42 protein-coding genes (2 of these 42 cut by a window edge) are annotated in these 57,671 nt (G+C 48.9%); 21 read left to right on the top strand and 21 right to left on the bottom strand.

Annotated features, from left to right (window positions below):
• A protein-coding gene (locus ACJJIQ_RS00770) for a 1-acyl-sn-glycerol-3-phosphate acyltransferase (protein ID WP_445363395.1) crosses the window boundary here: on the bottom strand, positions 1–1,131 show its 5' portion. The gene continues 39 nt to the left of window position 1, outside the view; the window shows 1,131 of its 1,170 coding nt (coding positions 1–1,131); its start codon is at positions 1,129–1,131; its stop codon lies beyond the left edge, outside the window.
• 313 nt (positions 1,132–1,444) lie between these two features.
• Here ACJJIQ_RS00770 and nhaC point away from each other — a divergent pair, with 313 nt between their 5' ends.
• The 4 genes from nhaC to pgi all read left to right on the top strand — a co-directional run bounded on the left by nhaC (position 1,445) and on the right by pgi (position 6,582).
• Positions 1,445–2,911, top strand: a complete 1,467-nt coding sequence (gene nhaC / locus ACJJIQ_RS00765) for a Na+/H+ antiporter NhaC (protein WP_444928210.1) — start codon at positions 1,445–1,447, stop codon at positions 2,909–2,911.
• A gap of 19 nt (positions 2,912–2,930) precedes the next feature.
• Entirely contained in the window at positions 2,931–3,977 is a 1,047-nt protein-coding gene (locus ACJJIQ_RS00760) for a DUF3549 family protein (protein WP_445363394.1), read from the top strand.
• 464 nt (positions 3,978–4,441) lie between these two features.
• On the top strand, positions 4,442–4,636 hold the full coding sequence (locus ACJJIQ_RS00755; RefSeq protein WP_157533369.1) for a hypothetical protein: 195 nt from the start codon (positions 4,442–4,444) through the stop codon (positions 4,634–4,636).
• 320 nt (positions 4,637–4,956) lie between these two features.
• Entirely contained in the window at positions 4,957–6,582 is a 1,626-nt protein-coding gene (gene pgi, locus ACJJIQ_RS00750; protein WP_445363393.1) for a glucose-6-phosphate isomerase, read from the top strand.
• 61 nt (positions 6,583–6,643) lie between these two features.
• On the opposite strand, the gene ACJJIQ_RS00745 is transcribed toward pgi, so the two are convergent.
• The 4 genes from ACJJIQ_RS00745 to sbcB form a co-directional block, all read right to left on the bottom strand.
• Positions 6,644–7,408, bottom strand: a complete 765-nt coding sequence (locus ACJJIQ_RS00745; protein WP_413664548.1) for a slipin family protein — start codon at positions 7,406–7,408, stop codon at positions 6,644–6,646.
• A gap of 63 nt (positions 7,409–7,471) precedes the next feature.
• Complete coding sequence (locus ACJJIQ_RS00740; RefSeq protein WP_445363392.1) at positions 7,472–8,878, bottom strand: NfeD family protein; 1,407 nt, start codon at positions 8,876–8,878, stop codon at positions 7,472–7,474.
• A 195-nt stretch (positions 8,879–9,073) separates the two neighbouring features.
• Entirely contained in the window at positions 9,074–10,090 is a 1,017-nt protein-coding gene (locus tag ACJJIQ_RS00735) for an aspartate carbamoyltransferase (protein ID WP_413664546.1), read from the bottom strand.
• A 111-nt stretch (positions 10,091–10,201) separates the two neighbouring features.
• Complete coding sequence (gene sbcB / locus ACJJIQ_RS00730; RefSeq protein ID WP_445364854.1) at positions 10,202–11,653, bottom strand: exodeoxyribonuclease I; 1,452 nt, start codon at positions 11,651–11,653, stop codon at positions 10,202–10,204.
• A 145-nt stretch (positions 11,654–11,798) separates the two neighbouring features.
• Between sbcB and argS the strand changes: the two genes are divergently transcribed.
• From argS to ACJJIQ_RS00670, 12 genes are all read left to right on the top strand, one after another.
• Entirely contained in the window at positions 11,799–13,535 is a 1,737-nt protein-coding gene (argS, locus tag ACJJIQ_RS00725; protein ID WP_445363391.1) for an arginine--tRNA ligase, read from the top strand.
• 546 nt (positions 13,536–14,081) lie between these two features.
• The gene (locus ACJJIQ_RS00720; RefSeq protein ID WP_445363390.1) at positions 14,082–14,264 is read left to right on the top strand and encodes a hypothetical protein; all 183 of its coding nucleotides are present in this window, start codon (positions 14,082–14,084) and stop codon (positions 14,262–14,264) included.
• A gap of 53 nt (positions 14,265–14,317) precedes the next feature.
• The gene (locus ACJJIQ_RS00715) at positions 14,318–14,509 is read left to right on the top strand and encodes a hypothetical protein (RefSeq protein WP_445363389.1); all 192 of its coding nucleotides are present in this window, start codon (positions 14,318–14,320) and stop codon (positions 14,507–14,509) included.
• Positions 14,510–14,995: 486 nt separating this feature from the next.
• Entirely contained in the window at positions 14,996–16,957 is a 1,962-nt protein-coding gene (locus ACJJIQ_RS00710; RefSeq protein ID WP_445363388.1) for a hypothetical protein, read from the top strand.
• Positions 16,929–17,633, top strand: a complete 705-nt coding sequence (locus ACJJIQ_RS00705; RefSeq protein ID WP_445363387.1) for a DUF1266 domain-containing protein — start codon at positions 16,929–16,931, stop codon at positions 17,631–17,633. The genes ACJJIQ_RS00710 and ACJJIQ_RS00705 overlap by 29 nt, the downstream gene beginning before the upstream one ends.
• Positions 17,634–17,797: 164 nt before the next feature.
• A complete protein-coding gene (locus ACJJIQ_RS00700) occupies positions 17,798–18,685 on the top strand; it encodes a dTDP-4-dehydrorhamnose reductase family protein (protein ID WP_445363386.1) in 888 nt (295 codons plus the stop codon).
• Positions 18,686–18,866: 181 nt separating this feature from the next.
• A complete protein-coding gene (locus ACJJIQ_RS00695) occupies positions 18,867–20,345 on the top strand; it encodes a nucleoside hydrolase (protein ID WP_445363385.1) in 1,479 nt (492 codons plus the stop codon).
• A gap of 196 nt (positions 20,346–20,541) precedes the next feature.
• Entirely contained in the window at positions 20,542–21,210 is a 669-nt protein-coding gene (locus tag ACJJIQ_RS00690; RefSeq protein WP_445363384.1) for a sulfotransferase family 2 domain-containing protein, read from the top strand.
• Positions 21,211–22,214: 1,004 nt separating this feature from the next.
• The gene (locus ACJJIQ_RS00685; RefSeq protein ID WP_445363383.1) at positions 22,215–22,358 is read left to right on the top strand and encodes a DUF5713 family protein; all 144 of its coding nucleotides are present in this window, start codon (positions 22,215–22,217) and stop codon (positions 22,356–22,358) included.
• A 651-nt stretch (positions 22,359–23,009) separates the two neighbouring features.
• Entirely contained in the window at positions 23,010–25,901 is a 2,892-nt protein-coding gene (gene gcvP, locus ACJJIQ_RS00680; protein ID WP_445363382.1) for an aminomethyl-transferring glycine dehydrogenase, read from the top strand.
• Between the two features lie 273 nt (positions 25,902–26,174).
• On the top strand, positions 26,175–26,639 hold the full coding sequence (locus tag ACJJIQ_RS00675; protein WP_445363381.1) for a Tse2 family ADP-ribosyltransferase toxin: 465 nt from the start codon (positions 26,175–26,177) through the stop codon (positions 26,637–26,639).
• Positions 26,639–26,851, top strand: a complete 213-nt coding sequence (locus ACJJIQ_RS00670; RefSeq protein WP_282934107.1) for a hypothetical protein — start codon at positions 26,639–26,641, stop codon at positions 26,849–26,851. Before ACJJIQ_RS00675 ends, ACJJIQ_RS00670 begins: the two co-directional genes overlap by 1 nt.
• Positions 26,852–27,050: 199 nt before the next feature.
• Here the strand turns inward: ACJJIQ_RS00670 and ACJJIQ_RS00665 are convergent, their stop codons facing one another.
• From ACJJIQ_RS00665 to purU, 5 genes are all read right to left on the bottom strand, one after another.
• Entirely contained in the window at positions 27,051–28,370 is a 1,320-nt protein-coding gene (locus ACJJIQ_RS00665; RefSeq protein WP_445363380.1) for a glycosyl hydrolase family 18 protein, read from the bottom strand.
• 114 nt (positions 28,371–28,484) lie between these two features.
• Positions 28,485–31,292 carry a TonB-dependent receptor gene (locus ACJJIQ_RS00660; RefSeq protein WP_445363379.1) on the bottom strand — a complete coding sequence of 936 codons (2,808 nt, stop codon included), beginning with the start codon at positions 31,290–31,292 and terminating at the stop codon, positions 28,485–28,487.
• A gap of 380 nt (positions 31,293–31,672) precedes the next feature.
• Positions 31,673–32,404 (bottom strand): helix-turn-helix domain-containing protein, encoded by a 732-nt coding sequence (locus ACJJIQ_RS00655; RefSeq protein ID WP_445363378.1) that lies wholly within the window; start codon positions 32,402–32,404, stop codon positions 31,673–31,675.
• 75 nt (positions 32,405–32,479) lie between these two features.
• Positions 32,480–32,896: a hypothetical protein gene (locus tag ACJJIQ_RS00650; protein ID WP_444914595.1), complete on the bottom strand. Its 417-nt coding sequence runs from the start codon at positions 32,894–32,896 to the stop codon at positions 32,480–32,482.
• 70 nt (positions 32,897–32,966) lie between these two features.
• Positions 32,967–33,806 carry a formyltetrahydrofolate deformylase gene (gene purU / locus ACJJIQ_RS00645; RefSeq protein ID WP_282934112.1) on the bottom strand — a complete coding sequence of 280 codons (840 nt, stop codon included), beginning with the start codon at positions 33,804–33,806 and terminating at the stop codon, positions 32,967–32,969.
• Between the two features lie 83 nt (positions 33,807–33,889).
• On the opposite strand from purU, the gene pepQ reads away from it, so the two are divergent.
• Both pepQ and ACJJIQ_RS00635 read left to right on the top strand, forming a co-directional pair.
• Positions 33,890–35,191, top strand: coding sequence for a Xaa-Pro dipeptidase (gene pepQ, locus ACJJIQ_RS00640; protein ID WP_445363377.1), 1,302 nt, complete (start codon positions 33,890–33,892; stop codon positions 35,189–35,191).
• Between the two features lie 205 nt (positions 35,192–35,396).
• Positions 35,397–37,448: an amidohydrolase family protein gene (locus tag ACJJIQ_RS00635; RefSeq protein WP_445363376.1), complete on the top strand. Its 2,052-nt coding sequence runs from the start codon at positions 35,397–35,399 to the stop codon at positions 37,446–37,448.
• 94 nt (positions 37,449–37,542) lie between these two features.
• On the opposite strand, the gene metE is transcribed toward ACJJIQ_RS00635, so the two are convergent.
• Entirely contained in the window at positions 37,543–39,777 is a 2,235-nt protein-coding gene (gene metE, locus ACJJIQ_RS00630) for a 5-methyltetrahydropteroyltriglutamate--homocysteine S-methyltransferase (RefSeq protein WP_445364853.1), read from the bottom strand.
• 172 nt (positions 39,778–39,949) lie between these two features.
• Here metE and ACJJIQ_RS00625 point away from each other — a divergent pair, with 172 nt between their 5' ends.
• The 3 genes from ACJJIQ_RS00625 to ACJJIQ_RS00615 all read left to right on the top strand — a co-directional run bounded on the left by ACJJIQ_RS00625 (position 39,950) and on the right by ACJJIQ_RS00615 (position 41,926).
• A complete protein-coding gene (locus ACJJIQ_RS00625) occupies positions 39,950–40,909 on the top strand; it encodes a LysR family transcriptional regulator (RefSeq protein ID WP_445363375.1) in 960 nt (319 codons plus the stop codon).
• Positions 40,910–41,148: 239 nt separating this feature from the next.
• Complete coding sequence (locus tag ACJJIQ_RS00620; protein ID WP_444906306.1) at positions 41,149–41,376, top strand: hypothetical protein; 228 nt, start codon at positions 41,149–41,151, stop codon at positions 41,374–41,376.
• 10 nt (positions 41,377–41,386) lie between these two features.
• Positions 41,387–41,926, top strand: a complete 540-nt coding sequence (locus ACJJIQ_RS00615) for a cytochrome b (RefSeq protein WP_413664530.1) — start codon at positions 41,387–41,389, stop codon at positions 41,924–41,926.
• Positions 41,927–42,017: 91 nt separating this feature from the next.
• Here the strand turns inward: ACJJIQ_RS00615 and ACJJIQ_RS00610 are convergent, their stop codons facing one another.
• The 10 genes from ACJJIQ_RS00610 to ACJJIQ_RS00565 form a co-directional block, all read right to left on the bottom strand.
• Positions 42,018–43,784, bottom strand: a complete 1,767-nt coding sequence (locus tag ACJJIQ_RS00610) for a DEAD/DEAH box helicase (RefSeq protein ID WP_445363374.1) — start codon at positions 43,782–43,784, stop codon at positions 42,018–42,020.
• 204 nt (positions 43,785–43,988) lie between these two features.
• Entirely contained in the window at positions 43,989–45,233 is a 1,245-nt protein-coding gene (locus ACJJIQ_RS00605) for a capsule polysaccharide biogenesis protein (protein WP_445363373.1), read from the bottom strand.
• 668 nt (positions 45,234–45,901) lie between these two features.
• A complete protein-coding gene (locus ACJJIQ_RS00600) occupies positions 45,902–46,957 on the bottom strand; it encodes a phytanoyl-CoA dioxygenase family protein (protein WP_445363372.1) in 1,056 nt (351 codons plus the stop codon).
• 98 nt (positions 46,958–47,055) lie between these two features.
• A complete protein-coding gene (locus ACJJIQ_RS00595; protein ID WP_445363371.1) occupies positions 47,056–49,068 on the bottom strand; it encodes a capsule polysaccharide biogenesis protein in 2,013 nt (670 codons plus the stop codon).
• Between the two features lie 20 nt (positions 49,069–49,088).
• The gene (locus tag ACJJIQ_RS00590; protein ID WP_445363370.1) at positions 49,089–50,021 is read right to left on the bottom strand and encodes a glycosyltransferase family protein; all 933 of its coding nucleotides are present in this window, start codon (positions 50,019–50,021) and stop codon (positions 49,089–49,091) included.
• 5 nt (positions 50,022–50,026) lie between these two features.
• The gene (locus ACJJIQ_RS00585; protein ID WP_445363369.1) at positions 50,027–51,760 is read right to left on the bottom strand and encodes an SLC13 family permease; all 1,734 of its coding nucleotides are present in this window, start codon (positions 51,758–51,760) and stop codon (positions 50,027–50,029) included.
• Between the two features lie 310 nt (positions 51,761–52,070).
• Positions 52,071–54,341, bottom strand: coding sequence for a glycosyltransferase family 2 protein (locus tag ACJJIQ_RS00580; protein WP_445363368.1), 2,271 nt, complete (start codon positions 54,339–54,341; stop codon positions 52,071–52,073).
• A 35-nt stretch (positions 54,342–54,376) separates the two neighbouring features.
• Positions 54,377–55,336, bottom strand: coding sequence for a sulfotransferase family 2 domain-containing protein (locus ACJJIQ_RS00575; RefSeq protein ID WP_445363367.1), 960 nt, complete (start codon positions 55,334–55,336; stop codon positions 54,377–54,379).
• 167 nt (positions 55,337–55,503) lie between these two features.
• Positions 55,504–56,844 carry a UDP-glucose dehydrogenase family protein gene (locus ACJJIQ_RS00570; RefSeq protein WP_445363366.1) on the bottom strand — a complete coding sequence of 447 codons (1,341 nt, stop codon included), beginning with the start codon at positions 56,842–56,844 and terminating at the stop codon, positions 55,504–55,506.
• A protein-coding gene (locus ACJJIQ_RS00565; RefSeq protein WP_445363365.1) for a glycosyltransferase family 2 protein crosses the window boundary here: on the bottom strand, positions 56,841–57,671 show its 3' portion. Its footprint extends 243 nt past the window's final position; only the last 831 of its 1,074 coding nucleotides appear in the window; the start codon falls outside the window, past its right edge — the gene reads right to left on this strand; the stop codon is at positions 56,841–56,843. The genes ACJJIQ_RS00570 and ACJJIQ_RS00565 overlap by 4 nt, the downstream gene beginning before the upstream one ends.

The raw sequence follows: 57,671 nt of genomic DNA, 5'->3' as shown, positions 1-57,671 counted from the left end.
GGCCTGAATAGCCTTGTCGCGCCAGCGCTCATCAACCCGAGCCATGCGCGCTTCAAACTTCTCCCGCTCTTCTCTATGTGCAGCGGGGTCCCAGGCTTTAGCCGGATATCCCACCGGTAATTGCGGAACCTCACCGTAAACCATCTCGTAGGCAATCATATTGGATGGATGCAATGTGTAGTTGCCGATAACTTGGCGATCTATTTCTTCAGCCAGACTGTTTACATCGTTAAAATCACCTTCAATCGGCGTGCCGAAGGCGGCATGTACACGGCCTTTGTGACCGACAATGCCCTTACCAATCGAGGCCAAGTCCTCGTTTTTACCCTTCTTGTACTCGTCCTTGTGCTCGGTAACGTAAATTTCCTTGGCCTTCTGTGCATCACAGGGGTCCCATTCGTAGGAAATAGATACCGGAACAATATGCAACTTGCGCCAAAAATCGGCAAAGGGCGTTTCCCGGTTCTTAGTCATGGCGAACATGGCGCAGAGTGCTGGATTGGTGCGATCCAGGCCATCTTTGGCGCGCCCGGAACGCTGTGCGATCCACACATGCTCGTTATCGTTGACGATGGAGTGATAGATGTAATTGGACAACTGGGTTGCTGCCTGCAGCTTTTCCCGACGACTGCCCGAGCTGCGCACCACGGTGAAGCACTTGTTCAACTTCATCAGGTCGCTGGCAAACTGCTTGCTGAGCAGGTTGTCTCCAATCGCAATGCGGGAGGTCTCATGCCCTTCGCGGAACATCGCCTGAATCATCAGCGCCGGGTCCATAGCGATGTCGCGGTGATTGCTGACAAACAGGCAGGCGCGATCCCTGGGCAGGGTGTCCAGACCAGAAATGCTCAGGCCGGAGGTGGTGCGCTTGATCACCTTCTCCATATATTTGCCGACAATCTCTTGAAGATCCCGCACATTGCGAACATTGCGGAGTTCAAAGCGCAGAAACTGACGTACCAACCAGGCGACGGCGCCCTCCAGCTGAGCCAGTTTGGGGACAAGGAAATGCGCCGCTGCGTGGGACATTTCCGGGTCGGCAATTAGCCTTTTGATAACCTCGCGCACTTCATCATCGCGATAGGGGCGCATATCCTCGAATTGAGAGGGGTCTAACTCACTTGCTCTCATGAAATACTACCTGTCGGGCCTGCCTCAGACGGCCCGCACTTATTTATTTTGCGGCTGGATCAGCCGGGACTACTGGGCGCAGAACATACCGGAAGCGTCGACGAACTGCCAGCACTGGACCCGACCAGATAGTTGACCCCAGTGATAAATCCGGTTTCGACGACCAAGTCAACGCCAAAATACAGCGATGCTGCGATGATACAAAGTGGACTTCACCGCCCCAAGCTATGAGAATAAGGCTATTAACCGCCGCCGACGGCAAAACAACGATAACGAATACGGCGCTAGCCACGCAGTCAAGCAGGAGTTCACCTTGTCTCAATCCAACCCCAGCTCAGAGCCGCGCGCTCCCAGCTTAACGGACGCCCTGATCCCTCTCGGGATTCTCGTCGCCCTGTTGTCACTATCCGTATATTTCTACGGTGCAGACTCCTCCTACGGTCCCAATCAAATAGCGCTACTGCTCTGCGCCTGCGTTGTGGCCCTAATGGGGATGAAGAACGGACACAGCTGGAACGACATGGAAGGCGGGATGCTCCATGGCATTGGCCTGGTATTTGGCGCTATTCTGATCCTGCTGTCTGTAGGTGCACTTATCGGTAGCTGGATTCTGGCCGGCACAGTGCCTTCCATGATCTATTACGGCGTGCAGATTCTGTCGCCACAGTGGTTCTACGCCGCCAGCTGTATTATTTGTGCCGTAGTAGGACTAAGTATTGGCTCCAGCTGGACTACAGCGGGCACCTTGGGTGTGGCACTGATGGGAATCGCCGGCGCTCTGGGCCTATCCCTCGAGGTTACTGCCGGAGCCGTAATCTCTGGCGCCTACTTCGGCGATAAGATGTCTCCGCTCTCCGACACCACCAACGTGGCCGCAGCGGTAACATCCAATGATCTGTTCCAGCATATTCGCCATATGATGTCCACAGCGATCCCGGCCTTCGCGATCGCCCTGGCGGTTTTTGCTTTCCTGGGTTTTACCTCTGAAGCCAGTTCTGCCTCCGCAACTGATATCGAATCATTGCTCACCGCCCTTAGCAGTGAGTTCAAAATTTCCCTGGTTAGCCTGCTACCTTTGATCTTGTTGCTAGCAATGGCTTGGCGCAAAGTCCCCGCTTTCCCAACATTGATCATTGGCTCCCTGGTTGGCTGTGCCATCGCACTGATTTTCGAACCGGAAGCCGCCCGTCGCCTCGGTGGCGGTGAAGGTGCTTTAGCCCCCCTGAAGGGCGCCTGGTACAGCCTGTTCGACGGCTATAAGTCCACTTCCACCAACGAGAACGTAGCTGCATTGCTGTCCAAAGGCGGTATGAGCAGCATGCTCAACACCGTGTGGCTGATCACCTCCGCCATGGCCTTCGGCGGCGCTATGGAGCGGGCCGGATTCCTTCAGGTCATCGTCCAGGGAGTTTTGTCACTGGTTAAAACAGTGGGCGGCCTGGTAACTGCCACCGTATTCACCTGCTTTGGAATGAACCTGGCCGCAGGCGATCAGTACATGGCGATTATTATTCCGGGCCGTATGTTCCGCGAAGCCTTCAAGGAAAAGGGCCTACACGGGCTTAACTTGTCTCGCACCCTCGAAGATTCCGGCACCATCACCTCTGTGCTTATTCCCTGGAATACTTGTGGTGCCTTTATGGCGGCAACGCTGGGTATTGCTACCTGGGAGTATTTGCCTTTTGCCCTATTCAATATTATCTGCCCACTGCTGGCGATCGCCTATGGCTGGTTACACTTTAAGCAGAAGCCCATTTCTGTAGCGGCTGCGGCATCTTAAGGAAGAAGATAACCCCCCTATGAGTGAAAGCGGTACCCTAAGCGCCCTGATCGAGCAGGCTGACTTTAAATTGCGCTGGTTCGATCTGGGCCGGCGCTTGCAGTCGGTTTCAAAATCCACTGCGGCGGTATTCGAAGCGGGCCAGGCTCCCTGGCCACACCCCTACTTGCGCCAGGCCTGGACTGGCCTGCTACTCCAACCCAACGAGGGCGGTGAGCCCATCGTGTGGTTCCTGCGCTTCCCCCTGGACGAGCAGGGCAAACTGCAACTGCAAGCCCGCGATGGGTTGCTACACGCCCTGGCACAGGAGCTCAAGCAGGGGCCCGCTTCTGAATCTGCAGCGCAGCTGGACCAACTGCTGCAGCAAAGTGGCTTGCTGTTTACCCCGTCAACTGAGCGGCAGGCAACATTCCACTCCCAAACAGCGCTTCTGCTGGGCCTCCAGCCCAGCGAACATTACGAGTCTGTCCTGCGCTATTTTGGCGACCCGAAGAATCACCGCTGGGACAACCTTGCGCTGCAAGGGATTGCCGACTTGGCCGTGCGCTGGGAAAAAGAAAGCACTTTGCTAATGCGCCAGATTGGAAAAGTCGCGGCTCCGGTTTTTATTAACATTTGCCATTGCCTGGAAAACCAGCCGATCGACCACCGTCTTGCAGCAGCCATTATTGAGCGAGCAGAGCAAGAACTGACCGCAAACACGCCGGATATCTCGGTGGCCGCTGCTGCTATCAGGGGTATCTCTCACTCACCAGCCACAGGATTGCGACAGGCATTTATACAGTCACTTTTAGCTGAAGATGCCAGCAACCAGAATAAAGAAGTCTTGGCCGCAATAGGCAGTCGCTGCGTCCAAGATTTGGAAGAGCAGGAACTGGCTGCACAGTGGGTTGGCAAACTGGCCGATGCCGCTGACCAGCAGACTTTTAACTTGCTGCTTTCCGACTTAATGTTCATTCCGAAAGTGCGAATCGCCCTATTGAGTGCTCTCCGTGACCCGGCAAGAAAAGAAAGTCTCGCAGTAGCCTTTGGCAATTTTTTGCACGGACCCAAACCGACACACTGAAGGCCTAAAGATAACGCCTCAGCTGGTGCTCCCTCACCCATTAAAGCTACTTTCACGAGTGAGAATTTTTAACAGAAAAAACTCTTACTCGTGAAACCATTTTCTTTGCATCGCAAAAAAACTCCCCAATCCATCAAGCGGCATTGTCAGCCACAATAATAATTCTTAGAGTCTGCCTCAAAACTGGCGCGATCAGTTTCAGCGCGTAGATTAAACAACCGAAATTCACCATAAAAAACGGTCAGCACAAATCACATTTTTTAAAAAACCCCTTATTTAAGTAGTTTTTTAAAATAAATTGGCGCACCTCTTTTCATAACTTGATCATTGACAGACATTTAAACCCAACGCCTATTACACTCAAATAGGCGGTACCTTTGTAGAACAGATTTTACAAAGCTGACCAACAGGTGACGTTTTATTGGCTATGCTAATGGCTAACATCAACGGAAAGGAGTTAGGGGATGAATTTCACTCCAGCCAAGTACTTAATTGGAATTATCAGTGCACTGGTTCTTGCAGGTTGCTGTAGCCCTCCGGCACCTCCAGCTTACTGCCCACCCGGCGCTGAACAAATTCCTCTATCCATGGCTTGTCCTGCAGATGCCGACTGCTGGATGGCTTCCGACAGAGTGCGCTGCATGAAGGTGGTCAAGTAAAATCTTTTTCTTGCCCGACAGCGTGGTGATTCATACTAAATGAAGTTTTGACCAAATCACCGCTGACAGACACCCGATTTACAAAGCCTTATTTAGTATGGATCACCACAAAATGCCGCTCTAACGAGCGGCATTTGTCTTTCCCCACACAGTTCCTTATCTCGAAACATTCCCTGTAATAGACTGTGATGCCCGCGGCGCTGGCCCGGCAAAGAAAATGCCGTTAGCATTGCCGCCCAGAAATAATAAATAAAATTTGATTTGTGTACGTTTTAGCCAAGTGGCAATAAAAAGGCTCAGAAGAGAACAAACCGAATACCATGACTAGTGAAACCCTGGCTTTAAGCCGTGTAGCGGCAATCTCACGGTTGAAGTCCCATTTTGACCAACATAAGTGGTCCTTGAGAGAGCTGTTTGCAACGGATCCCCAAAGGACAGATAAGTTCAGCTCAGACGCAGCCGGAATCTATCTGGATTACAGTAAGAACCACTTGCGTGAAGACACCCTTAAGTTGCTGTTGGAATATGCAGAAGAGCAAGGTCTGAACAACCAAATTACTGCGCTAGTGAACGGGGCCATTGTCAACAATACCGAACACCGCCCTGCCCTGCACACCGCACTGCGATTTCAGGGGCAACCGAAAACTGAACAAGAGCGGGCGGTAAAAGATTGCCGCGAGCAAATGAAACAGTTTGCCGAATCGGTGCACAACCATAGCTGGCGCAGCTTCTCAGATAAACCGATCCGCCATATCGTGAATATCGGTATCGGCGGTTCCGACCTGGGTCCGCGCATGGCGGTAGAGGCCCTCAGCCCTTGGCACAAGGGCTCTATCGATGTGCACTTTGTTGCAAATATCGATGGCGCAGACCTTAGCGACACCCTGGCTGGTATTGATGCGGAAGAAACCCTTTTTGTGATTGCTTCCAAGTCCTTTTCCACCTTGGAAACCCGTGAAAATGCGCTGTCCGCACGCCGTTGGATGTTATCTGCCGGTTGCGACGAGTCGCAGTTGGCCAAACACTTTGTTGCGGTGAGCAGTAATATTACTGCTGCTCAGGATTTCGGAATTGCTCCTGAGAATATTTTCCCAATGTGGGATTGGGTGGGTGGTCGCTACTCACTCTGGTCTGCTATCGGCCTGCCCATTGTTCTTGCTTGCGGCTATGAAGTTTTTGAACAGCTTCTGCAAGGCGCCAATGCAATGGACCAGCACTTCGCCACTACTCCACTGGAGTCCAATCTACCCGTACTGATGGCGTTGACCCAGTTCTGGTATCGCCAGTGCTGGCATACGACCAGCCATGTCGTGCTGCCCTACGCGCAGCGCCTGGCCCGATTCCCCGCCTGGTTACAGCAGCTGGATATGGAGAGCCTGGGTAAAAGTGTCGACAAGGACGGGCAGGCGCTGGGCTACCCCAGTGGCAGCGTTATCTGGGGCAGTGAGGGTACGAATGGCCAACACTCTTTCCACCAATTATTGCACCAGGGAACCGACCTTATTCCAGCAGACTTTATCGCGGTCAAGGAACCGACGTCTGAACTTCTTGAACAGCACCGCTGGCTGCAGGCCTGTTGTATCAGCCAGAGCCAGGCGCTACTGCGAGGCAAAAGCCTGCATGAGGCCCGCCAGGAGCTGGAAGAAGCTGGTCACACTCATCGTGAGGCCCACGCCCTAGCCCCACATAAAGTAATCCCTGGTAATCGCTCCAGCAACACCCTGATCCTGGAAAAGTTAGATCCTTTCCACCTGGGCTCGCTCCTGGCACTGTACGAGCACAAAGTCTACGTTGGCGGCTGCCTGCTGGGGATCAACCCCTTTGATCAGTGGGGCGTCGAACTTGGTAAGCAGTTGAGTTCAAAAATCCATAAGGCTGCCAAGGGTGAAATTCCTCAGGATGACTGGGATAGTTCAACCCGCAGCCTGATGAAAAAGCTGCTCTAAACTCTACAAAAAAGGCCGCACTAATTAGTGCGGCCTTTTTTGATCTTTGTTAAGGACATCGTTAACTGGATGCAGAGCCCCGCTTCAGCATTGGCTCAATTAGATCCAGTGGCAACGGAAATACAATTGTAGAGCTGTTATTTGCGCCGGCAATATCAATCATGGTTTGCATATAGCGCAAAGTAATCGCGTTGGCATTTTTCGATAATTGATTCGCTGCCTCAGTCAGCTTTAAAGCCGCCTGCGCCTCCCCCTCTGCGTGTATAACTTTAGCCCGCCGCGCGCGCTCCGCCTCTGCCTGCTGTGCGATAGCCCGCACCATACTTTCATCAAGATCGATATGTTTAATCTCTACATTAGTAACTTTTACACCCCAGGCATCTGTTTGCTCATCGAGTATTTTTTGGATATCTACATTTAGCTTGTCCCGCTCACATAACATCTCATCCAGCTCGTGCTTACCCAGTACCGACCGCAATGTAGTTTGCGCTAACTGGCTTACAGCCTCGTGATAAAATTCCACATTAATAATTGCAGACTGTGGATTAATCACCCGGTAATAAACCACTGCGTTGACTTTAACTGAGACATTATCCCTGCTGATAACATCCTGGGTGGGTACGTCCATAACCACAGTGCGCAGATCCACGCGCTCCATAGTTTGAACAATGGGAATGATTATAATCAGTCCTGGCCCCTTCACTGTTTGGAAACGCCCCAGGAAAAATACCACCGCGCGCTCATACTCCCGCAAAATACGAATGGCATACATCAGCAGCAATATAAGTGCGACTACCAGTATCCCAAAAAAATAACTGAGCATCATTGGACTCTCCTTATTCCCACCTTAACTGTTGAGCACTTTCATTAGCTCAACTGATTGCCCTACCTATTCCACCTCTACCCGTAAAACCATACCGTGTTGGGCCACTACTCTAACTTTCTGACCCACCTTCAGAGGCTGGTTGCAGGTCGCCTGCCAAATCTCTCCATCGAGATGCACCAAGATCTCTGCGTCTTTAACTTCGCTTACCACCGCAGAGCGTCCCACAAAAGCCTGGTCTGCCGGGACTTTCGGCTGGCGTAAACTGCGTCCAACAGCGGTTAGTAGCATCAATAAAAAGACACCACTTACACCGGCAATAGCCCCAATCAGCTGTTTGGAAACCTGCATTCCCGGCACATCACTATCAATAAGCATTACAGAGCCAATCACCAATGCAATAATTCCACCGATCCCCAGGGCGCCGAAACTCGGCATAAAAACCTCTGCCACAATCAGCAATGCGCCAACAATAATTAATGCAAGACCAGCGTAATTAATCGGTAAAACTTGCAAGGCATAAAATGCCAGTAACAGGCAGATAACACCAACAATCCCGGGAACAAAAGCACCGGGGCTATACCCCTCAAAAATAAGCCCGTAAATACCCACCAATAACAAAATATAGGCCACTTGAGGATTGGTAATCAGGGCCAGCAATTCATTGCGCCAATCCGGCTCGTAACTTTCACTTTGCAGCTCGGCAATATTTTCAGGAATCGTATAATCACCGATATCGAGTAATACTTTTCGACCAGCAACCTGGCGCAATAAATCGTCATCATTATCCGCAACAATATCGATAACATTCATTTTTAACGCTTCCGGAGCCGTCAGGGTCGCGGCCTCGCGTACAGCTTTTTCCGCCCAGTCTGCATTGCGCCCATGGCGCTGTGCCAAACCCCGGATAAACGCGACTGAGTCATTAACGACTTTGCGCTCCATGGCCGTTCCCGCAAGCGGTTTTTCTTTTTCTCCATCCTCACCGTCTTCCGCCTTTTCTTTTTTCTCCTCCTCCTGCTTTCCCCCCGGCATAGGTGTGCCCTGAGGTCCGCCAATCTGCACTGGCGTAGCCGCTCCCAAGGTGGTAGCAGGAGCCATAGCGGCGATCTGGCTGGCATAGAGAATATAAGTTCCCGCACTCGCAGCGCGCGCGCCGGAGGGGTAAACGTAGGTGGCAATAGGGATAGGAGACGCAAGGATATGCTGGATGATATCCCGCGAGGCCGCATCCAACCCCCCAGGGGTATCCAGATGCAGAATCACCAACTCTGCGCCCTGGTCCACAGCTTCCTGCGTAGCCCGCTTGAAATAATCAGTCGTCGCGGGACCTATGGCGCCATCAATTTTGAGTATGGCTACATGGGGAAAGGGCTCTTCCAGGGCGGCACTTTTGCACACAAAAAGGCTGAGCAGCAGCGCCAGGAAAACCAGGCTGCGAAAGAACAAAACGGGCGAATTCTGCTTCGACATGCATCCATCCCTGATGCGACATCTGGCTCAACGCCAATATTTGGATATTGAGTGCCACAGCGAACAAGCAAAATCACTTTAGCATTCACGACACCCTAAACCGGAAACAAAAAACCCCGGCTAATTCCATCAGATTAACAGAATTAGCTGGGGCCTTGTTTATTTCCACCGGGATTTACGCCCAGTTGAGTAGTTTTATACCCGATTGCGTCGGCTATACCAGTTCACATCGCGGGAATATTTATCTACCTGATTCTCAACACCCAGCAACATAGCAAACAGAGCCATACGCACCAGCAAGCCATTGTCGGTCTGGCGGAAAATCGCCAGGCTCGGATGTTCATTTAGGTCGGTATCCAGTTCGTTCGCCTCTGCCCGTGAATCCCGTGGCAGGGGGTGCATAATTACCGTGTTAGGCTCTGCGTGGCGGGTAAAAATAGCCTTATTCAGGCGGAAGCGCCCACGATAGCGGTTGGCCTCTTCCTGAGAGGCGAAACGCTCTTCCTGGATACGGGTGGAGTAAACAATATCCACATGGGAGATAGAGGATTCCAGTTGATCAGTAACCGTCACCTCGTGCCCGGCCCCGCGCAGCATCTCCACAATCATTTCCGGCATGGCCAGTTCCGGTGGAGAGACCAGGGTAATCTGCACCTTGCCAAACAAACACAGCAGTTTGCACAGGGAGTGCACCGTGCGGCCATGCTTGAGGTCGCCGATCATGGCGATACGAAAATCATCCAGGGTGCGACCGTGCGCAGCCAGTTCCTTGCGAATGGTGTAGAGGTCCAACAGTGCCTGGGTGGGGTGTTCATTGGCGCCGTCGCCGCCGTTGACCACCGGCACACGACTCGCTTCAGCAAACTCAGCCACCGACCCTTCTTTTGGGTGGCGCATACAAATCACGTCGCTATAGCCCGATAGCACTCGGGCGGTGTCGTAAAGGGATTCGCCCTTTGCCATAGCGCTGGCAGTAATTCCTACCGTTTCACGTACAGTACCGCCCAACAGATTAAAGGCGGCTCCAAAACTCAGGCGAGTACGGGTGCTCGGCTCCATAAACATATTGCCGAGAATCGCCCCTTCCAATACTCGCGTTACCTTTTCACGCTGTGCATAGGGGGTCATGGCGTCAGCTACATCAAATACACGCTCTATGTCGGCGCGCTCAAATTGGCTGACCGACAGAATATTGGCTCCGATAAAGTCCATGGTTACTCCAGTGGTTGCGCCTTGTGGGCGCCGGGTATTCGCGAGCGGCATTCTACTCGGGCACCAGGAAAGAGCCCAGAGGAAGAACGGCCGCTGACGTGATTCGACACATTAGGCGAGTAAGCTATCGCCCCAGTTCTCCAGCTCTGTAATCAGGGAGATGCGCTCCGGGTGCTGAACCCGCAGCTCAGACAGCTGGCGGAAGTAATCTTCCAGGGTGATTGAGGCCCCGGCAGTAGCGTCAGTTAAGCGCTGGAAACACCAGATCTGCCAGCGCTGGTGCTCTTCCTCAGACAGGGTCTCGGGGAAATTGCGCGCCCGCATACGGAATAGCAGCTCGGGTAAGCGCTTATCGGTGAAAGGCACTTCACCCGCCAAAGCTTCCGGACCTCGGGCCGCCAGTCCACGGTGCAGTTCACGGCAGATATCGCGGTCAGAGTCGCTGAGGAATCCACCGTAAAGGTCCGCTTCCACATCTCTCTCAGGGAATTCCCGATCCAGGAATACGTTGTGCAGCTTTTCTGTCAAATCGATATCTTTGAGCTTCTGCCAGTTCGCCTCACAGGTTGTGCGATCGATACCCAGCTCAGCGGCGCGCTTGTCATCCAGCATATTTGCAGGCGCCAATACCGGGCACTTGTTCAAATGCACCAGTTTCAGCCCTACCGGCAACTCGCCCTCACCCAGCTTGTCGTGAGAGGTGTACAGGCGCTCTCGCAGAGTGTCTGCATCCAGGCTGAGTAATGGCTCGGGGTCCATCGCCAGGTTGGCAACAATAACCGCATTGCGGTTAACCGGGTGACTGGCCAAGGGCATCACATAGGTCAAGTGACCATGATTAGCAGAGACCTTGCCGGAAATATGCAATAGCGGACGGCGCTCGCGCATATCGATCATCTTGGCGGCCTCCTGCTTGCGACGCAGGCGGAACACATAATCGTACAGCTTTGGTTGCTGTTTGCGGATCAGCCTCGCCATATCAATGGTGGCGTGCACATCCGACAGCGCATCGTGGGCGCCCTCGTGGGAGATCCCATTGGCAGCGGTCAATTCTTCCAGGCGGAAGGACGGCGCACCGTCCTCACGGGTGGGCCACTGGATTCCCTCTGGGCGCAGGGCGTAGGTGAGGCGCACCATGTCAATAATGTCCCAACGGCTGTTGCCGGAGCGCCATTCCCGCTCATAGGGATCGAGCAGATTACGATAAAGGGTGTAGCGAGTTACCTCGTCATCAAAACGCAAACTGTTGTAGCCCACCCCACAGGTGCCCGGCGCACCCAGTTCGACGAGGATGCGCTGGATAAACTCTATTTCCGGCACTCCATTGGCCAGGGCTTTCTGCGGGCTAATGCCAGTCACCAGGCTCGCCATCGGCTGTGGCAAGCAATCCACTGAAGGGCGACAGTAAATCATCAATGGCTCGCCGACGATATTCAGTTCTTCGTCGGTCCTGATACCGGCAAACTGCGCCGGCTTGTCGGCACCCGGGTCTGTACCCCAGGTTTCATAATCGTGCCAATAAAGTGTGGTAGAACTCACGGTACCTCCATAATTTGGCGGCATCATACCACCGAGAACCTCCTCGTCTGGACACCCAAGTCGAGATTTCGAGCACTCTGGACCAACTCCTTTGCCAACGCTGGTTGCAAAGCCGCCACCGCCCATTAAAATTCGGCGTTTCCACGAATTTAAGACAGCACTTCACTCTATGAATATTCGCCAGCTCCTCACCGACAAATTCCAGGCCGCCATGCTCGCCGCCGGTATCCCCGAAGAATGCGGCCCGATTGTGGCACCTGCGAAGAAAGCCGGATTTGGCGACTACCAGGCCAATGGCGCTATGGGCGCTGCCAAGCGTATGGGCACCAACCCGCGCGAGCTGGCTGGCAAGATCCTTGAGCAGCTGGATAAAGGCGATATGATCGAAAAAGTCGAGATCGCAGGCCCCGGTTTCTTGAATATTCACTTGAGCGAACAGTGGCTGAGCCAGCAACTATTGTCCGCCCAAGGCGACAAGCGCCTGAATATCGCCTCGGTTGAAGAGCCCAAGACCGTAGTCATCGACTATTCCCACCCCAACCTGGCCAAGGAAATGCACGTAGGCCACCTGCGCACCACCATTATCGGTGATGCCCTGGCACGTCTATTGGAGTTCCAAGGTCACAAGGTAGTTCGCCAAAATCATATGGGCGACTGGGGCACCCAGTTCGGTATGTTGCTGGCACACCTTTCCGACAAGCTGGCAGACAGTGATGCAGAAGTGGCACTGGCCGATCTGGAAGTCTTCTACCGCGAAGCCAAGGTTCGCTTTGATGATGAAGAAGGCTTTGCCGATCGCGCCCGTGAATACGTTGTAAAACTGCAAGGCGGAGATGAGCAGTGCCTGAAACTGTGGAAGCAGTTTATTGATATCTCTATCAGCCACTGTGAAGAAATCTACTCCAAGCTGAATGTCACCCTCAAGCAGGAAGACGTATACGCTGAAAGCCAGTACAACGATGATCTGCCGGTGCTGGTAAATGAGCTGCTGGATAATGGAATCGCCGTTGAAGACCAGGGCGCGATCGTTGTTTTCCTGGAAGAGATGGCCGATAAGGAAGGCAACCCCAGCCCGATGATTATCCAGAAGAAAGGCGGCGGCTACCTGTATGCCACCACCGACCTGGCCGCTATCCGCTACCGCGCCAACCAACTCAGTGCCGACCGTATCCTATATGTTGTTGATGCTCGCCAATCCCTGCACCTACAACAGGCCTTTGTCGCCTCGCGCAAAGCGAGCTTCCTGCCGGAGTCGGTTTCTCTAGAGCATTGCGCTTTTGGCACCATGATGGGCGACGATGGCAAACCATTTAAAACCCGCACCGGCGGCACCGTAAAACTGGCAGCCCTCCTGGATGAAGCAGTAGAGCGTGCAGAGAAACTGGTGGCTGAGAAAAACCCGGAGCTGGATGCAAAAACCTGTGCAGAAATCGCGCGCAAGGTGGGCATCGGCGCGGTGAAATATGCGGACCTAAGCAAAACCCGCACTAACGATTACATCTTCAGCTGGGAATCCATGCTGAGCTTTGAGGGCAATACCGCCCCCTACCTACAGTATGCTTACACCCGCGTACGCAGTATTTTCCGCAAAGCCGGTATTGAGCCGAGCGAGCTCAAGGGCGATATCCAACTGGAAAACCCACAGGAACGCGCCCTGGCAATTAAACTAAGCCAATTTGGCGAAGTACTGGACCAGGTAGCCAAAGATACCTTCCCGCATGTGCTCTGCACTTACCTGTACGAGCTGGCCAGTGCTTATATGTGTTTTTACGAAGCCTGTCCGGTGCTAAAAGAAGGCATCAGCGAAACGCAGAAACACAGCCGCCTACAGCTGTGCAACCTGGTCGCGCGCACACTAACCGCCGGCCTCGATCTGCTCGGTATTGAGGTAATGGAGCAAATGTAAGCTGCGTATGCAGAGGGCGGCCACCGCCCTCTGCCGTCTCTGCATGCCTTTTCCTGCCGCGCCCGAGCAATCCACGGTCAGGCCCTGCGAACAAAAGCGCCTATCCTTGGGGCGCCGGGCTGTGGAAAACGCTCGATACACGCTGGCAATGCCGTCTGGTAAATGTATAGATCGCCCCCGGCTTCGGCACAAACGAGCGCTCAAGTCGACGTATTTACCGCTTCATGTCGACCACTTCTCTCTGCCGATATAAATCTGCACTAAGTACTTGTCACCACTGCCCGTCCCCAATATCATGCCGCGCTTCTACGTTTGGCACCCCATAAAGATCACTCCGGTGATGTTTTGCAAATAGAGCGATACCAGTGCCGTTATCGTCATGTGTGTCGGTTATTGTGGGAATCTAGGGAGCCTCTGAATAACTCCATAATGCCTCTGCGGGCCTTGAAGGCCGCATCTGCTGCGTTGCGGCTCTTGCTTGCAACTGCCACCCCTGCCTCGCAACAGTATCAACGGAACTGACACTCAAGCAGGAAAAGATTCTATATGTTCGTACTTTTAATAGTCGTTATTATTATCGCACTCTTAACTTTTCACCTGGTCGCGCTGGTCAGAGCACTATTCGGGCTCGACAAAAAGAAGAAAAAGACCAAGAAGGAAAAGAAGAGGATCCGTATAGGCCTGAGCGACGATGAAGATGCGCTTGATTACAGCGGTGACGGTGACTAGTGCGCTCATCCTTCACCGCCCTCCGTTACCACTAGTGCCAGAGTCCTGACACAATGATTTTAGCCGCCGATGTCGACTATCGGGAAACCTCAACCAGTATAGCCGCCATCACCTTTAAGCACTGGCAAGGTCGCTGTCCATCAGCTATATACCGCTCTTATGTAACAGAAGTTGCCGCCTCCGAGCCCGACCAATTCTACAAGCGCGAACAGGCCCCAGTTTCGCCCATCACTGCCGAGCTCTGACACTTTTACCAGCGCCTGCTCCCAAGCCATTTTGCCGATATAACCGCACACCTGCAAATACGGCCAAAGGTCAGGAGTTTTTTACCGCATACAATTATCGCGAGACATTTACCACACAAAAAGATCCCAACCAGGGCGCCATGCAGGCCTTTGCGGCGGACCCACAGCAAACGCGGCCGGCAGTAATTATCGCCAAAATGACAGTCATTGCCTGCTGACAATTCAGATTTATCGCCCATAAACAAAAACAAATAGTGACATTTCACTATTACTGAATTTTGGCAATAAATACACTTCAAACACCTAGCGCGGGTGTGTATAACGCCCCGCACAAAAGCTATTTGCCAAGCCTGTCACAGCAACTGTGCACCGGCGCTGCCACCTAGAGTTAGGTTGTAAGCAGCGCAGTAAATACGCAAGCTTGAATATTTCACAGAGACAGCAAAACAATATTTGTAGAAAACCTATCCAACACGAGATAAAAGAATGACCTGCTGGGACATTATTGGCATATCCGCCACAGTGGATAAAAGGGCGATTAAGCGTGCCTACGCCTCCAAACTCAAAAAGCATCGTCCAGATGAAGACCCCGAGGGTTTCAAGCAGCTTCGCCTCGCCTATGAGGAGGCCCTGGAAGAAGCCAAATCCTATCATCCCACTCAGGAGCAAAGCGCGCCGCAGTCCAGCCCGGTGCCGGCCGCAGAAAATACCGCAGCTCAAGTCGCGCCCCATGCTCAGAGAGAAATCATCGACAGCGACCGCGACAGCTGCGAACAGGCAGTGACCAAGTTGCAACAGGCGGTCGTAGAGCTCTATGAAGACTTTAATGCGCGGATACAGCTCGGCAATTGGCAGGCCATTTTCGACCAGGCTGAAACCTGGGATATAGAAGTTCTCCAGCACGTAGCGCTGGGGCTATTGCAGTTTATTGGCCGAAACCCTTTTATCCCCAGCGAGGTTATCAGCTACCTGGAAAGCCAGTTCGCCTGGCAGGAAAACCACAGCTGGCTGCAACAGTATTTCGAAGAAGACTTTCTACGTTATGTGTTAAATCATGCTATCGTCTGTCGCTGGGGGCCATCCTACCGAGACATTCGCTTCCCAGAAAACAGCGACCTGGAAACAGTCGAGACCTATCTCCGCCAACGCAAACTGCTGACCTATCTGCTCGATGATCCAGAAGACGATGAGCGCGATGCTCTGCTGAGCGCACTGCAAGGGCATAATGTACAAGACCCCGAACTCTACCGCCTACTCTCCAGTCTGTACTTAAACGAGGGCGATCTCGCGCGCGCGTTACAATACAGCGAACAACTCAACAACACCTTTAGTGGAAATATTGATGGGCACTTGCGCAGTGCCAACTTGTACTATCGCCAAGGCTATTTCAGCGCTGCGTTCAGCGCCTACGAATCCGCCCTCGCCATTGATGAAGAGCACCCCCTCGCTCTCAAGGGACTCGCCGCCTGCTACCTGCAAAGGTGCGATCTATTCGCCAGCAAACATCTCTTTGAGCAGGCCCTGGCACAAGTGCCCTTCGATATGGAAGCACGTATTCAGCTGGTGCAAATCAACCAGAAAATTATTCAGCAGGGCCTTGAGCACCTGGAAAAACACCCAAAGGACACCCGCGAACAGCGCTATGTAGCCGAGGGATATCTGGAGATAGGTGCCTACCACGAGGCGATTCAGTTTCTTCTCCCCCTCACCAAGTCAGGATTTTTTTCCAAAGCCGACAGAGATGGCGAGTTTCACTATCTACTGGGACTTGCCTACGAAGCGATCGATCAGCTGGAGGCAGCAGAGAATACCTTCAATCGATCACTCAATCTTGCGGTAATGAGTGGCGGCAACGGTTACGAGGCCCTCGTTAAGCTCGGCGAGACGGCATACGTCAACAATAAATTTAAATGGGCGGAAAAAATGCTCCTGCAGGCCCGGCATTTCAATCCGGAATCTAGCAAGGTACTGAGGTTACTGGCCGGCTGTCAACTCGGCCAAGAAGAGCCAGAAAAACTAGATGAGGCTCTGGAAAATATTAACCACGCAATCCGCATCAACAGCGAAGAACACCACAGCTATACCCTTCGCGCCCTAATATTTAGGGCGACCGAGAACTACGCTGCGGAGGCGGCCGACTTAAAGCAGGTTTTAGAATACTGCCCCACCTGCAGCAAGCACTGGCACAAGCTGGGCCTGTGCCTCCTGAAATTGCAGCAGCTCGATGAGGCCATGACGGCATTTGAAAACGCCACCCTCTATAACACCGCCAGGCGGGATTCCGCTCTGCAGTGGATACAGATCGCCCTCGGGACCGGCAACAGAGATAGCGCCCAACTCGCACTCGAGGCCCTGGAAAGAGCCAAGGCCGACCCCGCACAAATAACGCTTTTTAAAGAAACTATTGAGAGAATGAACAGTGAAGTGGCTAACGAACCTAGCGCCTGAGCAAGAATATTTTTTGAACCCCGATGCACTGTCGCAGACCCAGCTTTGGATACTGGGCCTTATGGGGCAGCTCTGTGAAATGAACGAACTGCGCCACGATGTTTTTCACAACCTGGGCACCTCCGACCAATCCCGGCAGAATATCGCCCATATGATGAAGCGCGACTGGGGTATTGAATCCCGCGAAGACTGCCTGAGTATGCTGGAGTGGCTGCGCACAGAAGGGCATAACGCCGGGTATATGCCACAACAAAAACACTTCGAGGGATTGTCGGAAGCCGCCATCGATGCTTATATCGAAGCCCATGATCACGATACCGATGAGCAGATACGCTTAAAATTGGTAAAGGCCTACCGCCACACCTTGCAAATTGGTGGTATTGGTGCCTGGGATTATGCGCGCTTTATTAGCGTCAGCCGCTGGTGCACCTCGCTGGAGCTACTCAGTGAAGAGGAAGCCTGGGAAAAAATGCTGGATATCGCCCAGAGAGCACAGAAATCTTTCGATAGCTGGTATAGCTATGGTCTCAGCTATATTGCCGGGCGCCAGTACTGGCGCAAGACCCTCTCTGAGGATTTTGCCAAAGAGTCGACAGAGGTGATTAAGGGTCTAACCGGCAGTCCACATAGTCCATGGAACTCACTGCCATGGGACTTAAACCTGAATCCGTTTTGACCTACTTGAAGATAAGGTGATGGGGCAGATATTACCTGCCCTCATCCCGCCCTCATGATAAATATACTGGAAAACTTAACTTATCTCCGCCACGTGCCCCAGCAGCATTAAGTGCGCGAACATGGCATACTTCTGCCTTTGCCCCAATGAAAGGGGGAGTTCACATGAGGATTTTAATAACCGGCGCCTCCGGCCTATTGGGGCGCAGTGTATTTAAACAGCTTTCCAGCAATCCGGTTTTTTCTGTTACCGGTACCGCCTTTTCCCGCGCGAGAGAAAATTTAATTCGCCTGGACTTGTCCGATAGCGAAGCGGTGAAGACCTGCCTGCAACAGGTTAATCCCGATATTGTCATTCACTGCGCCGCCGAGCGCTGGCCTGATCGCTGCGCCGACAGCCCCGACACCGCCTGGCAGCTCAATGTCAGCAGCACAGAATTCCTGGCGAAATACTGTAACGAAAACGATACACAATTAGTGTATATCAGCACCGACTATGTTTTTGATGGCAGCACCCCGCCCTACAAAGCTGATGACAATCCCAACCCGGTTAACTTCTATGGCCGCAGTAAATTGGCAGGGGAAGAGGCCGTACTGAATAACGGAAACCACTGGGTATTGAGGCTGCCCTGGTTATTCGGGCCCGTTGCCTATCTGGAGGAATCCGGTATCACCGCCCTACTGGATACTTTGCGCGAGCAAAAGCCAGTCACGTTGGATCACTGGGCTATTCGTTTTCCCACCAGTGTTGAGGAAGTGGCCGAAGTATTGGAGCAATGCCTGCTAAAAATTCGTAGTGGTATGAATTTTGAAGGCATTTACCAGTGGAGTGGCGATACGGCCTGCACACGCTACGAGCTCGCACACATTATTGCCAAGGCTTGCAATCTGAATGCCGAACACCTGAGCGCTGAAAGTGAACCCAATTTTACAGTGCCACGCCCTTACAATTGCCAACTGGATAAATCAAAACTGACAGATATGGGGATTAGCAGTAGCGAACCCCTGGAGCAACAGCTGTTACGAAATTTAAAGCCATTTATTCCAGGCTGATTTAAACAGCTCTCAAACAAAGCGCTACAGGGAAGTATCGCTGCCGGCCATGTTCCGGCTCACACCTATGTAATACCGTTAACTCATACAACAAACGGTACTACAAGGTGGCAATCGAGTAGATCAGGGAGGAGCTATTGGATTGCCGAGTAAAACCACTCGAATATTTAGGGAAGGATAAATGAAATTAAAACACTGGTTCTCTGCGGGAGCTCTGGTACTGGGCAGCCTAACCACATTGGCTTCTTGCAATGCGGATAGCGGACCTCACAGCAAGAAACCACACCAGGCCATCAAGACTGAAAACGCCCAACCCATTATCTGGATTGGCGACTTCAATAACTTTGACGATGCCGTAGCACTGATGCTAATCGCCAAAGACCCACGCTATACCCTGGAGCTGGCTGTCGTTGAGGACTCTTTCAATACCGTAGCGCACGGGGCCAACACTGTTTACAACATCCTCGAATGGCTGGGAAATAACGATACTCAGGTTATTCGCGGAGCCTATTTTGCCACAGAAGAAGTCGCCTACGGCGCAAACGGCAAAGCTTCAGTATCTCCAGTAAATGACGATAAGGCCGTTCTCGGCAGAGAAGACTACCAACTACCCAACTCCTCCGATTTCTCCACCGGCACCTGGAACCTCGAGCGCCGCAACGCCATGGGTATCAATCTCTACGGCCAGTATGTACCCGGCCCCTGGCGTGACAACGGCTCCACCTTATATGGAACTGACCACCTAATCCCGCGCGCAAAACAGGAGCACTACCGTTACCAAGGTAACAATGGTGTCTCCTTCAATTTTGAGCTGGCCGAAGACATTATCCTGGAAACGATGGATAACCTGGAGCAACGCCCAGTAGTTTTCAATACCGGCAAACTCACCACCCTGGCCCGGGTACTTGGCAAAGCCAACGAAGAGCAGCTGGCTAAAATTGACCGCGTTATTATGATGGGTGGTGGCTTTGAGAATTATGAGCCGTTTACCCAGAATCACGAAGCAGCCTGCTTTGGCGATAAATCTAGAAATCTGGGCGGCAATATTTTCTCCCACCCCAGCTTTGGCTGTGACAGCGACTTCAGTACCCATCAGGAATTCAATATTCTGCTCGACCCACTGAGCGCACAATGGGCCTTCGACGCCCTGAGTAAAAATCGTATTGAAACCTATCTGGTTCCGACCAACTCAACCGATATGGCCAAAGTACAAGGCAGCACCATCGAAGCCCTCGCAGAGCGCCGCGCAACTCCGGAAGCCTGCTACACCTCCCAACTCCTCAGTTCCATTCGTGAATTTGAGGGTGGGGATTTCCAGGGTAATGGTGACTTCGCCATGGATGCCGTTATTCGCCTGTGGGATATTATTGCTGCCTTGGTACTTTTGGAGCCTGAAACTTTAGAGATGGATTTGGTACCCGGATTTATCGAAGTAGACCAGTTAAATGCCGGACTGGCTGACAGTATGACTCCTTATGATCCCATCACCTTCGACCCAACTGTAGGAAAAACCACCATTGCTGAAAATGGCGAGGGCTTGGCAGTAAATGTGGTTATGGGTATAAACCACGATGCTGCGCGCTCAGCAATGATCGAACGCTTGCGCGATCGCTTTAATGCTGCACAGAGGGGACCTAAGTGCCGCACGAGTACTCATTAATTAATAAAGCAACATTCTTGATAAGAAATACAAACTTGTAGATAATCTACTTTATATACATATCAATTAACTAGGGTAATCGACAACATTGTCCGATTACCCTTAAAGTTACCCACTAACCAGATCAATTTATTTTTGTTTACCATTCACAGAAAGCAAACAAATTAGCTTCAACTAAAACTCAAACACGGCACAAATGAACTTATACAGACTCTTCACCCCAAAAAAAACCACCATGGGCGCCTATTTTTACAATAAAACCTATAACATAGCCTATAAGAGAATACCTAAATCAGCCTGCACCACCATAGAAAAATGGCTGGCAGAACACCATAACAACCACACAAAAACTCCAGATTTAAAAATACACTCTGAGGAAGCGAATTCACTATATTTTGATAAAGTAGAGACAAATAAGTCCGCACTCCCAAACTGCTACACCTTTACTTTCGTAAGAAACCCCTATGACCGGTTTCTCTCTTTTTATAAAAACAAAATACTAACAGACAAACCAGAAAAACATATCTTCAAAAACCTAAAGGATTACGGCATCTATCCCAATATGCCCATAGAGGAGTGCGCCCTAAGATTATCCGAAGTTAAAAATATGGCCAAATTAAACCCTCACGTTATCCCACAGAGTCTATTTATTTTCTCAGGAAGAGTTTCTGAAATTGATTTTATTGGACGACTAGAAAACTTTCATTCTGATTCGCGACATCTACAACAAAAAATCAACTCGAAAATTCCATTTAGAATCTCAAACACCAGCAAAGATAACCAATTAACTCTAAGCACAAGAAGCAAGACATTAATAGCAAAAGCTTACAAGAAGGATTTCATTCTGTTAGGATATAAAATTTAAAGGCTCCTTAAGTTTGTAGCGAGAACATAATTTTCACAGACCAACTTAAAAATAGACACTTACAAGAAAGCAGATACCCTTCAGTGAGTACAAGCACTCAATCGAAAACGCACCCTACCTCTTGAACTCAACCTTCTCCCGAAAAACTAAACATTTTCTAACACCTAACATGTCACCAACAAACAATCACCAAGGAAAGTAATTCCATGGCAGCAATTAAGATTTAATCAATGACAGCTAGAGAAGCTTACAAAGATGACACATACTTATAGCCAATTGAAAATTTGCGTGACCACTCCAATACAATACATACTCAATCCAAGCTTCAAGCACAACCACATTAGCTGCAACCAGCCATCAGAGATAATTGCATATACTTCTATGAATCCAGCATTTAAGAAAGGGACTCTTCCAGCAATGAAGAATCGGCGGCATTGATGGGCACAAATAACCATACCACCTCTATTATGTGTGTGTTTTTTTTTGGGGGGGGGGGGGGGGGGGGGGGGGGCAATAATGGTAATCACCCTTCAAATGCGGCATATAAAAGTGAAGAAACAAGATAGAGTTATGATATTAAACACCATCCAATAACACTTACCAAGAAACACCCCCCTAAAAATCCATTTTTCTTGGTCACCCAAGCAAGTTTATCCAGCCACTTAATTTGGCAGAATACCCTTAAGTTAAGCGCTGAATATTTTTATTAACACTCCAGCTTACCCTAAACCATTAATTACATTATCTTTTTTGTAGAACCGCCAAATTAAACAAAAAACAAACTATTCCCACTTATCTCATAAAATAATTTCACAGCCGAAAATAAATCTTAAAATGGCAATGCAAAAGAACATGAATCCCTACCCCAGACGTACCACGATAGCTATTGCCCGCTTGAAGTCACCAATAAAGCACGCACTCTTCTTGTTCAGCTATAATAGAAATTCGAACTAAAAATATAAGTGAACCATTCGCTTTAACACATACTACGACTGATAAGTTCAATGAGTCATAAGCAGACCATAAAAAAACGTAATAGTGTAATAGAAACTGTTGCGCGAAAATGTATTGCTGGCGACTTTTATAATACTGCAAAAATATATGGCCATGCTGCTGACCGCGAAGCGTTAACTGCAACACGAGATTAACGATAGAGAATACGCGAGCGTGCAAGAGGTGTCACGGTGAGGCACCTGCTAAGAACCGATTTTTTTGCAAGCTCCCCTTGTATTTAAAAAGCCCAGAATACTCACTAGCCTGATCTTTCTCGCACTCCAGCTATTAAGCTATGAAACACTCTTTTATTTTGTCTGATCATTTAATGAGCGTAACTAGAATGAGCCTTGAGCAAGTGGCAACACTGAAATTCATACTACTTACTCAGAGAATGGAGTTATCAACCAACAACCTTAGAGAACCTATCCTCCCCCCCCTTACTCCGCCTTGACTAGCATCACTAGCCGACACGGCTTAGTACAAAATCCCCTCACCCCCCATTTCACAGGATTAAACCTACTTTTTGGCCCCAAATTTAGCAGTTTCCTCGATCAAATCCCACAGATTGCCCCTACTCTCCCCGGTTGCTAAGATGCGCGCCTGCCGCTATGGCCCGGCTTCCCCTTTAGTTCCGTATTGCGACACTGGGGCTGCCAGCAAACCGATTTTCCCAAGCGTTACCCTCGCCTATCCGCAACGCGGAGGCCCGAGGCTTTCCACAGGAAAAGCGGTACTGAGGCCAGGTGCTATTTTTAACCGCGAGCGCACTGCGACGACTCCCTGCGACTACAGGAACGAAGTTTATGACCCAACCATCGCTGCAGCAGTTGGAACAACACGACGCCTTTATCCATCGCCATATTGGCCCCGATGCCAAACAGGTAGAGGCCATGCTGGAAACCCTCGGAGTTGCCAGCCTCGAAGAGCTGATCGAGAAAACCGTGCCCGAAGCCATTCGCAAGACCGATGAGCTGGATCTGGCTGACGCGATCAATGAAGTTGAGGCCCTCGCAGAGCTGAAAGATATCGCGGCGCGCAACAAGATCTACCGCACCTTTATTGGTATGGGTTACCACGACACCATTACCCCCAATGTGATCTTGCGCAATGTGCTGGAGAATCCGGGTTGGTACACCGCCTATACCCCTTACCAACCAGAAATTGCCCAGGGTCGCCTGGAAGGCCTGCTGAACTTCCAGCAGATGATTATGGACCTCACCGGTATGGAATTGGCCAACGCCTCCATGCTGGATGAAGGTACCGCAGCAGCTGAAGCCATGGCCATGTGTAAGCGCCAGGTCAAACGCAACAAATCCAACGTCTACTTTGTAGACCAGGACTGCCATCCGCAGACCATCGCCGTCGTTAAGACCCGCGCCGAGCACTTCGGCTTCGAGGTCGTTGTCGGCGATGTGGAAAAAGATATTCCCGCCGAGCTGTTCGGTGCCCTGCTGCAATACCCCGGCAGCACCGGTCGTGTACGCGACCTGACCGACATCATCACCAAGGTGCACGAAGCCAACGCCCTGGTAACTGTGGCCGCTGATCTGATGAGCCTGGTAGCCCTGCGAGCACCGGGTGATATGGGCGCAGACGTAGTTGTTGGCTGTAACCAACGCTTCGGCATCCCCATGGGCTACGGTGGTCCCCACGCCGGTTTCTTCGCCTTCCGCGAAGCTTACAAGCGCTCCGCACCGGGTCGTATTATCGGCGTTTCCGTCGATAGCAAAGGCAAGCGTGCCCTGCGCATGGCCATGCAAACCCGCGAACAGCATATTCGCCGCGAGAAAGCCAACTCCAACATCTGTACTTCACAGGTGCTGTTGGCGGTAATGAGCGCTTTCTATGCGATTTACCACGGCCCTGAAGGCCTGAAAACCATCGCTGCCCGCATCCAGCGCCTGGCAGATATTCTCGCTTCCGCCCTGCAGCAGGAAGGCTTTAACCTGGCCCACGACAGCTGGTTCGATACCCTGAATATCACCGTTGGCGCCAAGCAGGAAGAGATTTACCAGCGCTCCCTGGCCGCTGAGATCAACCTGCGTAAAATTGGTGAAGACGCCCTGGGTGTGAGCCTGAGTGAGACCGCCACCCTGCAGGATGTGTCCGACCTGATCAATGCCTTTATCGGCACCGAACACAGCATCGATCTGCATACTCTGGACAGCGAAATTGCCAGCAAGGGCTCTCTGGGTGTACCCGCCGCCCTAGCGCGCGATACTGAATTCCTGACCCATCCAGTGTTCAACACCTACCACTCCGAGACCGAGATGCTGCGCTACCTCAAGTCTCTGGAAGCTAAGGATATCGCCCTGAATCACTCAATGATTCCCCTGGGCTCCTGCACCATGAAGCTGAACGCCACCGCCGAGATGATCCCGGTCACCTGGCCAGAGTTCGGCAAGCTGCACCCCTTCGCACCAGTAGATCAAGCAGAAGGCTACGCGGAAATGTTCCGCCAGCTACAGCAAATGCTATCAGCCTGCACCGGTTACGATGCGGTGAGCCTGCAGCCCAACGCCGGTTCCCAGGGTGAATACGCAGGCCTGGTTGCTATCAAGAAGTACTTCGAAGCGAAGGGCGAAACCCAGCGCGACATCTGCCTGATTCCCGCCTCTGCCCACGGCACCAACCCGGCATCCGCCATGATGGTGAGCATGAAAGTGGTTGTGGTTGCCTGTGATGATAAAGGCAATGTGGATATCGAAGACCTGAAAGCCAAAATCGGAGAGCACGGCGACCGCGTTGCCGCACTGATGGTCACCTACCCGTCCACCCACGGGGTGTTCGAGGAAGGTATCCGCGAAGTTTGCGACCTGGTTCACCAGGCTGGCGGCCAGGTTTATATCGACGGTGCCAACATGAACGCCTTGATCGGCGTCGCAGCTCCGGGCCAGTTCGGTGGTGACGTATCCCACCTGAACCTGCATAAAACTTTCTGTATTCCTCACGGTGGCGGCGGCCCCGGTATGGGTCCGATCGCTGTTGGCGAGCATCTGAAGCCCTACCTGGCAGCCCACCCGGTGACTGAAGTACCGGAAACCAAGCTGGATAATGGCACCATATCCGCCGCTCCTTGGGGCTCCGCCAGCATCCTGCCGATCAGCTGGATGTATATCCGTATGATGGGTAAGCAGGGCATGAAGCAGGCTACCGAAATGGCAATCCTGAACGCCAACTACGTAGCCAAGAAGCTGGGTGAGCACTACTCCCTACTCTACACCGGCACCAATGGCTTTGTTGCCCACGAGTGCCTGGTTGACCTGCGCCCACTCAAGGAAGCCAGCGGTATCACTGAAGAGGATATCGCCAAGCGTCTGATGGACTTTGGCTTCCACTCCCCCACTATGTCCTTCCCGGTAGCCGGCACCCTGATGATCGAGCCTACCGAAAGCGAATCCAAGGGTGAGCTGGATCGCTTTATCGAAGCGATGGCAACAATTCGCCAGGAAGTGGAAGACGTAACCAGCGGTAAGTACACCCCTGAAGACAACCCGCTGCACAACGCTCCCCACACCCTTGAGGACGTGATGAGCGAAGAGTGGACCCACAACTACTCCCGCGATATCGCTGCGCGCCCGGCGGCGTGGTTAAAAGAGCACAAGGTGTGGCCAGCTGCCAACCGTATCGATAACGTATACGGTGACCGCAACCTGATCTGCTCCTGCCCTCCTATTGAGAGCTACGCTGAGTAAAATCAGACACACTCACAGGAAGGATTAAAAGCGGGCTTTATGCCCGCTTTTTTATTCGACCCACAATACTTTTATCGAACTGGCACAAACTCTCACTTCCTGTATAGCTACGTATTTGCAACCATTACCTTTCAACAATATTATTCTGCGTTAACTTAGTTAAAAATCCTCACATAAGCGGCGCCTTACATAAAAGAAACGGTATTAGAAAGTTTTGGAAAAAATTTAGCCAAACTTTCTAATCGCCCCAAGCTTTCAACATCGGAGGTGAAAGTGACCATTAAAGTCTTAAAAGAAATATTAATTGCTAAGGGAAAAGCAGACTCTTACTCTGACGGTCAAACACCCATAGATCTATGGAGAGCTCTGAACAAAAAATCAGACCAAGGTGTCTTCGACTTTATAGAAAAAGGTTTCATTCTGTCTAACGGACGTCCTAGACCAGCAGATATCACCATAGAATACCGCGATGGGACAGAGTGGGTTTGCATAAAAGATCGCCCCAGGGGACTCAGCACTTTTGATAAACTAGGCTTACCAAAAGGCAAAAACTGGGAGTACTACAAAATTCCTGCAGGGACAGTTTTGCCAGAAGGAATTGCAATTGTAAAAGATGAATATAACACCAGATTTGAGGCAACACACTATACGATAGCCCCAGCCTACGACATGCCTCTGAATCAATTTAAGAATAAGTTAAAAATACTAGAGAAATCCTTAATTAAGGAAGCTATATAATGGAAGTACCTAATACCTGGGCACCACTACTAATTTCTGCTGTTAGAGATGCCGTTTTGTATCAAGAAAGCCTTTTAAGAAGTGAGACCATAGGCGATAAAACAGATTATGAGGAGCACCACTTACAGCTGACACAATTCCTAGAGTTCCTTAAAGAGGAATATAAAGTAATTGAAAAAGAAACAGGCATACCCCTAGAAAAACTATTATGAAGCTTTCCTTCAGGGTGGCGTCGAACCACCCTGAAGCATATTAAGCTGGACAAATATATTCATACCACTCCCAGCCTATAACTGTATAGGATATCCCCATACAACAGCAGTTATATAAACATTCCTGCCTGTACTGAGTAATTAGCTTTAGCACATCCCCGCTTCAGCAAGTCACACAAGATTCCACGGGGATTTTTTACTACTTAAGGCAATTCGGGACCGCTGAAGTACCTGGCCATATTGTAGAAAGGTAACTGCTAGAATCTTTAGTCACATTAAATATCATAGTGCCGCCACCAAGGTTATTATTTTCGTTACAGGAAGCCAAAGCACTTGCAGTAGATGCACCATTCATGACAGTGGAAGCTCCAACACCTAGCTTAGACTTATCAACACCCAGATTGATATACTTCTGGATTCTTGAAGTACAACTTGAGCCCAACCAATAGCTCATCTCCCAGCCATAAGTTAGTTGATCGCCCAGTTTCTTGCCATTCCATTCGGCCTGAAAAGCATCGGTATCACTCCAGAGTGCTTTGGAAATGATTTTATTCGGCATTTTCTCTCGTAATGCACTAGTCACTTTTACCAGGGAATCAGAATAGGTTTGGCTGCACTGTGAGTACTCATCATCAATGTCAATACCATCCAGACCATATTGATCCACTGCATCTTTCAACTGCTGAGCAAAGTCATCAGCGGATTGCTCATCGGCAAAACAAGACCAACCTGCATTTTGGTGATTTCCGAGAACGCTGAGCATCACTTTCGTACCCTTGTCTTGCAAGTCTTGTACTGTACTCAAATTGTTATTGAGCAAGTCTGACACTTGGTCATTAAAATGCAGTACAGCTTTCTGACCATCGTAATTAATATTTGCCGCGAAGATCACAGCTATATCAAACAACTGGCTGCCATCGCTCTCTGTAAAGCAGCCTGCATTGCCCAGGTTATTACTATTAACTTCTACGTAAGCAACTTTAGGCGCTGACACACCTTCCTGAGGAGTATCAGATTTACACAGAGTTGAGCCCAGCTCACGGATTTCATTCTTACGTGAACCACACCCATAGCCGCTGCCATCCATGGAGGCATTATCGGCAAGACTTGCAATTTCCCAGTCCCCCAGGACGGGACACAGCTCATCCTTATAGATTTGAGCCTCAAGATAGGTGACCGGGCTTGCATCAGATGCACAGCTGCTTCCACTAACAACATGAGGCGCTGAAGGTTCAGATTTACATAATGTCATGGATAATTGGCGACTTTCATTACTCGTCAATTGGCAATTATTTCCCAGATGTTCTATTGAAGACCCTTCTGATAAACCAACCAAATCACCATCATTGAGAAGATCACAAAATTCATTAGGATAATTAAGCGCTTCAGAATAGCTTACTGTTATAGTATCCGAGGGACAGTCATCCGAATTGACCACTTCAATGTCTGCGTATGCACAAGTCTGAAATAGAATGGTGGCACAAGCAGCCTGCATTGCTCTACGTGTCGATTGTTTCATATTTATGCTCATTTTTTATTATGTAGTTATGTGAATTCTATAATCTAATATCGATAGTCAAAAAAAATGGTGTAGAGCTTACACTCTACACCCAATACTACGATCAACGAGGTATTAGAATTTATAGTTTGCACCAATATATAGTCGGCGCCCAGAGTAATTATAATAAGTCATTCTGTTTTCCTGCTTCCAGAACCCCTCTACCTTTTCCTCCGTTAAATTAATGATAGATGCCGTGAAATTGAGGTTTTCATTGAAGGTAAAGCTGGCATTAAGATCAAGCTGCCCATAAGCTTTATCGTATAAATTATACCCTTGGTGAAGCCCCCCAGCTCGATCATCTTTCCAGTTATAAGATGCTCGCACACTGTACAAATCATTTTCATAATAACCGGAAAGATTGTACTGGTGCTTAGCCGTTCCAGGAATTTCTGCCTCAGTTTCTTCACCATTAACAAACACCCCTGAAGTACTGGTGTCGGTGTAGGTATAATTTGCCATTACACCAAAACCACTTTCAAACGCATGTTGTGCAAACAGCTCAACGCCTCTTGAAGTTGCCTCAGCACCACCCGTTTTTGTGGTCATGTCGACTTCAATGGGTCCATTGCAGCAATTGTGCTCACGTAATACAACTTCAGTTGTGGTTATAGGAAGGTTGCTTATATTCTTACTAAATAATGTTGCCCCAAGTGCGGAAGCATCAAAGTAATACCATTCAATTCCCAGGTCGAATTGATTGGAGAGCATCGCTTCTAGCCCAGTATTTGCTGAAGTGCCAGTCCCACGGCCGGTCCAAGAATCCGGCGAGTTAATATTTACAGGGGGGCCATAAGACTCAGCCTGCCCCAAATCAGCATAACTAACTCGAGACATGGTTTTTGCTGCAGCAAATCGTATTACAAGGTCATCAGTTAGATCCCAGGCAATATTCAAACTTGGCAGGAAGTTTTCATTATCAGCACTTCGGTTATTTGCATTGGTGATATCTGTCTCTTGACCAATGATGTCATCGTACGTCGAGGTAGTTAAGTCGGTATTAACATAGCGGACACCAAAGTTACCCCGGAAGGCTTCCCATTCAAAATCTGCCTGTGCGTAAAGTGAAAATATTTTCTCCTCGATGGTATAGGTACCGGATAAGACAGGAACTACAGTCCGGGTAAAATTATCACTAACGTAGGCTTTAAGCGCATCTATATCAAAAGGCAGATAGTTAATAGCCCCGGTATCGCCTGCGCTATTATCGATTACGCTGCCGCCAATTAAGATTGAAGTGTCGGGATGAAAATCCGGGTTGTGGAACCATTCGGTACCCGACAACCACCCACGATAACCACCGTTATCCGAAATACCGTCATCCCACAGGAAAGTATCTCTTAGAGACTTAGCTTCATGATCCCGATATTTAGTACCGACATAGATTTTGTTAACTATTTCCCAATTGGTATCAAATCCCAGGTCAAGCTGATAATAATCTTCCCTATCCCGATTTTGGGTAGCGTCAGAACTAAACCAGTCATAGTATGGATAGGCCTCCTGATCCGAGGTGAGATCTGTAGAGATTTCGTAGCTGGGTTCCCCGTCGGCAATAGACCACAGCCAACTATTTACGGAACCATAACGTGCATCCATATTTGCCATGATTCTTTCGGAGACACCTCCTTTTGCAGAGCTGCGCCCAATATTCACTGCTGCTGTGTAAGAATCACCTTCATACAGAATTTCGAGGTCGAATGTATGAGATTCTGATTCACCGTAGCTATCCTGCCCGGTCAATTGCGGAGACATTAAACCTCGCTCTACCTCAACACCACCATTGACATCAGCATCGCCCCAGTTATCAGCATTTAGCAAGCCGTTATCACCGTTGCCATAGGTAACTACGGTATCCCCTTCCAGCTCAACGCCAAAGTAGGGGTTATGGTTATCATTCCATTCAGCTAGAGTGAGATTCTGACTACGGGTATCGTATCCCAACTGGGAACTGAAATAGTTCAGAGCAAATTCCAAGCGCTCAGTTGGCCGCCATTGAGTAGTAATTTGATAACCATCCCTGGCCCTATCCTGCTCATGATTACCAATACCCATAGCTCTGGGCGCCCAAACATTGTTGTAAACTGCACCAGTTTCCTGGTCAACAATTGCCGGACGCTCAGCACCTTCAACCGTATCTGAATGGAATCGCCAATGACTCGCGTAGTTTTCAATTGAGGTTACGGTTCTGTCCTGCTTGGTATAGCCAGCCAGGATACCAAAGGTTTCACTCTCATTTTTCCAGGAGTAAAAAGCACTATATTGAGGTTCCCACTGCTCATTAGTATCTGAGTAAGTGGTTTCAGTAGTTATAACACCCTCACCAGAATCCATTTCCAGAGGCTTACGACTGTGTAGAATAACCGTTCCGCCAATTCCTCCTTCATCAATTCTAGCTTCCGGGCTTTTGTAAACTTCTACTTTGCTAATCATGTTAGATGGCAGCAAAGTGTAATTAAAGCTTCGAGATGGCGCTTCTCCATCAGAGGTTGCAATGTAGTTTCCATTTAACTGAGTCAAGGTCCACTCGGCACTGGTGCCACGAATACTGACTCTACTACCCTCTCCACCACTGCGTGTAATCGTGATCCCTGGCACGCGCTGAAGAGAGTCTGCAACATTCTTATCCGGGAACTTGCCCACATCCTCGGCGGTTATCGCGTCTACAATAGCATTAGAATCCCGCTTAATTTCCAGGTTTCTGGTATTACTCTCAAGAATTCCGATTACCTCAATATGATCCATCGGTTTGTCTTTCTCAGAGATATCATCAGCAATCGCCACGCTACTAATGGCTAATGAAATAGCGGAGACTAGCGATTTCTGCTTAATCTCCCGGCTCCAGATTTTGACCTTGGTTCGTCTATTATTCTTGACTGTTTTCATAGTATCCCAACTTTCTTTTCTTATAAGTTTTTTAAAAGAGCCCCTCTCCAAATTGGAGAGGGGCGAGAAACCGTCAGGGGACCCTAAACCCCGTAATGACAGTCCACTTGTTGAGCACTAAAACCCTAAGAAAAAAACGGGATAAGGGGGTAATAGAAACTGAGACAGGAATAGAACAAAATCGGCGTTTGGAATTTTGGAGGACACTAAGGGAAAGGTATTAGAAGGTATGAAAGGCCAAAATTCGATTATAGATTTACAGGATATTCAACAAATAGATAAACTATTTTTTAAGGGAAGATAGCCAGCACCAAATCATTTCAACAAGAAATTTCTATTGATTATCCATCTCTAAATAGTTCAGGAATGGCCTATCGCATTCAAAGTTGAGACTGAACTTCTTCTCTATAAATAGCGGGAAGCTGCCCAAACATGTTCTTAAAATGTCTACTGAAGTAACTGTGAGATGGAAATCCGACACGGTATGCGATTTCAGAAATTGGCCGCTGAGTGTCCACCAGCATACGACGGGAGTTCTCTAACCTAACCTCCCTGACAAACTGCATTGGAGTTTTCTCCAAATACTTTTTAAATCGCCTCTCAAGGGCGCTAACAGACAAACTGGCCACCTCTGCTAGCTGTTCGACAGTAATCGGCTGACTGTAATTATTTTTAATATATTCAACAGGCTTTTTCAGCTTATCCATTCTGGAAAGCGTTTTGACCGTCTCATTAAGATCTCGAGCTACGCCATAGGTACCAATAATTTTTCCAGTGGAATTCTTTAGTGGGCGCTTGGATGTCGTAAACCAAACCAACTCTCCACTTTTCCCTATATTTAACTCCAGTCGATCTGTAATCGTTTCGCCTTCCATCACCCTTTGGTCATCACGCATATAGTTTTTTGCGAGATAAGAGGGGGAAAAATCCATATCAGAGCGGCCCACAACCTGATTAAGGGATCTACATCCAACATGCTCAATAAACTCTCGGTTACAATGTACTACGTAACCAGAATCATCTTTTACCCAAAAAATAATATCTGATATTAAATCAAAAACCGCAATAATCTGCTGGGTAGACACCATTTCCAATATTGATTCAGACTTCATTATTATTATCTACAATAGCTGGTAAAGAGTCCCTGCCTTTTTATTACTGTACAGATCCAGCAAGCAGAAAAGGCACTAAAAAGCGCCTTCTCGGCACTCTCCCCGCACCTCACCACCATATGCGGAAATAACCCGTTCAATTTCAAAATAGCCACGCTCACAGAAACCGGTTTCCAACATCTTTTGTTCGAGAGCCCAATCTAAATAACGCTCTACACGGTCACTTGAACGGCCTCCCAAACCGATAGTATCCCGCTGCATTCGACGTTGAGAACTAGGCTGGTTTGAAACTGGGGGAGGAAGATCCTGTCGATCCTTCTCAAGAGTAAATGTAAAACGCTTAGCTCCATTTTGAGCAATCTCAGTTACAAACGACTCTTTCATTCCGGGAATCGGCTTGTTGCTGGAACAGGCACTGAGAAAAATAGGTAACGCTAGGCCAGCGGCAATAAATAAACGGGCCTGAAAACTGCTAATATTTTTATTATTCACTCAAAATCCTCTCTAAACACTAACCTGCTTTACTACATCGAGCGCAAAGTTAGTATTGTTTACTGCGTTTCTATTTAAATACCACTGTTTTATTTCCGTGTATAAACACTCGTTCCTGCAAAACTAGTTGCAGCGCTCGAGTCAAAACCAATTTTTCAACATCCCTACCTGCATCCGCCATGGTTTCTGCAGAATAGGCATGATCCACATGTATTACATCCTGTTCAATGATCGGCCCTTCATCCAGATCATCGGTAACAAAGTGCGCTGTGGCTCCAATAATTTTTACTCCACGCTCGTAGGCCTGCTGATAGGGCTTGGCCCCAATAAATGCAGGAAGGAAAGAATGGTGGATATTGATAATGCGCCCACTATAGCGAGCAACAAAATCAGGGGTTAGCACGCGCATATACTTGGCCAGCACCAAATAATCTGGATTGTACTCATCCACTAAGGTGGCCACTTGCTGCTCGTGGGCCCCGCGCTCCATCCCCTCAGCAGAAATACAGTGGAAAGGAATATCAAACTTCTGTACCAGCCCCTCCAGATCCGGATGATTGCCGATAACAGCCGCGATCTCCACATCCATAGCGCCGGAATAGCACTTCATCAGGATATCACCCAGGCAGTGGGGCTCGCGGGTAACCATCAGCACCAGGCGTTTCTTCCGCTCTATGGATACCAGGCGACGCTCTGCCCCCTGGGGTAGCGTCATATCCAGATCTTCCAGAAAGGTGGCATCGTTAAAGATACCCTCCAGGGCAGTGCGCATAAAGAAGCGCCCCTCAACCCGGTCCACAAACTCATCATTCTTGATGATGTTCAGCTGGTGCTTGTAGCAAATATTGGTAATCTTTGCGATCAGACCCTTATCATCGGGGCAGTCGGTCAGCAGTATCTTCTTTTCCATGGTCAAATTTCAGGCCAAATATCCAGAGTCCAGACTATACACTATGCCGACTTTACGATTCAGCGATCCATTCCGGGGAGAACATGGATAAAAACCTTTACGCCGATCATATGGCCACCCTGTGCCGCCGCTACGACGAAATCCTCGAGCAGAGCGGGTTTGATACCCTCAACGTATTCAGTGGCGCTCCCAGGGTGCAGTTCCTGGACGATAACTATTACCCGTTTAAGGTGAATCCCCACTTTAAGGCACTGGTTCCCATTACCGACAACCCCCACAGCTGGGTTATCTATCAGCGCGGACAAAAGCCAAAGCTTTTGTTCTACCGTCCAGTAGACTTTTGGCACTATGTACCGCCGGCACCCCAGACCTTCTGGAGCGATTTCTACGATATCGAACTACTGAGCAAGCCGACCGATGCCCAGGCGTTCCTGAGCCCTGAGAATGCCGCTTTTATCGGTGAGAGCGACAAGCTGCAAGGCTGGTCACTGGGAGAGGAAAATCCGGAGCTTCTGATCAACCGCTTGCACTGGGCCCGCGCTTATAAAACGCCTTATGAAGTCGCCTGCCTGCGTGAGGCGAACCGTATTGCGGTCAACGGGCACCGCGCCGCCGAACAGGCTTTCCGCAGTGGCGCCAGTGAATTTGAGATCAATCAAGCCTACCTGGGCGCTGCTGGCCAAGGCGAGAACCGTATGCCCTACGGCAACATTGTTGCCTTGAATGAACATGCCGCAATCCTGCACTACACCCACCTGTCTACTGAGCGCCTGCCTGAGCCGCAGCTGAAAAGCTTCCTGATCGATGCGGGCGCTGACTGCAATGGCTACTGCTCTGATATCACTCGCACCTACGCCTATGCCGATAATGAGTTCGCAGAGCTGGTAACGGCTATGGATGAAAAGCAGTTGCAGCTGGTAGACGGCCTCAAACCTGGCCTGCCTTACCCGGAACTACATCGCCAGTGCCACTTAAACGTGGGAGAGCTGTTGGCCCAATTTGGCATAATCAAAACCTCTGCCGAGAATGCCGTGGAATCCGGCTTAACTCGCCCCTTCCTGCCACACGGCCTGGGTCACTTTCTCGGCCTCCAGGTACACGATGTCGGCGGTCACCAGACCGGCCCCGATGGAGGCATGACACCCCCACCGGCCGAGTACCCATTCCTGCGTACCAGCAGAACTATCGAGGAGAACCAGGTATTTACCATCGAACCTGGACTCTACTTTATCGATAGCCTATTGGGAGAGCTAAAAGACTCAGACCTCGCTGCCGAGGTTAACTGGGATAAGGTCGACAGCTTCCGCCCCTTCGGCGGCGTGCGTATTGAAGACAATATTGTCGTGCAGGCAACCGGCAACGAAAACCTTTCTCGCAACCCTTAGTTCATAGACTAAAGCAATATTGTGAGAGTGCTTACAAGTAAGCGCTCTCGCAATACCTTTACCTTACTCCGAAAGTTAAAACATTAAAGAACGCCCTACCGCTCCCGCTTTTCCTCTCGCCGCTTGCGCCCCTAAGCTGCTTGCCCCCTCACCGAAAAGAAGCCAAAGTCCATCACCGGTATTACAACAAGAAAAGGGACAGTTCATGAGAAAAAAAACACTGGCAACGCTTATCGCAGCCACAGTTCTAGCCGCAGCCAATAGTGCTTATGCAAAATCAATCGAGTATATTTTTTACGATAAAGAGGGCATTGCTGGCTCTGAAGTTATTCATCAGGATGGAACAAAGGTATCTGGTGAATTAAAGCTCGGCTGGAATAACCGTCGCCTAAACCTCAAGGAGAGCTTCACTATCGGTGAGGCGGCAATGCCCGAGCAATTATCCATTGAAGGGATCAGCCCATTTGGTGCTCCAGTCAGCGAAGAATTTTCCCAGGAAAATGGTGTCGCTCGCTGGAAAGGTTCCGATGAACATGGCAGTGCAAAAACTTCCGAAGCCCAATTTTATATTCCCAAGAACAGTACCCTTGCCGTACAGACGCAATTGGTAAAAGCACTGATTGCCGATGCAGATCAAAATATTGATTTACTGCCGCAAGGAAAAGCACGCCTCCATAAGCTTGATAAAGTGACCCTGCAACAAGGCGAGAAAAAGAAAACGGTCCACCTTTACGGCGTAAGCGGCCTGGGCTTTACCCCAGATCTGGCCTGGTATGATGACAATGGGGATTTATTTGCCTCCGATGAGGGGGGATGGTTCGCCATCCTGCGCAAAGGCTGGGATAAATCTCACCTCGAAGAACTGAAAACCCGACAAGTCGCAGCCGCAGACCAGTACCTGCAAAGTATTGCCAAGAAACATACCCACACATCAACCCAACCCATCCTGATCAGCAACGTCAACCTGGTTGATGTTGAATCTGGCAAACTGCAGAAAAAGCAGCATGTGCTGATCAAAGATGGAAAGATCGCAAAAATCAGTAAAAAACCGATCAAAGCCAACGGGGCAACCACCATTGATGCCCGTAACCATACGTTGATCCCCGGCCTCTGGGATATGCACGCCCACTTATCCCCTACCGATGGTGTTCTGAATATGGCCGCTGGCATTGTCAATGTTCGCGACATCGGTAATACCCATGAAAGTATCATGCGTATTGAAGGCATGTTTGAGTCAGAGCAAATCATTGGCGGCGACCTTTTCCGTGCGGGCTTTATGGACCGGGAAAGCGAAAATGCCATGCGAATGGGCAAGACTGCGGACAGCCTGGAAGAAGCCAAGGATATTGTCGAGTGGTATGCCGATCGCGGCTATCAGCAAATTAAAACTTACAGCTCGATGGAGCCCGAGTGGATCGCTCCGTTAGCCAAGCATATCCACGAAAATGGTATGCGTTTGTCCGGTCATATTCCTGCATTTATGACCGCCGAAGAGGCAGTGGACGCGGGCTTTGATGAAATTCAGCATATCAATATGCTGTTTCTGAATTTTATGGGCAAGATAGATACCCGTAAAAGACTGCGCTTTACAGAAATCGGAGAGCACGCCCACGAGCTGGATCTGGATAGCAAAGAAGTGGCTGCTTTCCTGGATAAGCTAGCCAAGAAAGGCACTGTCGTAGACGCAACCACCACCGTATTCAGTTCGATGTTACTGCGCCAGCCGGGCAAAGTAGATCCTGAATTTGCCGATATTACCGACCACCTTCCAGTCAATATCCAGCGCGCCTTTGTTGGGGCCGAACTGGATGTGAAGCCGGAACACCGGGATGACTACGACCTTTCAGCGGAAGCCCTGCTGGCCATGATGCTCAAGCTACACGAGCACAAGGTCACTATGGTCGCGGGCTCCGATGGCATCCCCGGATTTACCCTGTTACGTGAACTGGAGCTCTATGCCAAAGCCGGTATTCCGAATATTGATGTGCTGCGCACGGCCACACTAGTACCGGCACAAGTTATGGGGGCCGACGAGTACACTGGCAGTATTGCGGTGGGTAAAAATGCAGACCTGGTTTTACTGGAGGGAAATCCCCTCGAGGATATCACTGCGTTACGTCGCACTGCACTGGTGCTCGAGGGACAAAATATGTATCGCCCGGATGAGCTTTACACGGCCTTGGGTATTAAACCTTTCCACCCTTCAGTGCCATTTGAATTAAATAACACTACTACAGTAGCCACCAAGTCCGAGTAAGCAAAAAACAGAAGCGGAAAAAACAGAAGCGGGAAAAACTGAAAAGAAAAACCGGCAATCCAAATGGTTGCCGGTTTTTTTAGTTAAAAATTAACTAGGCCAGTTCTGTGCGCACAGTGCGCGCCGCTTCTACCATATTCAGCAAAGATGAACCCACTTCGGCCCAGTTACGGGTTTTAAGGCCACAGTCTGGATTTACCCAAAGTCGCTCAACCGGCACCACTTGTGCAATTTTCTTAAGTCGCTCAACCAGCTCCCCCCTTTCCGGCACATTGGGTGAGTGAATATCGTAAATGCCAGGTCCAATTTCATTGGGGTAACCACCGGCCTTGTCGGCAAACGCGCTGAGTAGGCGCAAATCGGAGCGAGCTGATTCAATAGTAATTACATCCGCATCAAGGGAAACAATGGCATCCATAATTGCATTGAAATTGCTGTAACACATATGAGTGTGGATCTGGGTTTCCGCTTTTACTTCGCTACAGGTGTAGCGGAAACACCCTACCGCCCAGGCAAAATAATCCTGGTGCTCAGACTCTCGAAGGGGAACTCCCTCACGCAAAGCCGGTTCATCAATCTGGATAATCCCGATATCGGCCGCCTCAAGATCCAACACCTCTTCCCGTAATGCCTTGGCAATTTGCAGACAGCTCTCACTGCGGTGGATGTCTTCCCTCGGGAAGGACCAGTTGAGAATTGTGACCGGGCCGGTGAGCATACCTTTTACCGGCTTATTAGTAAGGCTCTGGGCATAGCTGCTCCACTCTACTGTCATAGCGTTAGGTCGGGAGATATCACCAAAAATAATCGGGGGTTTCACACAGCGAGAGCCATAACTTTGCACCCAGCCATTACCGGTGTGTACAAAACCATCCAGTTGCTCCCCGAAATATTCCACCATATCGTTGCGCTCAGCCTCACCATGCACCAGTACATCCAAACCGAGTATTTCCTGACGACGGATAGCTTCGGCAATTTCAGCGCGTAAATGTTCTAAATAATCCGCTTCAGAAATTTCGCTATTGCGGTACTTGCGGCGCACACCGCGCAAAAGATCCGTCTGTGGGAATGAGCCTATTGTGGTGGTGGGCAGCAGTGGTAATTTCCAACGCTTGGCCTGTACTAAAGAGCGATCCTTAAAGCACTGTTGACGCCAGGTATCCCGTAATTGATCAGCAATGGAGCCCTCGGCTACACCACTCTCTCCGCCTGGGACAGGGATCTCTGTGTCCTCATTGAGCAGCTGCTGTAATTGAGCCAACTCCTGAAGTTTCTGGCGGCTGTAAGCGAGTTTCTGTTTTTGCTCACTGGGCAGCTTAACCTCCGTTTCCAGATCCACAGGGCTGTGGAGCAGGGAGCAACTGGCTGATAGCCACAGGCGATCTCCAAACTGTTTCGCCAAAGGCTGCAAAGTGCCCTGCCAGCGGTTGAGGTCTGCCCGCCACACATTGCGCCCATTAATCACACCCGCAGACAGAACCTTGTTCTTACCTGCCAGCTGGGCCGCAGCTTCAAGTTCTTCAGGTGCGCGTACACAGTCAATATGTACCCCAGACACTGGGAGGGAAAATGCCAGCTCCAGATTCTCGCGCAAAGGTGAGAAATAGGTAGCCAGCAGTGTATTCATCCCCGGGGCTACTGCCGCAATCTGCTGGTAGGTGCTATCAAAAGCCCCACGCCATTCATCCGGCAGATCCAGGCCTAGTATGGGTTCATCCAGCTGCACCCATTCAACTCCGAGGTCAGCGAGCTGAGACAGCAACTCGGCATAGCAAGGCAAGAGTTTTGGTACTAAATCCAGAGGACTATCCACACCCCGTCCCAGCCACAGGTAAGTGAGTGGTCCGATAACCACCGGCTTGGCTTTGTATCCCAGGGATTGGGCTTCCCGCACCTCGTCAAGTAACCACTCACTATCCAGGGAGAAGGCCTGATCATTGGAGAACTCAGGCACCAGATAGTGATAATTGGTATCAAACCACTTGGTCATGGCACTGGCCGCTACCGGCTGTCCTGATTGAGCGCGACCACGGGCCAAGCGGAAATACTGGTCCAGCTTGTTGTCCGCCGCTCCTTCTTTAAAGCGCTGACCGACCACACCAAACATCAGGGAGTGATTCAGAACCTGGTCATACCAGGCGAAATCCCCCACAGCCACACGGCTCAAACCGGTCTCACTTTGGGCCTGCCAGTTACTACGGCGGATGTCTGTGCCCACTTGCAGCAACTGCTGCTGGGGCATATCACCGCGCCAATAGGCTTCTTGCGCTTTCTTTAGTTCGCGATTGGCTCCGATACGCGGATAGCCGAGGATATGTGTTTGCACCATGGCCGCCTTCCCAAGCTCTTTCCTGTAAGGGGAACAAAGTTGCCCCATTGAAAAATACCCCGCAGCTGCGATCTCGGTAACGGTCGCATTAGCGGGAGTCCTGACTTGATTGTGTGCGCACAGTACTGTTCAATCAATTTCATATTTTTTGCAAATAACATGAATAATTTTAATGATGATTGAATTGCGCCATTTGCGTGCGCTGAGTGTTTTGCGTGAGACAGGCAGCCTGGTACGCGCAGCGGAGCGCCTTCACCTGACCCAGTCGGCTCTTTCGCACTTATTTCGCGAAATGGAGGACCGGCTCGGCCAAGAACTGTTCATACGCAAATCCCGGCCTCTGCGATTTACCAGTGCCGGTCTGAGACTGCTGCAGTTGGGCGACGACATACTGCCCCAGGTAGCTATAGCGCAGCGGGACCTGTCCCGCCTGGCATCTGGGCAAGCGGGCAGGCTCAATATCGCTATCGAGTGCCACAGCTGCTACCAGTGGCTGATGCCCGCACTGAATACCTATCGGGACGGCTGGCCAGAAGTGGAACTGGACCTGTGCAGCGGCTTCCACTTCGCTCCCCTGCCCGCACTGGTGCGCGGCGATCTGGACCTGGTTGTCACCTCCAATCCAGACCCGGACCTCAAAGGCCTGCACTACGAGCCGCTGTTCAGCTTTGAAATGTGCCTTGCCATAAGCCGCAAACACCCACTGGCGCAGGAGAGCAAGCGGCGCTGGGTAGAACCGCAGGAGTTAGCTGGTGAGGTCCAGATTACCTACCCGGTTGAACGAGAGCGGCTGGATATCTTCCAGCACTTCCTCGACCCCGCTGGAATTGAACCTGCAGAAGTTCGAACCGCAGAACTGACCGTGATGATGGTTCAGTTAGTAGCCAGCGGCCGAGGGGTTTGCGCCCTCCCCACTTGGGCGCTGCACGAGTACCTGCAAAAGGGGTTTGTTTCCCAACTCCAGCTGGGTAAAGAGGGCCTTTGGAGCACTCTCTATGCGGCAGTGCGGGAAGATATGCTCGAGCAACCTTATCTCACAGACTTCCTCAAAACCGCACGGGATACCAGCTTTACCAATCTGCAAGGTGTGAGAGCGGCCAAAACCAGCCCCAGTGTGGCAGAACCTGCCTAACCACTTACAAAAGTTAACTGGGCGGCTTAAGCCTTTGCGGAAATAATGACTCACTCAACCTCAGCACAATTATCAAACAAACTGAATATTTTCAGATCAAACAAATCAATGGTTTGGTCTGGCCGGAGAGGCCGGTAAAATTACACAAATAACGATGGAGCCTCTGAATAACTCCGTGATACCTCTGGCTTACAGAGCGGTTCACACTCAAGACGCGGCTTCGCAGGAATGTCCAGACCTTGCAAGAAGTCGCAACGCAGAGTGTGAATCGCTCTGCAAGCCCCGAAGGGCGGGTCTTGAAGGCCGCATCTGCTGCATGGCAGCGTCCGCAAAGGACTGTGACCATTCGCACTGAGCTGCGTCTAACACCTGCGGCCTTCAAGACCCGCAGAGGCATTACGGAGTTATTCAGAGGCTCCTTATATACGGCATTGGCCTGTACCCGGCCAAATGCCTGGACTTTGTAGGAGACCCTCTATGTCAAACCCGGTTGAACGTTGGAACTCAGTGAGTAAAGGACTGCACTGGCTTTTTGTAATCCTGCTGCTCTCTGTGTGGGGAGCGGTTGAACTGCATGAGTTTTACGAGCGCGGCGACCCCATGCGCGGCTGGTTTATGCAGCTGCACTTCTCCCTGGGAGTCGGTGTCCTGATGCTTCTGGCCCTTCGCCTCTACTGGCGTGCACGTCACAAGCGCCCACAGATTGAAGGCAAGAAGTGGCAGAAGGCGCTGTCCAGCCTGACCCATGGTGGACTCTACCTGTTGATTCTGGCTATGCCGGTATCAGGCATCGTGATGCGCCAACTGTTTGGGCGCGATACCGAGTTTTTTGGCCTGTTTGCCGTTCCCAACCTGTTCGCCAAAAACCCGGATCTGGGCAAGCAAATCGCTTTCCTGCACAAAGATGTAATGTGGCCCGCCCTGCTCGTACTGGTTGGACTGCATATCGCCGCCGCCCTGTGGCACCACTTTATTGCCCGCGATAACACACTCACCCGTATGCTGCCACAGCGCTAATTCAAGTCAGGGAAGAAATAGAAGAAAGGAAACTGAATGGGAGAGCGCAGGCCTGCGCTCTCCCGGAATAAACCTGCTAAACAGGTACGACTTACTCGTCGTTATTGCCGCGCTTGGCTTTGGGCTTACCTTTCGGCTTGAACTTAGGCTTACCCCTGGGTTTCCCTTTCGACTTGACCGCCGCTTCATCGAAGCGAGTGATCTTCATCGGCTTACCGGCAACACGCACCTTCTTCAGGTGTTGGAACACTTCTTTCGGCATTCCCTGGGGCAGATCCACCGTGGTGAAATCATTGTAGATTTCGATACGGCCGATATAGGAGCTGTCCAGATCCACTTCATTGGCAATAGCGCCAACAATGCTGCCGGGACGCACGCCCTGTTCACGGCCGATCTCGATACGGAAACGATCAAGACCCTCATCGGGCGGCGGCAGCTTGCGATCTTTCTCGAAGCTTTCCTTTTTGCGACGGCGACCACCATCAAAGTCATCATCGCGCTCACGGCGCTCTTTACGCGGCTTCTGCTCTTTCTCTTGAATCAGCAGAGGCTGGTCACCCTGGGCCATTGCAGCCAGTGCGGCGGCAACATCCAGAGGGTCTACCTCGTTTTGGGCCAGGAATTCTTCAACCAGTTGGCGGTAGGGCGCCAGGTCGGTTTGGCCTTCCAGCGTTGCAGTGATGCGCTCGCGGAAACGCTGCATACGGGCACTATTGACCGCATCAGCACTGGGCAATTCCAACTTCTCGATCGGCTTCTTAGTCGCCTTTTCGATGACCCGCAGCATGCGTCGCTCGCGGGGCGCCACAAACAAAATCGCATCGCCTTCGCGACCGGCGCGGCCGGTTCGGCCGATACGGTGGATATAAGCTTCGGTATCGTAGGGGATATCGTAGTTGATCACGTGGCTGATACGTTTTACATCCAGTCCGCGAGCTGCCACATCGGTGGCAACAACAATATCCAGCTTTCCTTTCTTCAGCTTATCGATAACCGCTTCACGCAGATTCTGCGCCATATCGCCATTCAGGGCAGAGCTGGCAAAGCCCCGAGCAGCCAGCTTATCGGCCAGCTCTACAGTACTATTTTTGGTACGCACGAAGATAATCGTGGCGTCCACCGGCTCCGCTTCCAGGATACGGGTCAGAGCATCCATCTTGTGCAGGCCGCCAACCGGCCAGTAGCGCTGGCGAATGGTTTCCGCAGTCTCGGTCTTAACACGGATTTTTACTTCAACCGGCTCATCCAGATGCTCGCGGGCAATCCGGGCGATCTCTTTCGGCATAGTGGCGGAAAACAGCGCAATTTGGCGCTCTTCAGGAATCTGCTCCAGTACCCACTGCACATCATCGATAAAGCCCATGCGCAGCATTTCATCCGCTTCATCCAACACCAGGGTGCGCAGATTGGACAGATCTAAAGAACCGCGACGCATATGGTCCATCACCCGCCCGGGAGTACCTACCACCAGCTGTACACCGCGTTTCAACTGCTGTATCTGGCCGCGGTAGTCCGCTCCTCCGTAGATAGGTGCAACGTGGAAACCCTTCAACTTTGCAGCGTAAGACTGACAGGCTTCAGCTACCTGAATAGCCAGTTCGCGGGTCGGTGCCAGCACCAGTGCCTGAGGGCGACGATCCTTCAGGTCCAGCTGGGAGAGTAGCGGCAGCGCAAAGGCTGCGGTCTTGCCAGTGCCGGTCTGGGCCTGGCCCAGCACATCCCGCCCCTCCAGCAGGGACGGAATAGTTTGTGCCTGGATCGGGGAGGGAGTCTCATAGCCGAGCTTTTCGATGGCGCTGAGAATTTCAGACGGCAGACCCAACTGGTCGAAGCCGGCCGCTTTAGGGGTATCGGTCATTTCGGAATTCACTTGAAGCCAAAGTCCCTATCGCGGGACCGGAGCGGTGGGTAAAAGGCCGCGCAGTCTAACAGGTTAGACGATCCAGATCAGCCTGTTTTTTAAACAAATGATAGGGCAGTCATTGAGTGGAACGAAATGCCTGAATCGCTGCAGGAAAGAATATAAAATTCCTGTGCAATGGTCCTCATGTGCACAATAAAATCAACTAGTACCATTCTGGCTAGCAATGGAGAGCTTGGCTTGGGGGCTTCCCTCAGTCGCAGATTCTATACGCTTTAACACAGCCTCTATCGTTATACCAACTCTCCTAGAGAAACTACCGTCTAGCTGTGTTTGCTCATATAGATAGGTGTGGAAGCGCTCAAAAAAGGACTTGTCCACGCACTGGGGCCTCGACCAAAAACTGGATAGCGTGCCTTGATGCGTCAAACCAGGCATATCATAAAGCGCGCGCCCAAGCACTTTAGTAGGCACTTCATGAAGAAGAGCAGAGATACCAACCGTACTATTAATTGTAACTACACCACACGTGTGATCAAGCAAAGTGGGTAAATGCAGGTCATGGCAATAAATCACTCGCCCCTGGATGCTATATCGAGCCTTTAAACTATCAATCAGTTTCTGATAATGACAGAAGCCCCGGTCCATAGGATGGTGCTTTAAAACGATTACCACATCATTTGGCGCGTTCTTAGCAAATGATTTCAGAACCCGATCAATGGCATTCTCTATTGAGAGAAGATCGGAATGCTCTCTCAACTGAAAATCATCACGAGTCTGCAGGGGAAACAAGAAAAAGCGTTGACTCAACTCTCCCGCCAACTTAGAAGTCAAATTGCGCTCTGTTAGCTTATAAAACCCTTTGCGCGCAAAGCTCCTCAACCAACATATGCCCTCGGCTTTCCAATCTCGGTTTCTGTGGTGGTGATACAGAGGAAATTCAGATTGAGCAAGGCGCATTGCTGCATAGTAACCCATCGCATAGCAAGCGCGATGCCAAAATGTTTGCCCTACTGGTGATGCGTAAGGTTTACGCTGATCTGGTTTATATTCTTCTATCGTCTCTCGCGTCCAGTCTGTTTCGGAGAAGGCATTGACGCCCCCCCATTCCAGCGTGACAAAATCTGGACGTAAATACCCCTCCTCGAACACTCCAAAAGCAACACCCAAAGATTCGCAAACACTTCGAGCCTGAGAGTGATATCGACGGCAATCCCCGTAAACAAATACAGCTTCTGCACCATGCTTCAATAAATAAGATTTAAAAAAGAACACCCAGTCAGTTTCGTTCCCAGAGAAATCAACCTGAAAATCAGCCCAGGCAAAATAGCGATCGCCGCCATTGAAATTAATTTTATGCGTAGTTATGCCTTGATGTGAGAGTCTCTTTGCCAGCTTCGCAAAGAACGGGCCATGAGGCCCCTGTAAAAAGACTGCCACAGACATTAGTTACCCCACCCCTAAAACTTGCTATTTATCGCTTAGATATTGAGCGCATATTAATAATTGGTCGAGCAAAACCATTTCCATATCACATACTAGCTATTCAATTCATTGATACATCGGAATGTATCACTCTGTGGCTCCAAAGGGTCCAACAGGAAATTCATCAACTAAACGAACAAAAATAGGCTCTAAGGTACCAACTAACGCAGAATTCTACCAAACAGAGTGATATTCATCTACAGCCAGTAACTCCCAGCTAATATTCGGGAGCTACAGGGTATGAAACTCACCTATGACAGAAAGTATAAAATATATACAGGGAAGCCTTTCCTCTTTATAGGACGCTAAGCCCATTTAGTGAAGTTTATGAAGCCACTTTTATCAAAGAAGAGCACCACCATACATCCACACACAATCATAAACGAAGCTGAGAAACATGCCATCAAAAAAATTTAAGCAATAAGCGCAGTATTCTAGTTCAGTTAAGTAGCCTCTTCAGTTGACTGTGTCACAATGAGCTTAATGATAAGGCAGCTATAACACGGGTAGCCAACACCATATCAGCTAACCCTACAGACAAATAATTAAGTAGTACTACTAATTACGGACAATATCAATCGGACAATTTCACTAAACACCTAAAACTCAGAATAAATCAACTGTTAATGTTAATCAGCAACTTGAGTGGGCTTAGGACGCGATAAGCGACCGTAAAAATTTTGCTGCTCTCCGCTATTAATCTTACCCCGATCTAGACGCTCTAATACTCTTCTCCAGACTTTCTCAAAAACTCGCGCAGTTCCTCTGGGAAAAGGTGTGAAAAACGGGTTAAACGGATTATCTCTAGCCTGCATCCACACCGTCATGCGCTTTGATTTCTGAAGAGCCTCACCACGGCAATGAAAGCCATACACATTACCTATTACCAGAGTATTAGCAGGGACAGATAGCTTTTTCACTTGATACCCCATTTCACTCAGATCATCTTTGCTGACCCGAAAAGATCCATCCCAATAGCGCTCCGAAGATCTTTTTCTACCCTTTTTACAGGCTTCAAGGCTTTCTTTATACTCCCACTTTAACCTTTTCCTGGAAAGCCTATGAGAACCTGGAACATAGATGTAAGCACCATTTTTATCATTTGTCTCATCTATATATAACCAAGCTTTAACACAAGGATGAAAAGTGTCGGCATGTAAATCACGTTGTGGGTCCGGCCGTGGATTTACATTTTCATAATTACACAAGTTTTCTATATAAAATAGTGGGGGACGATTCTTTGATGAGCAATATCTCATCAAACGATCTAATAGCTGATTTTTAACTAGCGCCTTGAACTCTGGAGCCCTCTCCTGCTCCTTGTGATCCATAAAAATTCTCTGAGTTACCGTAGTACCCTCAATTATTTCTCTAACAGGCCCCTCAAACTGTTCAAGCTCTTTGGCCAACTTAGAAAACTGCTTATTATCAAGAAAATCCTTCTTTAAAACATAACCATTCTCAATAAATTCTCTGCGATACTCCGAGGGGACAATTGGCGATAACAGAAACAACCTAAGCCTAAAGAGTGTGTGCGCAACTATCACTCTAACAACGTGAAGCCCGAAAAAATTTAACCAATAATTACCTATGATTGGATTATTTTTAAAACTTTTCCCCCAGCTAAGCAACTCGATAATCCACTTCGGTATTTTCCAGATCAAACCCAATATTTGACTTAGCATTACCCCCCCCTAAAGATACAAATTCGAACCTATACACTTCATGCAAGTTCGCCATCACACTTCACATCACCTAAAAGTGAAAACCATTAATATTCATCTCAATAACGAAGAAATCTATTTCGATACCAACAAAACAGCTTGAAAAAACAGCTATCATTTCTATCTAAAGAGCGGCTTTTTTCTAATAATTTAACAGTGGTCTCGGCATCGATGTAATCTCCCGTCTTCGTATCCACATACACCGGATAAATTAGCAAGGTTCCCGCAATTAGCTCCTCCAAGGTCAATTTGCGATGCCGCCTCGCTATGAACTCAGAAAAGTCTCCGTTTCCACCTTCAGCAAAAGACAATAGCGTATCCTGTGTTAACCCCCAACCCGAATAAAAAGGCAAACCATATGTAACGACCTTAATATTTTTAAGCAATGCTTCAAAACCCGCTAATGAACTTAGAGTATGCACTTCATCAACACTATCCATTAGCAAGGAGATATCCCCTTCAGTGACAAGTGAGTCGTAAAAACCCTGAGAACCATCAGGCAAATCACCTAGCCGAGCACCAGCAACAACATCGGGATGCGGCTTATAGATAATATGTGCATCAGGATTAGCCTCTCTTACCCATTCCAAAAGACAACGATTGTTTTTTATCACGGGCGAACCATATGCAATTGAAGCATCACTTTCTACTTGCCCGGGGACCAAAATTATCTTTTTATTGTCAGGAAGAGAAAGATTTACAGAACCTTGAATATTATATTTCGTAACTCGCTTTCGGAGAAGTAACGAATGCAGGCTCCTCGCTTTATCAAGCATTAAATCATTAAAATCTGCCTCATTCAAAATAACCTCAAGGTCACTGGGTGTTCTGGCATCAAAATAAATACCTCTTGAATCAAACACCAAAGAAGTAGGCACAACCAAATCCGCACCCAACCCCGCCGACCGTAAAAATCCATCTTCAACCTTCCAAAGCTGAGCCCGAGCACCTTCCACCTTTTTTTGTAAAGAGCGTGTTACTCGACCAGCCCAGACAAAAACATTCACACCTTTAGCGTGATGACGGATTGAGTTTTCCCCCTTTGCGAATTCAAGCTTCTTTTGGCCACCAAGAAAGCTCGGTATAAATTTTCTTTTCCACAGGGAAAATCCAACCCCCATCCAAGCTCCCTGAAATCGAAGACGTTGCCTTTTCTGCTCTGCAATCAAGGCAACGGTATCTTCAAACTCACACTTTTCGTTCGTGTATGGATTTATATATCGACAGTAACGTAAATATGCAGCGCAAAATAGCTGTGAAAGAGATCTACTGACATTGCGACGCGATAAAGACTGCTTGTCTTTGGTCAGCCCCCAACCTGCATAAAAGGGAATGCCGAAGCAATGGACTTCTTTTCCTGCAATTAAGGCGTCAAAGCCCAACTGACTAGTGACCACATAAACTTTTTCAACACAATCAAAAATAGCCCATGGTGAGATATCCTCTGAAATAATTCGGCAATTTTTTTCAGAGGCGAGATCTAACAAATAACCGCGCTTTTTGCCAGTAATGACATCAGGGTGTACTTTGACATATATCTCTGCATCAGGGTTTTCTCGAATAGCACTTTCGAGCATATCTTTAAAGTGCAATTCTGACGCGTGGCCAGCTTGGACGGAAACATCCCCGAAAGTTTGGTCCACAACCAAAATCCTCTTGACGCTAGCTGGCCAGCCTAAGGGTACGTCTAGTGATTGATTATATTTACACAACCTGTTTACTCGTAGTAATTCCAAGCCTCTTTCAGCTCGATCCAGTTCTTCAGTAGTGAAATCTGCTTGCGCTATCAAGCCCTCCAAGTCACTAGGCCGAGATGCATCGTAATAAATACCAGCCTCATCAATTACCAAGCTATGTGGTATCGCCCCTTCAACCCCCAAACCTAGTGAACGTAAAAAACCATCTTCTACACAAATAAAGGGAAGGCCAGCACGTGTAGCTAATTTTTTCGCTTTCACCGAAGTCTTTTTAAGACCCCAACCAATCATACAACTTATATAACTAGCAGGCTTAAAAGCAACGTACTCACATCGGAGGTCAAGCAAGCTTTCCAATATCTTGAGCTTACGCATTCCTAATGAACAATATCCTGCTACAGACATTTTCGTGCCTCAATCAGCATATTCTCTCTTAAGGTTTTATTCTGCGCCAAAGAGAGTATCCCATCGATCCACTGGGAGGGGGTCATAGGCAAAAGCAACCCGTTTCTGCCGTGGCGAACCACTTTCCCATAAACGTCACCCGCAGCATAAATACCTACAGCACCACTCTGAGTAATATCGAAAAACTTTGTATGTGACCTGGCTCTATTGAAGGGCCTATCCAATAGTGGAGCCAAGCCTATAGCTCTTCCTTGATCTTGCAATATAGATACGTAAGTAGGCCATTTCATAGGATGTAACACTTGTACACGAGGAAGATTCCTAAAGCATCGGTTTACACTAGCATTTCCAATTATCTCGAAAGACAGCCCTTCATCTTGTGCAAGAACCTCTTCTACAATAGGGCGAAGCCACCTAATGTCTTCCTTATGTGATGCAGATCCATGATAAAAAACTTTTGTATGGGCTTTAGTATTTATACAAGCAGGTGCAGCATTTAATATTTTTGGGTTCCATACCTTATATTTATTTTGTAAATAATGAGTAGAAACTAACAATTTAGCTCCCACCGATCTTAGCCAGCGTTGCTTCATCCAGCTATGTCGCCATAGCTTGAGTTGATATCTAATTGGCATATCCGAGAAGGCACGCCAATCAAATACATCATCATCTATAAAAAAATAAATATTAGCTATGTCATTGGCATGTCTATTTATAAATAACTGCCACTTTTTAGGGACATAACGTACAAAAATGATATTGGCACCCGACAACTCCCTCTCATCGGGAAGCGCATTAAATTCGAATCGCTGCCAGTCTGCGCCCAGTTTTTTAAGTAATGGTAAAATAAAATAATCGGTTGAAGGGTTGCTTCCCTCTTCAACAATTAACCAACGACTAGCAAGATCAAATTCAGTATCCAAAACAATCAACTCTCAAAAGGAAATACGACTGGCAGCAACAATAAGACAGTAAGAGAGTAAACGATAGTAAGAGGCAGCCCAGCCCGTAGAAAATCTCTGAGATGATACCCCCCAAGGTTTTGCACGATCAGATTAGTCTGATAGCCAAAGGGGGTTAAAAAGCTTGCACTGGCGCCATAGGCAACAGCCATCACGAAGGGCATCCAGCTTACCCCGAAACTCTCAGCCAAACTCCATGCAAGAGGAAATGTCAAAGCCGCGGCTGCATTATTTGTCATGAGTTCTGTTAGAAGTAATGTAAGTAAAAAGATACCGACCAATCCTGTTATAGGCCCCCAGCCATTGATAAGACTTCTCAGCCCCTCTGCCAGCGCATCTGCCAATCCACTTCCCGCAAATGCTTCCGCAAGTACTAAAGCGCTAGCAATAATTAACCAAATTTGGAAAGGAAAACGCCGCTGTAATTCTGTAGTAGATACAATACCAAGCGCAATCATACCGCCAAGCAACACGACAAGGCCTTTTAGCAAAGAGAAGTAACCAAGAGCCGCTCCCGCGACAGTAGTTGCAAAACCTAAGCCTAATAGCCAGTTATCTCTCTTTGACAAGTCACGTCGCACTTCTGTCCCACTAATCACATAAAAGTTCTTATCAATATTTAAGTGGTGACGGAAGTCTGGGCCCACAGCCAATAAAAGAGCATCTCCTGCGCGCAGCTCTATTTCACCGAGCTTACCTGATAGCCGGTCACCTCCTCGGCGCATGGCGACCACTGCCGCATCAAAGCGAGTGCGAAAATTACAGCTTTTTAAGGACTGTCCCAGGATACTGGAGCTAGGAGTAACTACTACCTCGGTTAGACTTAAATCTAACTTCTCGTCCTCGAGCGCAAACAACCTCAATCCTTCTATATCGTGTAAGCGGCCAAGATCTCGAACGTCACCAGTAAAAATCAGTTTATCCCCACAACGGATTACTTCCGATGGCCCAACGGGGCTAATTACCTGATCACCTCGCACTATCTCAATCAGATAAAAGGTTTCCAAGCGACGTAAATTATTCTGCTCGACACTTTTCCCATTTAGAGGGGAGTCCTCTATAACCTCCGCTTCCAAAAGATATTCATCTACAGGCTCCTCAGCAATAAGACCCTCAGGTAATAATCGGTTACACAGTAGTAGAACTATAAGCCCGACTAGGGTTGCAGCCAGTCCTATTGGCATAAAGGCAAAAAATTCAAGACTAGGTAATCCTCGGTCTAGAACAAAACTATTGACAATTAGATTCGTGGAAGTACCAATCAGAGTAAGCGTGCCCCCAAGAATCGCCGCATAGGAAAGAGGTAATAGCAACTTTGCCGCAGGTAAGCGTCGCTGCCCTTTAACACTAGAAGCGAGCGCTGCTACTACCGCAGTATTGTTTAGAAAGGCAGAGCTCAATGCAGTAGCAGCAGAAAGGCGCAATAAGCTAGCTTTTAAAGATCTCCGTATCAATCCTTCCGAAATAGCTCGCAACCAACGGGCTTTTTCAAGCCCTAAGGAGACTAAAATCAGTACAACCAATGTCACCAATCCTGGATTAACCGCTTTCTGCAGCACGATCTCTGCCGGCACTAACCCACTCAAAAAGCAGGCACCAGCAGCTGAAGCGAAGATCAGCGAAGGGCGAAAATGGGTAAGAATCAATGAAATGATAACTAAAACGAAGATTCCAGCGACAAAAAATTGAGAAAGAGTCATAAAATGATAAGCCGCTTCAATTACCGATAGCTAAAATTAGTATTACTTATATGCCAATGGTGAATGCGGATTATGCCAAATCCAACAAAACTATGCCTCTCTCAGTCATCCCCAGTGAACACTGATCCAAGAAGCCCCTGAATAAACCCGTGATATCTTAGGCTTTCAAGGACTGTAGCTATCCTACGAAGTAGTCCAGTGGCTCTCTAGCGATAACATTAAGAAAATACCACCTTCTATATTCTAATAGGGGGAAGAAGTCATCACTTCGAATAATTCTGGGCAATTTCATCCACGGCTTTGAGTTTGCTCAAACTGAGATCAAAGAAAAATCCTCGTGGACCAGTGTTAAGTTCGGATTATAGGCGGGATCGGTGTCTAATAAGCTTCCCCAGCGACTGCGTAAATAGTCGGCTTCCCTTTGTGCCCTTCGTCGCTTCGCCAATGTATCGTCCGCACCACGGGATGCGGATTCATGATGGTAGAGTTCTGCAAAGGGTGTCCAAAGGTTCCTGTAACCTGCTGCACGTATCTTCAGACATAGATCTACATCATTAAACGCTACTGCGAGGTGCTTTTCATCCAAACCTCCTACCTGCTCAAAGATGGACTTTCTTACTAATAAGCAAGCCCCAGTTACGGCGGAAAAGTTTTGAACCAGCTGTAGGCGTGAAAAATAACCATACTCACTGCGGTGGAAATATTTGTGAGCATGCCCCGCCACACCACCAATACCCAAAATTACACCACCGTGCTGGACCGTATCGTTCGGGTAATATAGCTTTGCACCTACACAACCAATCTCGGGCCTGTAAGCTTGGCTCACCATTTCCCTTAACCAATCCCCATTGATCGGTTCGATGTCATTATTAACAAGCCCGAGAATATCCCCTTTTGCCAACTTCGCCCCAAAATTATTGATTGAGGAGTAGTTAAACGAATGATTCCAATGGTGCACACTGACTCTCGAATCACGACTGATTTCGCGAAAATACTGTAATGTCTTTTTACAGCGGCTCTGATTATCCAGAATGAGAAGCTCGAAATTAGAGTATTCGGTCTTTGATAGGATCGCATCAACACAAGGTTTGAGGATGTCGTGACCGTCACGCGTAGGCACTAATAGACTAACCAATGGCTCGGGCGTCGGAAGAGCCCAGCGAACTCGATAAGAGTTTGGAACAATTCCCAGCTCGGTTTTTGCATCTTGCCCAGTGCGCTGCAAATAACCATCAAGTGCACGTAATCCTGCCTCAGCAGCATACCCCTTATTAGCTCCATCCTGTGCAGTAGAGCCCGTGACCGCGCGCCAGTGGTAAAGAACCTCCGGGATATGAACTACATTCTCATCATTGAGTGTTGGCAGGCAACGAAGTAAAAGGTCGTGATCTTGGCTACCCTCAGTCCCCACTGTAAAACCGCCAACATCCCGAACTAGTTCCGTCTTTAAGACAGTCATGTGGCAAACATAGTTTTGTGACAGCAGCAAATCTGGATTCCAGCTGGGCTTAAAATGAGGAGCAAAGCGCTCTCCCAGCTCGTCAATCTTATCCTCATCGCTATAGACCAAAAGCGCCTTCGGGTTATCTAAAAGAAAATCCGAAATCCGTCGTAAGGCATTTGGCGCCAAGGCATCGTCGTGGTCAAGGAAGGTTACAAACTCCCCCTCTACCAGCTCCAGAGCACTATTGCTAGCCGCTGCTATATGTCCATTTTTTTCTCTGAGCTTCACTTGAATTCGGGGGTCCGAAGCCTGGTAGCTTAGAAGACAATCTTTGACTTGCTGGTCAGTTGATGCATCATCTGCAATACAGAGTTGCCAGTGCTGGTATGTCTGAGCTAACACTGACTCGATACAGGCTTTTAGTTGGGAAATATCAGAGTTAAAAGTCGGTAGCAACACTGAAATTAGCACCGCTTCTTTCGCGGAACTATCTGTCGCTTTAGATGAGAGGAGCTGCGTGCTTCCCTCTACCTTATCAATCCACCGTCGATAGTCCCGGTCATGTCTCCTACGGACAAATGTTTCTCCATAACGATCCAAAGCATATTGATACCTACTACCCCCTTGAGCTTTAGCTTTACATTTGACGCCTGCAAGTACCTCCAACTTTCCCAGCCCCCTGAATTCGGGGTGCATAGTCGATAAGCGTCGTGCAAGACGATCATATGCAAACCAAGGCGCAAGACGAACGATACGAAAGTGATCCACGGAAAAACAACCACGATCATCTACGGGAACCAGCTCTAGTTCGGTCACTTTTTCTCGAAAATAAACTATTCGTTTGACAATCCGCCCAGTACGAAGGGGCAGGGAAATTCTATCCCAACCACCCTCCAGGCCGCAGCCCATATAGGCTAAAAGCGACGCGTCTGCCCCACCTCCATCATAGGCTACCTGGAGCTCTAACATATACCAACCAGGCGGAAAGCTACGTTCTGAAACTTGAAATCGAGGGCTGCCGGTGAGTGACAGCCACTGATACCCCTGACCTTTAGGGGCCGCTAGCTCAATACCAGCTTTAACCCTCAAGTAAGAAACAAGGTCCACTCGGAATATGGACTTGATAAAATTAAGCACAGCACACTTCATGTAGGATTGTTGTAATAATGGAGCTATGTCTGCCCCTGAACCGTCCATGGAGAGTGTACCAGTGGCTGCCCTGTGTTTGCGACCACGCAATCGACTTTATCACCAGCTTTTAGCTTTGAGATGTCGAACGAAAAACCTACAAATCCGCCTCTACCTACACCTAAGGCCCTTAACATCGGCCGATCTTGCATTGCCTTCAACCTAGAACGTATTTCGCCATTTACTTTTATTACAATATCGACAGGATCATCGCTATCTTCAGCTAAAGCCCAACCAAATAACTTCCCATTATCTACACGCAGCAGTGCACCGCGAGTAAAGCTGGAGGCCATATTCTCAAGTTTCAAGCGCCAATCAAACTGCTCTTTTACCAACTCAAACAAAACAATATCTTTATGGTTAAGCTGTATGAGCTCTTCCCTTGCCTCTGACTCAATATCATAATGGCTTGAAATATTACTTCTACCGGTATTTTCGATAGTGTGCCTAATATCCAAACCATATTTCTTATTTATAATTCTAAGCGAGTCAGCATAACGCTCTGTAACCCCTACAAACCCAAATGTTGGCCAGTTAGCCTGTCCTAGCAACTTAAACTGCCTGTTAATATTGTGCGGCAATCGGTAGAATTCAGGAAAGGATTTTGCCAACCCATAGTTTCGAACCATATGCTGGTATTCAGAAACTAAGCGTTGTAATGGATCCCTCACAAAGGAGATTGTTTTCTCTACACCCAGTAAAGATGTATATTTTCCTGCAGGAAAATGCCCAGCAACCAGCCTAACATTACTTGCAATTAGCGCCTTATTGAATGCCCAATAATCTGGCGCATCCCCCGCCCAACGCTTTACTAGCGGGCTAGTTGAAGGTGATTTAGGGCCATAATCTTTACAAACAAAGTCTCGCCCAAAAAATCCGTCACTTCCCAACCGAAAACTCGTACCTGCTGTTTTGGGGATATGGACAAATAAAAAACTATTCAAAGAAAAACCAATAAATTAGTTAATAAACCACAATAATAACTAAACAATATTTAGCTGAACCTAATTGCACTTTCATTCAATTACTAAAATAAACCGAATTTGCTTAGGAGTGCACTCTCAAGCACCCCTAAGTAATAAGTAAAAATCGCACATCCAATCTTTACACTTCAGGCGACTTTGAATATTGATTTACCCCGGCCAATACCAAAATACATAAGTCCCAGCGCTGATAATCTGCTGGGCGAATAAAGGTTCCGTCCATCTACTATTACCGGAAATTTAAGCTGGGATTTAATCAACGCAAAATCAGGGCTCTTGAACTCCTTCCACTCAGTAACAACAACCAATAAATCAGCGCCTTCTAATGCAGCCTCTTTTGTTGGCGCTAGTACCAAATCCTCACGGTCTCCATAGATTCTATGAGCCTCTCCCATGGCTTTCGGGTCATATGCTTGAACAGAGGCTCCCGCAGCCCATAACTGTTCCATCAACACCCTACTACTGGCTTCGCGCATGTCATCTGTCTCGGGCTTAAATGACAACCCCCAAAGGCAAATAGTTTTCCCCTTAACCTCAGGCAAAACTGCTCTGACACGCTCAAAAAGGGTCTCTTTCTGCTTTGCATTTACAGTTTCAACCGCATTTAACAAATCTGCTGCGTAGCCCACTTCATCCGCAGTACGGCAAAGGGCTTTTACATCCTTAGGGAAACATGAACCACCATAGCCGCAGCCGGGGTAAATAAAATGATAGCCGATCCTTTGATCCGAGCCAATTCCCTGGCGAACTTCCTCAATATCTGCACCCAGTCTTTCCGCAAGATTCGCGACCTCATTCATAAAAGAGATCTTTGTTGCCAGCATACAGTTTGCGGCATACTTCGTTAATTCCGCACTACGAACTCCCATTTTAATAATCTTCTCGTGATTACGATTAAAGGGAGCGTAAAGTTCGCGCATTTGGGCTTCAGCTTTATCACTGTCAGTGCCAATAACGATCCTATCTGGACGCCGGCAATCGGAAAGTGCCGCCCCTTCTTTTAGAAACTCAGGATTTGACACAACATCGTATTCAATCTCCACCCTTCGCTTCCCCAACATTGCTGCTAATTGATCAGCAACTTTGTCAGCAGTACCTACAGGTACCGTAGATTTATTAACTACTACTTTATAGCGATCCATATAGGTGCCAATGGATTCAGCCACTTTAAGAACATACTGCAAGTCCGCAGATCCATCTTCATCCGGGGGAGTACCTACAGCTATAAATATAATATCAGCATGCAACACACCATCTTTGGCATTCGTAGTGAATTGCAAGGTGCCACTTTGATAACACGACTTTACTAGATCCGCTAAACCAGGCTCATAGATAGGGATATGGCCAAGCTTTAAAGCTTCAATTTTTTTAATATCGATATCGACACAAATAACGTTATGACCAACTTCAGCCAATACTGCTGCTTGAACCAGCCCCACATAACCAGTTCCAAAAATACATACATTCATTTTTCTTCAACTATTTGGCCATTAAGTTTAGCTTCGTATTCATTCACTTTACGAATAATTAGAGGTCCATTTGGTCGAAACCTTAGAGCAATCTTCATCAACTCTTGAGCCAAAAATAAATTATAGTTTTCAATTACTAAAGCGGAGTCTCTAATTAAGTCCACATCCTCAGTATATATTTTGTTTGGTATGTTTGCTTTATGTACACCTTCCTCTCCAGAAGTTGGTGGAAATTTATCAAAACAAATCTCCCAATTTTCATCAAATAAATCCTTAGCCTTACCAATTAAAGGGTTATATTCAAGACCTTTTTCAACATATGTCCTATATTGAGCACCCGGCCCCATATATCTGCCATCTCGGGTCTTACTAATACCATCCTTCGCATATCGGTTGTAGTTTTTAAGTGCGGACTCATATAGAATACTTCCAATATATTTGTAGTGAAGCAGAGCCAAAGGATATTTATTAGAAGTAAAATATCCTAAAGTCTCTTTCATTAGGTCAAATCCCGCTCCATATGGATGACATCCTCTAGAGTAAGCCATATCAAAATCAGGTGAAAAAATCATCCTTTTATCAAAGACAGGATCTCTAACAGCCTTCATGTATTGTTTTTCAATCGGAGTTCCTGCTTTGAGCTCCTCTCTACCGACCATATTGAAGCCAGTAATTTGCGGTACAGAGACTCCCTCCTCCTTATACTTGGCTAATACGTCTACCAAATTGGGGTGGTAAATTATTTCATCTATATCAGCACAAATAACCCAGTCAGCAACTTCTTCACAAAGCGCTCCTCCCTTCCTACTATATTTTTTATACTCCTG

It is taken from the genome of Microbulbifer maximicatervae (SeqCode), from assembly GCF_052468295.1.
The sequence above is the reverse complement of the archived record's forward strand: the minus strand, read 5'-3'. Positions and strand labels throughout refer to the sequence as shown.

What these genes read in the sequence shown, in the direction of transcription:
- ACJJIQ_RS00760 (WP_445363394.1), top strand. Translation starts at nt 2,931, where the DNA reads ATGAGTGAAAGCGGTACCCTAAGCGCCCTGATCGAGCAGGCTGACTTT.
- ACJJIQ_RS00755 (WP_157533369.1), top strand. Translation starts at nt 4,442, where the DNA reads ATGAATTTCACTCCAGCCAAGTACTTAATTGGAATTATCAGTGCACTG.
- pgi (WP_445363393.1), top strand. Translation starts at nt 4,957, where the DNA reads ATGACTAGTGAAACCCTGGCTTTAAGCCGTGTAGCGGCAATCTCACGG.
- ACJJIQ_RS00745 (WP_413664548.1), bottom strand. Translation starts at nt 7,408, where the DNA reads ATGATGCTCAGTTATTTTTTTGGGATACTGGTAGTCGCACTTATATTG.
- ACJJIQ_RS00740 (WP_445363392.1), bottom strand. Translation starts at nt 8,878, where the DNA reads ATGTCGAAGCAGAATTCGCCCGTTTTGTTCTTTCGCAGCCTGGTTTTC.
- ACJJIQ_RS00735 (WP_413664546.1), bottom strand. Translation starts at nt 10,090, where the DNA reads ATGGACTTTATCGGAGCCAATATTCTGTCGGTCAGCCAATTTGAGCGC.
- sbcB (WP_445364854.1), bottom strand. Translation starts at nt 11,653, where the DNA reads ATGCCGCCAAATTATGGAGGTACCGTGAGTTCTACCACACTTTATTGG.
- argS (WP_445363391.1), top strand. Translation starts at nt 11,799, where the DNA reads ATGAATATTCGCCAGCTCCTCACCGACAAATTCCAGGCCGCCATGCTC.
- ACJJIQ_RS00720 (WP_445363390.1), top strand. Translation starts at nt 14,082, where the DNA reads ATGTTCGTACTTTTAATAGTCGTTATTATTATCGCACTCTTAACTTTT.
- ACJJIQ_RS00715 (WP_445363389.1), top strand. Translation starts at nt 14,318, where the DNA reads ATGATTTTAGCCGCCGATGTCGACTATCGGGAAACCTCAACCAGTATA.
- ACJJIQ_RS00710 (WP_445363388.1), top strand. Translation starts at nt 14,996, where the DNA reads ATGACCTGCTGGGACATTATTGGCATATCCGCCACAGTGGATAAAAGG.
- ACJJIQ_RS00700 (WP_445363386.1), top strand. Translation starts at nt 17,798, where the DNA reads ATGAGGATTTTAATAACCGGCGCCTCCGGCCTATTGGGGCGCAGTGTA.
- ACJJIQ_RS00695 (WP_445363385.1), top strand. Translation starts at nt 18,867, where the DNA reads ATGAAATTAAAACACTGGTTCTCTGCGGGAGCTCTGGTACTGGGCAGC.
- ACJJIQ_RS00690 (WP_445363384.1), top strand. Translation starts at nt 20,542, where the DNA reads ATGAACTTATACAGACTCTTCACCCCAAAAAAAACCACCATGGGCGCC.
- ACJJIQ_RS00685 (WP_445363383.1), top strand. Translation starts at nt 22,215, where the DNA reads ATGAGTCATAAGCAGACCATAAAAAAACGTAATAGTGTAATAGAAACT.
- gcvP (WP_445363382.1), top strand. Translation starts at nt 23,010, where the DNA reads ATGACCCAACCATCGCTGCAGCAGTTGGAACAACACGACGCCTTTATC.
- ACJJIQ_RS00670 (WP_282934107.1), top strand. Translation starts at nt 26,639, where the DNA reads ATGGAAGTACCTAATACCTGGGCACCACTACTAATTTCTGCTGTTAGA.
- ACJJIQ_RS00665 (WP_445363380.1), bottom strand. Translation starts at nt 28,370, where the DNA reads ATGAAACAATCGACACGTAGAGCAATGCAGGCTGCTTGTGCCACCATT.
- ACJJIQ_RS00660 (WP_445363379.1), bottom strand. Translation starts at nt 31,292, where the DNA reads ATGAAAACAGTCAAGAATAATAGACGAACCAAGGTCAAAATCTGGAGC.
- ACJJIQ_RS00655 (WP_445363378.1), bottom strand. Translation starts at nt 32,404, where the DNA reads ATGAAGTCTGAATCAATATTGGAAATGGTGTCTACCCAGCAGATTATT.
- purU (WP_282934112.1), bottom strand. Translation starts at nt 33,806, where the DNA reads ATGGAAAAGAAGATACTGCTGACCGACTGCCCCGATGATAAGGGTCTG.
- pepQ (WP_445363377.1), top strand. Translation starts at nt 33,890, where the DNA reads ATGGATAAAAACCTTTACGCCGATCATATGGCCACCCTGTGCCGCCGC.
- ACJJIQ_RS00635 (WP_445363376.1), top strand. Translation starts at nt 35,397, where the DNA reads ATGAGAAAAAAAACACTGGCAACGCTTATCGCAGCCACAGTTCTAGCC.
- metE (WP_445364853.1), bottom strand. Translation starts at nt 39,777, where the DNA reads ATGGTGCAAACACATATCCTCGGCTATCCGCGTATCGGAGCCAATCGC.
- ACJJIQ_RS00625 (WP_445363375.1), top strand. Translation starts at nt 39,950, where the DNA reads ATGATGATTGAATTGCGCCATTTGCGTGCGCTGAGTGTTTTGCGTGAG.
- ACJJIQ_RS00615 (WP_413664530.1), top strand. Translation starts at nt 41,387, where the DNA reads ATGTCAAACCCGGTTGAACGTTGGAACTCAGTGAGTAAAGGACTGCAC.
- ACJJIQ_RS00610 (WP_445363374.1), bottom strand. Translation starts at nt 43,784, where the DNA reads ATGACCGATACCCCTAAAGCGGCCGGCTTCGACCAGTTGGGTCTGCCG.
- ACJJIQ_RS00605 (WP_445363373.1), bottom strand. Translation starts at nt 45,233, where the DNA reads ATGTCTGTGGCAGTCTTTTTACAGGGGCCTCATGGCCCGTTCTTTGCG.
- ACJJIQ_RS00600 (WP_445363372.1), bottom strand. Translation starts at nt 46,957, where the DNA reads ATGCTAAGTCAAATATTGGGTTTGATCTGGAAAATACCGAAGTGGATT.
- ACJJIQ_RS00595 (WP_445363371.1), bottom strand. Translation starts at nt 49,068, where the DNA reads ATGCGTAAGCTCAAGATATTGGAAAGCTTGCTTGACCTCCGATGTGAG.
- ACJJIQ_RS00585 (WP_445363369.1), bottom strand. Translation starts at nt 51,760, where the DNA reads ATGACTCTTTCTCAATTTTTTGTCGCTGGAATCTTCGTTTTAGTTATC.
- ACJJIQ_RS00570 (WP_445363366.1), bottom strand. Translation starts at nt 56,844, where the DNA reads ATGAATGTATGTATTTTTGGAACTGGTTATGTGGGGCTGGTTCAAGCA.